The 57,671-nt window shown below is 58.4% G+C and carries 46 protein-coding genes (2 of these 46 only partly in view); 28 read left to right on the top strand and 18 right to left on the bottom strand.

The genetic code is table 11. The features are described from left to right. The 6 genes in view from GRF63_RS02410 to GRF63_RS02435 are tightly spaced (at most 49 nt apart) and all read left to right on the top strand, a layout consistent with a single transcriptional unit that may run on beyond the window. On the top strand, nucleotides 1-895 hold the 3' portion of the coding sequence (locus GRF63_RS02410) for a hypothetical protein (RefSeq protein ID WP_160484413.1). It extends 20 nt beyond the left edge of the window; the window shows 895 of its 915 coding nt (coding positions 21-915); its start codon lies beyond the left edge, outside the window; it ends in the stop codon at nucleotides 893-895. A 3-nt stretch (nucleotides 896-898) separates the two neighbouring features. Beyond that, nucleotides 899-4,060 (top strand): site-specific DNA-methyltransferase, encoded by a 3,162-nt coding sequence (locus tag GRF63_RS02415; RefSeq protein WP_160484414.1) that lies wholly within the window; start codon nucleotides 899-901, stop codon nucleotides 4,058-4,060. A 4-nt stretch (nucleotides 4,061-4,064) separates the two neighbouring features. Further along, on the top strand, nucleotides 4,065-4,460 hold the full coding sequence (locus GRF63_RS02420; RefSeq protein WP_160484415.1) for a hypothetical protein: 396 nt from the start codon (nucleotides 4,065-4,067) through the stop codon (nucleotides 4,458-4,460). Between the two features lie 6 nt (nucleotides 4,461-4,466). Beyond that, entirely contained in the window at nucleotides 4,467-5,129 is a 663-nt protein-coding gene (locus tag GRF63_RS02425) for a hypothetical protein (RefSeq protein WP_160484416.1), read from the top strand. Nucleotides 5,130-5,178: 49 nt separating this feature from the next. Then, on the top strand, nucleotides 5,179-6,396 hold the full coding sequence (locus GRF63_RS02430) for a DUF4062 domain-containing protein (protein WP_160484417.1): 1,218 nt from the start codon (nucleotides 5,179-5,181) through the stop codon (nucleotides 6,394-6,396). Further along, nucleotides 6,393-8,456, top strand: coding sequence for a UvrD-helicase domain-containing protein (locus GRF63_RS02435; protein WP_160484418.1), 2,064 nt, complete (start codon nucleotides 6,393-6,395; stop codon nucleotides 8,454-8,456). Before GRF63_RS02430 ends, GRF63_RS02435 begins: the two co-directional genes overlap by 4 nt. 57 nt (nucleotides 8,457-8,513) lie before the next feature. Here GRF63_RS02435 and GRF63_RS02440 read toward each other — a convergent pair whose 3' ends face one another. The 6 genes from GRF63_RS02440 to GRF63_RS02465 form a co-directional block, all read right to left on the bottom strand. Further along, nucleotides 8,514-9,389 (bottom strand): ArdC family protein, encoded by an 876-nt coding sequence (locus GRF63_RS02440; RefSeq protein ID WP_160484419.1) that lies wholly within the window; start codon nucleotides 9,387-9,389, stop codon nucleotides 8,514-8,516. A 223-nt stretch (nucleotides 9,390-9,612) separates the two neighbouring features. Beyond that, on the bottom strand, nucleotides 9,613-12,360 hold the full coding sequence (gene mobF, locus GRF63_RS02445) for a MobF family relaxase (RefSeq protein WP_160484420.1): 2,748 nt from the start codon (nucleotides 12,358-12,360) through the stop codon (nucleotides 9,613-9,615). Beyond that, the gene (locus tag GRF63_RS02450) at nucleotides 12,360-14,180 is read right to left on the bottom strand and encodes a type IV secretion system DNA-binding domain-containing protein (RefSeq protein WP_160484421.1); all 1,821 of its coding nucleotides are present in this window, start codon (nucleotides 14,178-14,180) and stop codon (nucleotides 12,360-12,362) included. Before GRF63_RS02450 ends, mobF (GRF63_RS02445) begins: the two co-directional genes overlap by 1 nt. Then, nucleotides 14,177-14,551, bottom strand: coding sequence for a hypothetical protein (locus tag GRF63_RS02455; RefSeq protein WP_066842357.1), 375 nt, complete (start codon nucleotides 14,549-14,551; stop codon nucleotides 14,177-14,179). Before GRF63_RS02455 ends, GRF63_RS02450 begins: the two co-directional genes overlap by 4 nt. Before the next feature lie 201 nt (nucleotides 14,552-14,752). Then, nucleotides 14,753-15,268: a hypothetical protein gene (locus tag GRF63_RS02460; protein ID WP_066842359.1), complete on the bottom strand. Its 516-nt coding sequence runs from the start codon at nucleotides 15,266-15,268 to the stop codon at nucleotides 14,753-14,755. 42 nt (nucleotides 15,269-15,310) lie between these two features. Further along, nucleotides 15,311-15,502 carry a helix-turn-helix transcriptional regulator gene (locus GRF63_RS02465; protein ID WP_087910441.1) on the bottom strand — a complete coding sequence of 64 codons (192 nt, stop codon included), beginning with the start codon at nucleotides 15,500-15,502 and terminating at the stop codon, nucleotides 15,311-15,313. A 347-nt stretch (nucleotides 15,503-15,849) separates the two neighbouring features. On the opposite strand from GRF63_RS02465, the gene GRF63_RS02470 reads away from it, so the two are divergent. Then, on the top strand, nucleotides 15,850-16,443 hold the full coding sequence (locus GRF63_RS02470; RefSeq protein WP_237392257.1) for a hypothetical protein: 594 nt from the start codon (nucleotides 15,850-15,852) through the stop codon (nucleotides 16,441-16,443). On the opposite strand, the gene GRF63_RS02475 is transcribed toward GRF63_RS02470, so the two are convergent. The 3 genes from GRF63_RS02475 to GRF63_RS02485 all read right to left on the bottom strand — a co-directional run bounded on the left by GRF63_RS02475 (nucleotide 16,440) and on the right by GRF63_RS02485 (nucleotide 18,324). Continuing rightward, nucleotides 16,440-17,072 (bottom strand): nucleotidyl transferase AbiEii/AbiGii toxin family protein, encoded by a 633-nt coding sequence (locus tag GRF63_RS02475; RefSeq protein ID WP_202131545.1) that lies wholly within the window; start codon nucleotides 17,070-17,072, stop codon nucleotides 16,440-16,442. The genes GRF63_RS02470 and GRF63_RS02475 overlap by 4 nt on opposite strands. A gap of 52 nt (nucleotides 17,073-17,124) precedes the next feature. Then, the gene (locus GRF63_RS02480; protein WP_066842364.1) at nucleotides 17,125-17,388 is read right to left on the bottom strand and encodes a hypothetical protein; all 264 of its coding nucleotides are present in this window, start codon (nucleotides 17,386-17,388) and stop codon (nucleotides 17,125-17,127) included. Nucleotides 17,389-17,589: 201 nt separating this feature from the next. After that, nucleotides 17,590-18,324: a topoisomerase DNA-binding C4 zinc finger domain-containing protein gene (locus GRF63_RS02485; protein WP_157668101.1), complete on the bottom strand. Its 735-nt coding sequence runs from the start codon at nucleotides 18,322-18,324 to the stop codon at nucleotides 17,590-17,592. Between the two features lie 492 nt (nucleotides 18,325-18,816). Between GRF63_RS02485 and GRF63_RS02490 the strand changes: the two genes are divergently transcribed. Further along, a complete protein-coding gene (locus GRF63_RS02490) occupies nucleotides 18,817-20,040 on the top strand; it encodes a tyrosine-type recombinase/integrase (protein WP_160484422.1) in 1,224 nt (407 codons plus the stop codon). 136 nt (nucleotides 20,041-20,176) lie between these two features. Here the strand turns inward: GRF63_RS02490 and GRF63_RS02495 are convergent, their stop codons facing one another. The 3 genes from GRF63_RS02495 to GRF63_RS02505 all read right to left on the bottom strand — a co-directional run bounded on the left by GRF63_RS02495 (nucleotide 20,177) and on the right by GRF63_RS02505 (nucleotide 21,562). After that, nucleotides 20,177-20,371, bottom strand: a complete 195-nt coding sequence (locus GRF63_RS02495; protein ID WP_061921215.1) for a DUF6961 family protein — start codon at nucleotides 20,369-20,371, stop codon at nucleotides 20,177-20,179. Continuing rightward, complete coding sequence (locus GRF63_RS16355; RefSeq protein WP_337189596.1) at nucleotides 20,362-20,913, bottom strand: thermonuclease family protein; 552 nt, start codon at nucleotides 20,911-20,913, stop codon at nucleotides 20,362-20,364. The genes GRF63_RS02495 and GRF63_RS16355 overlap by 10 nt, the downstream gene beginning before the upstream one ends. Before the next feature lie 64 nt (nucleotides 20,914-20,977). Further along, entirely contained in the window at nucleotides 20,978-21,562 is a 585-nt protein-coding gene (locus GRF63_RS02505; RefSeq protein WP_160484423.1) for a lytic transglycosylase domain-containing protein, read from the bottom strand. 138 nt (nucleotides 21,563-21,700) lie between these two features. Here GRF63_RS02505 and GRF63_RS02510 point away from each other — a divergent pair, with 138 nt between their 5' ends. From GRF63_RS02510 to GRF63_RS02520, 3 genes are all read left to right on the top strand, one after another. Continuing rightward, a complete protein-coding gene (locus GRF63_RS02510) occupies nucleotides 21,701-22,609 on the top strand; it encodes a DUF7146 domain-containing protein (RefSeq protein WP_202131546.1) in 909 nt (302 codons plus the stop codon). A 75-nt stretch (nucleotides 22,610-22,684) separates the two neighbouring features. Beyond that, entirely contained in the window at nucleotides 22,685-26,932 is a 4,248-nt protein-coding gene (locus GRF63_RS02515; RefSeq protein WP_160484424.1) for a strawberry notch family protein, read from the top strand. Between the two features lie 104 nt (nucleotides 26,933-27,036). Beyond that, nucleotides 27,037-29,010 (top strand): ParB/RepB/Spo0J family partition protein, encoded by a 1,974-nt coding sequence (locus tag GRF63_RS02520; protein WP_160484425.1) that lies wholly within the window; start codon nucleotides 27,037-27,039, stop codon nucleotides 29,008-29,010. Nucleotides 29,011-29,185: 175 nt separating this feature from the next. Here the strand turns inward: GRF63_RS02520 and GRF63_RS02525 are convergent, their stop codons facing one another. Genes GRF63_RS02525 through GRF63_RS02540 form a run of 4 tightly spaced genes read right to left on the bottom strand, consistent with a single transcriptional unit; the run spans nucleotide 29,186 to nucleotide 32,912 of the window. Then, nucleotides 29,186-29,809 carry a PIN domain-containing protein gene (locus GRF63_RS02525; protein WP_160484426.1) on the bottom strand — a complete coding sequence of 208 codons (624 nt, stop codon included), beginning with the start codon at nucleotides 29,807-29,809 and terminating at the stop codon, nucleotides 29,186-29,188. Beyond that, nucleotides 29,784-30,971, bottom strand: a complete 1,188-nt coding sequence (locus GRF63_RS02530) for a helix-turn-helix domain-containing protein (protein WP_160484427.1) — start codon at nucleotides 30,969-30,971, stop codon at nucleotides 29,784-29,786. The genes GRF63_RS02525 and GRF63_RS02530 overlap by 26 nt, the downstream gene beginning before the upstream one ends. Further along, nucleotides 30,964-32,337: a 7-cyano-7-deazaguanine synthase gene (locus GRF63_RS02535; RefSeq protein WP_160484428.1), complete on the bottom strand. Its 1,374-nt coding sequence runs from the start codon at nucleotides 32,335-32,337 to the stop codon at nucleotides 30,964-30,966. The genes GRF63_RS02530 and GRF63_RS02535 overlap by 8 nt, the downstream gene beginning before the upstream one ends. A 5-nt stretch (nucleotides 32,338-32,342) precedes the next feature. Next, complete coding sequence (locus GRF63_RS02540) at nucleotides 32,343-32,912, bottom strand: hypothetical protein (protein ID WP_160484429.1); 570 nt, start codon at nucleotides 32,910-32,912, stop codon at nucleotides 32,343-32,345. A gap of 295 nt (nucleotides 32,913-33,207) precedes the next feature. On the opposite strand from GRF63_RS02540, the gene GRF63_RS02545 reads away from it, so the two are divergent. The 5 genes from GRF63_RS02545 (at nucleotide 33,208) to GRF63_RS02565 (ending at nucleotide 36,751) form a co-directional block, all read left to right on the top strand. After that, the gene (locus tag GRF63_RS02545) at nucleotides 33,208-34,137 is read left to right on the top strand and encodes an ArdC family protein (protein WP_160484430.1); all 930 of its coding nucleotides are present in this window, start codon (nucleotides 33,208-33,210) and stop codon (nucleotides 34,135-34,137) included. Nucleotides 34,138-34,148: 11 nt separating this feature from the next. Then, nucleotides 34,149-34,589 carry a hypothetical protein gene (locus GRF63_RS02550; RefSeq protein WP_160484431.1) on the top strand — a complete coding sequence of 147 codons (441 nt, stop codon included), beginning with the start codon at nucleotides 34,149-34,151 and terminating at the stop codon, nucleotides 34,587-34,589. Nucleotides 34,590-34,808: 219 nt separating this feature from the next. Continuing rightward, nucleotides 34,809-35,744 carry a DUF2493 domain-containing protein gene (locus GRF63_RS02555; RefSeq protein ID WP_160484432.1) on the top strand — a complete coding sequence of 312 codons (936 nt, stop codon included), beginning with the start codon at nucleotides 34,809-34,811 and terminating at the stop codon, nucleotides 35,742-35,744. Between the two features lie 70 nt (nucleotides 35,745-35,814). Beyond that, the gene (locus tag GRF63_RS02560; protein ID WP_160484433.1) at nucleotides 35,815-36,084 is read left to right on the top strand and encodes a hypothetical protein; all 270 of its coding nucleotides are present in this window, start codon (nucleotides 35,815-35,817) and stop codon (nucleotides 36,082-36,084) included. A 268-nt stretch (nucleotides 36,085-36,352) separates the two neighbouring features. Then, the gene (locus GRF63_RS02565; protein ID WP_160484434.1) at nucleotides 36,353-36,751 is read left to right on the top strand and encodes a single-stranded DNA-binding protein; all 399 of its coding nucleotides are present in this window, start codon (nucleotides 36,353-36,355) and stop codon (nucleotides 36,749-36,751) included. A gap of 67 nt (nucleotides 36,752-36,818) precedes the next feature. Here GRF63_RS02565 and GRF63_RS02570 read toward each other — a convergent pair whose 3' ends face one another. Beyond that, nucleotides 36,819-37,085 (bottom strand): DUF6437 family protein, encoded by a 267-nt coding sequence (locus GRF63_RS02570; RefSeq protein ID WP_160484435.1) that lies wholly within the window; start codon nucleotides 37,083-37,085, stop codon nucleotides 36,819-36,821. Between the two features lie 346 nt (nucleotides 37,086-37,431). On the opposite strand from GRF63_RS02570, the gene GRF63_RS02575 reads away from it, so the two are divergent. The 5 genes from GRF63_RS02575 to GRF63_RS02595 all read left to right on the top strand — a co-directional run bounded on the left by GRF63_RS02575 (nucleotide 37,432) and on the right by GRF63_RS02595 (nucleotide 44,982). Continuing rightward, on the top strand, nucleotides 37,432-37,653 hold the full coding sequence (locus GRF63_RS02575) for a hypothetical protein (RefSeq protein ID WP_050599527.1): 222 nt from the start codon (nucleotides 37,432-37,434) through the stop codon (nucleotides 37,651-37,653). A 731-nt stretch (nucleotides 37,654-38,384) separates the two neighbouring features. Further along, complete coding sequence (locus GRF63_RS02580) at nucleotides 38,385-38,717, top strand: hypothetical protein (RefSeq protein WP_160484436.1); 333 nt, start codon at nucleotides 38,385-38,387, stop codon at nucleotides 38,715-38,717. Next, nucleotides 38,707-41,019 (top strand): type IV secretion system DNA-binding domain-containing protein, encoded by a 2,313-nt coding sequence (locus GRF63_RS02585; protein ID WP_160484437.1) that lies wholly within the window; start codon nucleotides 38,707-38,709, stop codon nucleotides 41,017-41,019. The genes GRF63_RS02580 and GRF63_RS02585 overlap by 11 nt, the downstream gene beginning before the upstream one ends. A gap of 59 nt (nucleotides 41,020-41,078) precedes the next feature. Continuing rightward, the gene (gene mobF / locus GRF63_RS02590) at nucleotides 41,079-44,003 is read left to right on the top strand and encodes a MobF family relaxase (protein WP_160484438.1); all 2,925 of its coding nucleotides are present in this window, start codon (nucleotides 41,079-41,081) and stop codon (nucleotides 44,001-44,003) included. Nucleotides 44,004-44,073: 70 nt separating this feature from the next. Further along, nucleotides 44,074-44,982 carry an HNH endonuclease gene (locus GRF63_RS02595; protein WP_160484439.1) on the top strand — a complete coding sequence of 303 codons (909 nt, stop codon included), beginning with the start codon at nucleotides 44,074-44,076 and terminating at the stop codon, nucleotides 44,980-44,982. Between the two features lie 10 nt (nucleotides 44,983-44,992). Here GRF63_RS02595 and GRF63_RS02600 read toward each other — a convergent pair whose 3' ends face one another. After that, nucleotides 44,993-45,628: a S24 family peptidase gene (locus GRF63_RS02600; RefSeq protein WP_160484440.1), complete on the bottom strand. Its 636-nt coding sequence runs from the start codon at nucleotides 45,626-45,628 to the stop codon at nucleotides 44,993-44,995. A 475-nt stretch (nucleotides 45,629-46,103) separates the two neighbouring features. Between GRF63_RS02600 and GRF63_RS02605 the strand changes: the two genes are divergently transcribed. The 7 genes in view from GRF63_RS02605 to pglZ are tightly spaced (at most 5 nt apart) and all read left to right on the top strand, a layout consistent with a single transcriptional unit that may run on beyond the window. Next, nucleotides 46,104-46,718 carry a DUF1819 family protein gene (locus GRF63_RS02605; RefSeq protein WP_160484441.1) on the top strand — a complete coding sequence of 205 codons (615 nt, stop codon included), beginning with the start codon at nucleotides 46,104-46,106 and terminating at the stop codon, nucleotides 46,716-46,718. 4 nt (nucleotides 46,719-46,722) lie between these two features. Then, nucleotides 46,723-47,322, top strand: coding sequence for a DUF1788 domain-containing protein (locus GRF63_RS02610; RefSeq protein ID WP_160484442.1), 600 nt, complete (start codon nucleotides 46,723-46,725; stop codon nucleotides 47,320-47,322). 5 nt (nucleotides 47,323-47,327) lie between these two features. After that, on the top strand, nucleotides 47,328-50,846 hold the full coding sequence (gene brxC / locus GRF63_RS02615; RefSeq protein WP_160484443.1) for a BREX system P-loop protein BrxC: 3,519 nt from the start codon (nucleotides 47,328-47,330) through the stop codon (nucleotides 50,844-50,846). Next, nucleotides 50,846-52,036 carry an AAA family ATPase gene (locus tag GRF63_RS02620; RefSeq protein ID WP_160484444.1) on the top strand — a complete coding sequence of 397 codons (1,191 nt, stop codon included), beginning with the start codon at nucleotides 50,846-50,848 and terminating at the stop codon, nucleotides 52,034-52,036. Before brxC ends, GRF63_RS02620 begins: the two co-directional genes overlap by 1 nt. Next, the gene (locus GRF63_RS02625; RefSeq protein ID WP_160484445.1) at nucleotides 52,033-52,584 is read left to right on the top strand and encodes a hypothetical protein; all 552 of its coding nucleotides are present in this window, start codon (nucleotides 52,033-52,035) and stop codon (nucleotides 52,582-52,584) included. Before GRF63_RS02620 ends, GRF63_RS02625 begins: the two co-directional genes overlap by 4 nt. Further along, nucleotides 52,584-56,570, top strand: a complete 3,987-nt coding sequence (gene pglX, locus GRF63_RS16490; protein ID WP_237392258.1) for a BREX-1 system adenine-specific DNA-methyltransferase PglX — start codon at nucleotides 52,584-52,586, stop codon at nucleotides 56,568-56,570. The genes GRF63_RS02625 and pglX overlap by 1 nt, the downstream gene beginning before the upstream one ends. Beyond that, nucleotides 56,570-57,671, top strand: partial view of a BREX-1 system phosphatase PglZ type A gene (gene pglZ, locus GRF63_RS02640; protein ID WP_160484446.1) — the 5' end (the start) only. 1,394 nt of this gene lie beyond the right edge of the window; the window shows 1,102 of its 2,496 coding nt (coding positions 1-1,102); it begins with the start codon at nucleotides 56,570-56,572; its stop codon lies beyond the right edge, outside the window. Before pglX ends, pglZ begins: the two co-directional genes overlap by 1 nt.

A 57,671-nucleotide genomic window follows, 5' to 3' on the forward strand; every position in this document is an offset into this window, starting at 1 on the left:
TTCTGCAACCGACGAAACCTTGTGGGAGCATGCGACCGCGCCACTCATGCGTATATTGATCGCTCGGATCGCGCACCGGTCTGATATCTCCTACGACGCTGCTAGGCAGTATGTGGAGAGCGAAGGGAGTATCTCACGCATCTTTACAACGCGCATGGGACACGTTGCTGGTTATCTGATCGAGCAGATTCATGAGGTCGAACCGGATGCCCCACTCATCAATACGCTGGTAGTTAGCCAGAAGGACCGAATGCCTAGCAAAGGTGCTGGCTCCTTCATGGCTAAGCGGTTTGGCAAACCGAAACTCGCGCAGGACAAAGCAAAGGAGCGATATCCGGACCTCTGGCGAAGCACCTATGAGAAGGCTGCGGCGGAGGTTTACGATTACGGCCTAGATCAATGGGTCAGCCTCTATCAAAAGGTCTTCGAGAAGAAGCTTTCGAAGCGAAAAATCGCCGAGATTAATCGTGGCCAAATCGATGGCACCGAGCGAGACGGTAGGCAATTCGGAGGGGGAGGCGAAGGCAAGCATCATAGAGCATTGCGGCTGTGGGTTTGTGCCAACCCAGGAAAAATTAGGGCTGCCTATCGAAACGCCCGAACCGATACCGAATGGCTTCTCGATTCCGCTGACAGAGTAGATGCAGTCTTCTTCAATGGCGATGAAACGGTAGTCCTCGAAGTAAAGTCTCGAATATCCAATCGAGACGATCTGTATCGAGGGGTATTTCAGTGCGTGAAATATCGGGCGGTCGCAGCTGCTATGGACCCTCGTGGGGAAGATGCGCCAATCACAGCGTATCTAGTCACGGAAGAGGCACCGACCGGGGAAATCAAAGACCTATTGCGTCTCCACAACATCAAACATTTTCAAGCACCGAAAGAGAGAAGCTAACCAATGGCCCGTAGTCCCAAAGGCCCCAAACAGGTTGGTGCGTTCAAGCATGATGAGGCTTCGCGGCGGAATATTCCGACCGCGGAGATGGAAAGCTTTTTCCGTCGCGAGGAAGATCGTGAGCAGCGTGAGCCCATCCACTATCCCCGCAGCCGTCCGCTTGCGGAAGGCGAGACGCGGGAGCGGGAGGAACATCGCGATCCGCAGTTGATCTGGAACGGCGCGCGTATTCGCATCACGCCGGAGCAGATGGAAAAGCTCGCACAAACTGGCGAGCTGGAGCTGGGTGATGCACAGCTGGTGTGGCGCGGAAAGGATACGCAGGACTGGTCCGACCTGATCGTCAACGTCCCGCCGCTCTATATTCAAGAGAAGATCCACCCCAAGGCGATCATCGATGATTTGAAGCGCCGCGCCGCGAAGAACGCCGAAGAGGAAACTGACGCACCAGACCTGTTCGGTGACCTGTTCCTCGACTTCAACGGGATCGATCCGGAGGCGAAGACCGAATTCTACCAGCACGACCAGCACTGGTCGAACCGAATGATCCTGGGCGATAGCCTGCAAGTGATGGCGAGCCTGGCCGAGCGCGAGGCGCTGCGTGGCAAGGTGCAATGCATCTATTTTGACCCGCCTTACGGCATCAAGTTCGGCTCGAATTGGCAGGTTTCGACCCAAAAAGCTAAAGTGCTAGATGGGAAGCAAGCCGACATCGCTCGCGAGCCCGAACAGGTGAAGGCTTTCCGGGATACCTGGAAGGACGGCATCCACTCTTATCTGACCTATCTTCGCGACCGATTGGTTGTGATGCGCGATTTGTTGGCGGATTCTGGCAGCATCTTCATCCAAATTTCCGACGAAAATGTCCATCGCGTTCGTGCAGTTTTGGATGAAGTGTTTGGTGAAGAGAACTTTGTCCGATTGATCACGTTCGTGAAAACGTCTGGTCAAACTGATCGCTTTCTAGCGTCCGTTTCGGATTACATTCTTTGGTACGCGCGTGATAAATCAAATGCGAAGTATCGGCAGGCATTCAAGATAAAATCGGCAGAGGGGGAGGGCGCATCTTCCTATACCAAGGTTCGGCTACCGGACGGGACGACATTCTCACTGTCGGAATTCGAGGCAACAAGCGAGCTGCCAGAAAGCAGCCAAATCTACACCACTGGCGACCTTACGAGTCAGAGTCCTGGCACTCGCTATCACGTTGGATATGAAGGCGCCGAATTCTTCCCCAAAGGTTACTGGAAGACCGAGCAAGCGTCTTTCCCAAGGTTGATTAAGGCGAACCGTATCGAAAAGGTCGGAAAAACGCTTCGATATGTGAGGACCTTGGACGACTATCCGGTATTTCCTATGGCTGACAATTGGACCGATACTGGAGGGGGAGCTGGCAGCGACAAAGTGTACGTAGTTCAGACTGGAGCCAAGGTGGTCGAACGATGCATCCAAATGGTAACCGACCCTGGCGATCTTGTGCTCGATCCCACTTGCGGAAGCGGAACCACAGCAACGGTTTGTGAACAGTGGGGAAGGCGCTGGATCACGATAGATACCAGCAGGGTTGCGTTGGCGCTGGCGAGAACTCGGCTGATGTCTTCTCGTTATCCATGGTATCTACTCGCAGATAGCGAAGAGGGGCGAGCGAAAGAGGCCGATCTAACCTTGCGTCCGCCATCCGACGCGCCGGTCCATAATGATGTTCGCCAAGGCTTCATCTATGAGCGCGTGCCGCACATCACACTGAAGAGCATTGCTAACAACGCTCGCATTGATGAGGTTTGGGAGCGCTGGCAGAGAGAATTGGAGCCATTGCGTGAAGCGCTCAACCATCGTCGCGAGCGGCTCTATGCCGACGAAAGCAAAGGCTACAATCGCGAAGAAGCGCAGATTGCTCCCGAGTCCGCCAATCCCGATCTGCCTCCGTTCGAAGAATGGACGATGCCGCGCGAGCCGGGCACGCCCTGGCCGGACGAAGCGCTGAAACCTTTTGCCGCGGCACAAAAGGACAGCACAAAGCGCGCAACGCGCGAAAAGCACTTGGCCAAGTTGAACGAGATATTGGGCCGGGCTTACACGCTCGAAACCTTGCCGGACGCTCCGGTCGATCCATGGGATGACGAGGAAGCCATCGCGCTCCACGCGCAATGGTGGGAAGCACGAATTGCCCGGCAGAAAGAAATAGACGAAGTCATCGCGAAGACCGCTGAGACGGAATATCTCTATGACAAGCCGTATGAAGACCCTGGCCGGGTTCGCGTAGCTGGTCCTTTCACAGTGGAGAGCCTTTCGCCCCATCGTGTTCTGCCAGCGAGCGAGGATGACAGCCTCGCCGAAGATCTCGATGCGGCTGAGGGCAAGCGCGTTCGCGAGGATGACGGCGTGAACAACGACTTTGCCGCCATCGTGATAGAATACCTTAAGAGCGAAGGGGTCAAGCAACAGGAAAAGGGTGACCGCATTCGCTTCGAAAGCGTGATCCCCTGGCCTGGCCAGTGGATTGGTGCCGAAGGTCGCTTCATGGAAGGCCCGGAAGGCAACCAGACCGAGCGCCGCGCCGCCATCTTCATCGGGCCGGAGTTCGGCACCACTGGGCGCAGCGATCTCGTCGCTGCCGCGCGTGAGGCGGTCGATAATCGCTTCGACCTAGTGATCGCCTGCGCCTTCAACTTCGATGCGCATTCATCGGAACTAGATGGGCTTGGCTCCCTCAAGATTCTCAAGGCGCGCATCAACCCGGACATGCACATGTCGGACGAGCTGAAGAACACTGGCAGCGGCAACATGTTCGTCGTCTTCGGCGAGCCCGATGTTGAAATCCTCGATGATGGCGGAGTGGAAATCCGCGTGAAGGTGAACGGCGTCGATGTGTTCGATCCCAACACGGGGGATATTCGCAGCAACGACACCAAAGGCATCGCCGCCTGGTTCATCGACACGGATTACAACGAAGAAAGCTTCTTCGTCCGCCACGCCTATTTCCTGGGCGCGAACGATCCTTATTCCTCGCTCAAGACCGCACTCAAGGCAGAGATCGACGAAGAGGCTTGGAGCACGCTGTACTCCGACACGTCACGGCCCTTCGAACGCCCAGACGGCGGGCGCATAGCGGTGAAGGTTATCAATCACTTCGGGGACGAGGTGATGAAGGTGTTTGGAGTCTGAGGCTATGAACCAGAGCGAAATGGCCGAGCTGGCGGACTACCTTGAGGCTCGCCTCCGCGAGATAGGCGCAACCGAGATCGCCGATCCGCGTCTGTACACATACGAATTGGAGGAGACTGGCGAACAGCACCTAGTCGACCCGAGAAAGCGGATCGTCCTGATGCTTGATGCGCTCGAACGCTCTGCCCTCCTGCTCGATAGGAGCACTTTCGATTCAGCTCGCGCGAGGTTGCAAGACAACGTCAAGGGGATGGAGGACGTTGATATTGTCGTCCGGCGAGTTGATCGTCCAGAACGAGAACGAGCTTCTTATCGGCTGGATGAGGAAAGACAGACAGAGCCCCTGTTCGCAGAACTGCGCCAGTTTCGTGCGCGGGTAATGGACGATCCAGGGGAATAGGTCGCTGTGGATTTTCCGTTCAAAGAGGCAAAAGACAAGGTAGACGAGCTGATTGCCGACTACCAAAGCGTGGTCGATCCAAGCGATGACTGCCCAGTCGAGACGGCAAAGGGGCGCATGTATGAGTTGGTAGTCCTAAGCTATCTCGTCGAGCACCTAACAACTCGAGGATTTCGGTTTCAGTTCCACGGAAAGGTTTTGGAGCTCAAGGAAAAGCCCGGTCTGATCAAGAATACTGATCCTTACTTTGAAGGCCAGCATCATCGAACTGGCGCAACCATACGCATCTACACTGATGTCCAAGTCCTAGGCCTCGGGTGTTTGATGGGCGGCGGTTCCGACTTCAGCAGTCATCATGAAGTTGATCTCGTAGTCGTTACGCCCGGGATCATTGGAAGGCCTAGCCCACATGATTTATTGCTGGGCGTCGAATGCAAGTCTGGGGCGTTTACAAAAGCGATCATCAAAGAGGTACTTGGCGTGAAGAGGGAGCTTTCGCTTCTTCAGCCTGAGACACGTTCCGACCTGTCGTGTTTGGCTGGCGATCATGTGCTCGTTCCAGCAGAGCCGGAAGTTGAATTTTGGCTCGCGTATTTCGATCCCAAGGGCGACAATTATAAGAGTGGCCCCGAGTTTTTTGGAATTCAGATGAAGCATATGACGCCATGAGGCCGGAGCGTTCCGACAAATCCACGAATCCGGGCCATGGCCAGGCTGGATGGACGCATTTGGCTTACATTGCCGAGAGGGGAAAAATTCGAACTTCGCGCGCGCGGGGCTGGCGAGCAATATGTGTGGACGGTGGGGTGGAATAGTGTCTCAGGCAAGACTCAAGATCATGCTTTCAAGTCGGGGAGACAACGCGTCGATCAAGGGCGTGGATGGCGACGAAGTTTCCCTTTCCCGAGTTCGCGGACAAATCAAGACTCGGCTGAAGGCTGAGAAGGTCGCGGGAAAGGCGATTTTCGATGTTTGGATAAATGAAGAGGAGGACGGCGATGGAGCTGAGAACTCCTGGGAGGAATGCATCAACCAAGCGGAAAAGTGCGATCTGTTCATAAGTCTCTACAACGGCCACGCCGGCTGGCAGAGAGACGGATCTGGAATCGGAATATGCCACGCTGAGTTCGACGCCGCCTCGGCTCAGGCGCCCGCGAAGGTGAAGGTTCTTCGGCTCGCCAAGCCGATTGTGAAATCAGACGCAGACAGGCGTTTCAGTAGTGCGATTGCCAAAGGGAATAGCTTCGATTCGTTTGTGTCAGAAGACGCCAAGGAATTGGAAGATCGAGTGGTCTCTATAGCCCGTGAACTTCTTCTCAAGGCGGCGCACGCGGGGTGTCGAGAATTTAAGCAGAGTGGCCCTAACATCGGTGAGGCACTCGAATGGTCTAGACTCAATTACGCTCAACGCGCTGAGCAAATTCAATTGAGCTTGACCACTAGTCTCCTCGAAAAACCCAAAGCGAAGGACGCGGGAAAGATTAAGGCTGGGGTTTTCGTTGCGCTCGAAAACACAAATGTCCTCTTCGTGTGCCACGCCGTCCCTGCTGCGTTTGGAATCTCTGCCGCGCGAGAGATGGTCGGTCAGCCATTTCTGAAAGACCACGAGTTCATTCGGGCGCTGGCGAAAACACAGGCGGCGGGTCCCATACATCTGATCGGTTGTTCGAAGACCGTCACCGAGAATCAAGCGATCAGCCTGCTTGGCTTCCCTGATGCAATCATCGTTCAGGGAACCTTCGGAATCTACGTTGCCGACAGGGTGCAAAAGATCCAGCTCTGTCTGATCCCCAATTGCCGTGATGCAAGCAGCACGCGGCATAATCTGCAGAGATTCTTCGAGTGGCTTGAGGGATCTGATGAGCTTCAAGACATGGTTGCTCGGGCAAAATCGCGGCGCTCCATAGTCGATGTGACGCTGGAGCACGTGGAATGAAATTCCACCTCGCCGAAACCTTCACAACAGCTTACGACAAGCTCACTGGGCAGGAACAAAAAGCGGTAAAGGCGACCGTTTTCGATCTGCAACTCGATCCTTCCGGGCGTGGTTTGCGGATGCACCGGATCGACAATTCAAATGATCCGAATTTCTGGTCGATGCGGGTCAATCGCGACGTTAGATTGATCATCCACAAGACTGGCGATAGCCTCTTAGTTGCCTATGTCGATCATCACGACAAGGCGTATGCCTGGGCAGAACGTCGCCGGATCGAGGCGCATCCCAAGACCGGCGCTATTCAGATTGTCGAAGTGCGAGAGCGGGTTGAGGAAATCGCCCCACCTGAGCAGTTCGACTTCGTATACCCTGCCGAGGATGTTGCTCCCGAAACACCAGCAAGCGCACCAAAGCACTTTGCTGCGCTAGCGGACGATGCTCTCCTTTCTGTCGGCGTTCCTTCAGATTGGCTCGCAGATATTCGCGCGGCGACGGAAGACGAATTTTTTGTCCTGGCCGAGCATCTTCCCAGCGAAGCTGCGGAAGCGCTTTTGGAATTTGCGGCAACTGGAAAGCTGCCTGCGTTTGCTATTGAGCCCACCTCTGACCCGTTCGAGCACCCGGATGCGCAGCGGCGCATCAGGCTCATTTCGGATAGCGAGGAGCTCGAGCAGGCGCTTGCTTTCCCATGGGAGAAGTGGGGTGTTTTTCTGCACCCGGCACAGCGCAAAATTGTCGATCAAGACTTCAACGGCCCAGCGCGGGTTGCTGGATCGGCAGGTACCGGGAAGACCGTGGTCGCAATTCATCGGGCGGTCCGACTTGCCCGTGAGAATCCGAATGCTCGCATTTTCCTGGGGAGTTTTTCCGACCCATTGGCACGATCGATGGAGCGCAAGATTGCGGTGCTAGCCCCGGAAACCAGCGAAGTTACTCGCCGGGTTACAACGGCATCATTCCAAGCGATTGCCGAGCAATTGTTCCAGCTCGAATTCGGGGCTCGACCGCGCATCGCATCCGAGAAAGTTATTCGCCAGACGGTCGAAGCCGCTGCGGCGGACCTTAATCTATCAGGATTCTCGAACCGCTTCTTCGTGTCAGAATGGACAAATGTTATTGATGCTTGGGGTGTTGGCTCCTCGGACGAGTACGCGAATATTGCTCGAATGGGCCGGAAAAGCCGACTTGGTCCGAAGCAACGAGAACTGCTTTGGCCTCTGTTTGAGAGTGTGCGCCAAAAACTGAAGGCGGCAGGTTACTTGACGTCGGCTGATGTTTTCACCGAGCTTGCAGATAGACTTACCGAAAAGAGCGCCAAACCTTTTGACCACATTATCCTAGATGAAGCGCAAGATCTCGGGCCAGCTGAACTTCGCTTCTTTGCCGCTATATCTTCGGACAGTGATAATGCCTTGTTTTTTGCGGGTGATCTTGGCCAGCGAATCTTCCAGCACCCGTACAGCTGGAAATCACTTGGAGTTGATGTTCGAGGTCGATCATCGACGCTGAAGGTCTGTTATCGGACTTCTAGGCAAATTCGGAGTGCGGCGGACAATCTCCTGCCCCTACATCTGCGTGACGTGGACGGAGTAGAAGAGGCGAGGTCCGGGACCGTATCCACCTTCGAAGGTCCATTCCCCATTGTCGAAATTTTCGCTTCTGAGGCGGAAGAAGCAACGAGGGTCGCTGCGTTTATCTCTAGTGCAATCACAGATGGTGTTGCTCCGAAGGAGATCGGCGTATTCGTTCGAACCCCATCGCTAACACCTCGTGCGAGGGACGCTATCAGCGGCATTGATGAGAGTGCCGAAATCACCATCGCGAATATGCACTTGGCAAAGGGACTGGAGTTTCGCGCAGTCGCGGTGATGGCATGCGATGAAGGTGTATTGCCACTGGATGATCGTGTTGCGGATGCAGCGGACGAGGCGGAATTGGACGATATCTACGAAACGGAACGTCGATTGCTATACGTCGCCTGCACGCGGGCACGAGATCGTTTACTAGTCACAGCTTCCGCTCCAGGTTCTGAATACCTGCATGATCTCAAATTGGATTGATTCCAGAAGGGTCAGGTCCCTGAACTTGCATATATGGCGATCAAACTGCAGCCGACCTCATTCGTGAAGATAATCAGCGGCTTTGGCCGCCGCGCTCGCGGCGGTGAAGATCGCCCGGTTGTCGGCCTTGAGTACCTTCAGCCAACTGGCGAGGTAGTTGGCGTGATCCGGACGCGGACTGGCGGAAAGACCAAGGTCACCGCAGAGGAATGCTGAAGCAAGCTCGGCCACCAGCTCTTCCATAGCGTAGGCATCGTCACCGAACCGCTTGCCGAATGTCCGTGCAAGCCTGTGGTCAGCGCCAGACCAGTGAACGAGCTCGTGCAACAAGGTGGCGTACCAGTTCTGCGACGCACTGCCGCTGGCCGTTGCCAAGAACCGCTCGCGGTCCGGCATGGTGATGGTGTCGGTCGCGGGAGTATAGTGGGCGCTGTCGCCGTTGATGCGTACGGCGGCACCCGTGGCAGAAACGAAAGCGTCCGCATGCGGGATTGGGTCGAAGTCTTCTCCGTCCGGCATTTCGGGCAGGGGGTAGCCTTCGACCTGGCTGGCGTTGAACACATGTGACGCCTGCGCAAAGATGCGGGCCGAACTGTCCGGTTCCTCGATGTGATCGTCATCGCGCTTGTCGAAGATCTTGTAAAAAACGATGGGCGAAGCCTTCTCGCCCTTGCGGACCTGAGCGCCAAGTGACTGCCACTGGCGATAAGTCGCCCAGAAGCCATGTCCGAAGTCCTGCGCTTCTGCGCTAGCCCAGAGGGCAAGCACGTTGACCCCGCGATAGGCTTTCCCAGTCGCCGCATTCATGGGGCGCGAAAGCGGCGCGGTGCTGCGATGCCAAGGGAGTGAGAACTTGTCGGTGCCTCGTTCAAGGGCGGCGACGATCTGGTTGGTGATCGTATCGTAGATGCTGGCAGATTTGGTGCTGGCCATGGTGAAAATCCTTCGTCCATTCGTTGGGAACGCGGATGAAGGGACGGGCCGGATTGGCCGGGCGGGTCAGCGGTTACGCGGAACTGGCAACACGGGAGGGCGTGAGCCCGAATGGAGCGGGCAGGCTGTTGATCCCGCACGGTTCGGCCTGTCGAAGAGGAGCAGTTCATTCCAACGCCAGGACGAAGGACGCTATGGCCTGCCACCGCCGAGGGCTATTCGATCAGCCTAGCCCTGCACCCATCGCCCTGGACTTGCTGGCCTCGGGTTCGGTCGCACTCATGGCCGTCTGCTTCTCGCCTGCGCGTTCGTAGATCGCGCGGACAAGCCGATCCTTGTCGTCGGTGACAACCACGGCCTCGGCTTTGGCGCGCGACAGCGCGACATAGAGCATCTTCTGGTCGACCAGATTGGTTGAACGGCTGTCGGCGTGGATCACGACGCGTTCGGCGGTCTGGCCTTGTGCAGCGTGGGCGGTCTGGACCCAGGCATGACGCAAATGGGCGTCGCGAGGATTGGACAGATCGAGCTTCTGCTCACGTCCGTTGGTGAGCTTCACGGTTGCCCGGCCCCGGTCAGGATCGATACGTGAAACCGTGCCTCCAAGGCCATTCACCCGTCCCGCTTCCCGGTCGTTGCGGGTGAACTGCACGCGGTCGCCAGCGCGCAGCTCCATCGGCTTTGGCTCGAACACCTCGGCTTTGCCAGCTCCCCACTGCCGGGGATGCCAGTCCAGCGACCGTCCATCGCGGCCTTCAAGGGCAATGCGCCCGCGCTCAGGATCGACGGCGGCTATCGCGTAGCTTTCGCCCCGGCGCACGCCCTTGGCGGCATAGTCACGACTAAAGCGGACGACATCGCCGATGGCATAGCTTGCTGCCTCGCGCGCTTCGGCACGGGTCAGTCCTTTCGCTTCAAGAGCGTGGAACCGCACGGCTTCCGCTGAAAGCTCGCCGCGCTCGGTCAGATTCGCGCGGATCATGCCGGTGAGCCTGTCCCGGCCCTCGCGCGATGGTTCGATCACCAGCGTTCGGGCGCGCTCTGTTGGTGACAAGGTCAGATAGTGCCTGGCCATCGCTCCAAGGCGCTCGTCCGGGGTTGTGCCTTCGATTACCTCGCCGCCGCCGCGTTCAAGCGCGGCCAGGGCCTTGCCTGCATGGCCCTCGATCGAAGCCATGACGGCTTCGCGGGTTTCGGCATTGGTCTGCCGAACTACCTCGGCAAGTTTCCCGGTCGCCATGCCTGCCTGCTGCAACTGGGCAAAGGCCGCCCCCGCGCCGACCGAACCCAGCTGCTTCACATCGCCCACGAGCACAAGGCGGGCTCTCGCCTTGTCGGCGCGGGTCATGAGCTTTGCCATGTCGTGGGCCGACAGCATCGAGGCTTCATCGACGATCCAGACCGCGTCCTTGCTAGCTGTCTTCGCCTCGGGCGCGAGCAAACGCCGCGCCACGGTATCGCCGCGCAGGCCAAGTGCTTCGCCAAGCACAGTCGCTGCCGAAGCGGTCGGCGCAAGCGCGGTCACAGCTAGACCGTGGCGCTTTGCTTCGCGCGCATAGGTCGCGAGCACCGTGGTGGTCTTCGCGGTCCCGGCATAACCCTGGACGGCGGCAACGCGGTCGCGCGAAGTGAGCAGGTCTGCGGTCGTGCGTCTCTGGCCCTCGGTCCAGGCGTAGCCGGATCGGGCCGATTGCCGTGCAGCGCGCTCGATGGTCCGTGCTGCCGCCACCGGAGTGGCGAGTGATCGCGCCATGCCGCGCCCGGCTTGCTCTAGCCGCAGCATCGTCTGCTCTGTCTCGATCGCCTGCGGCGTCGTGAACCCCGCAAACTCCGCGCCGCGCCGGTCAAGGAAAGTGCGCGGGACAAGCTCGCCGCGTTCTCCGGCCTCGGCAATAGCTGCGCTGATTGCACCGTGCCCGACCTTGCCAAAGGCAAAGTCCCCGGCCTCGCGCGCCAATGTGCTGACCGAAAATACGGCCTCGCGTTCGGACAGCTTGGAAGCGGCCCATGTCACCGCCTGCCGCGCCAGCAGTTCCGGGCTGGCGGTTGCTTCGCTGCTCTTGGCCCGCTCACTCGCTTCACTGATCAGCCTGTCTCGCGCTACCTTGTCGAACCCGTGGGCATCGGCAGTCGCCCGCCAGTCGGCGCGCAGCGTGCGATGATCCGTATTGGACTTCGCCTCGCGCGTATCAAGCGCGGCGATCTGCTTCTCGGCGGCACTGGCTTCCGCGCGGTTAGTGCCCCGCTCGGCAAGCCGGGCATCGATTGTTGCTGTGCGCTGGCTCAGCGCATCGATGGCCTTTTTCGGCACGCCCGCGATCTCGAACAGCGAGTCCTTGGCCGGCTCTATCCGGTAACCCAGCGCGGCAACGCCATGCGCCAGTTCCTGTCGGTAGATCGCGCCGATCTCCTTCTGGAGCTGATAGAAGGCGCGCGGCTCAAGGCTGCGCCAGTTGCCATCCTTGTCCTGCGTGGCGTTGAGGATAACGCCGTGGGTATGTAGCTGCGGGTCCTGCGCCCTGCTCGTGGCATGCCGGAAGGTGGCGATGGCGAGATTGCCGGTTGCTTCGCGTCGGACCTCGCCGCCCTGCCTGATCCGTGTTGCCGCCAAGTGCTTCTCGACATGGGCGAGTGCCACCTTCACTGCTGCGCCATGCGCCTTGATCAGCCGTTTGTCTCCGGCAACCTCGGCCATGATCGAGACCGACTTGGGTGCGGACAGGGTGATGTCCCAGCCTGGCCGGTGCTCGACGTTGCCATCGCGCGTAGCGCCCAGTTGCTGTCCGGCAATGCGGCCTTCGAGCAGTTCGGCAAACTTCTCGCGATCGACCTCGTCCGACAGGCCCAGCTTCTCCGCTGCCTCGCCAAACCATTCGGACGGTGCCATGCCGCCTTCGGCATAGTAATCGTCGGCTTCGTAGTAGCTCGCAGCCTGACCGGCACTCGACAGCGCCGAGACCGATGCGACCATTACACCGGTCCCGGTTTTGCGTCGGGCTCGGCACCTTTGGCGATCTCGCTGACCCGGCTCCACAGCGTGCCCGCCGGATCGCCAGGCACGTAGGCGGGCTGACGAGCTTCGCCACGCCAGGCTATGTGATCGGCGGTAAGGCCGATGCGCGCGACCGGCAGTCCATCGGGAAGCAGCAGATAGCCCTGATGCGGACTGAGCCTCAGTTCGCTTTCGAGCACAGCAGGGCGGAACTGGCGCTGGGTGGCGATGGTCGTGCGCGGCACCTCGCTGCCAATCGACAATGTGTCGGTGGCAACGCGCAATTCCACTTCGCACTGACCGATGGTCTCACTCGCCCATTTGCGGGTTTCCTGATCGACGGTTTGCAGAAACAGCTTGGTGTTGCAGCAGGCGAGCATGGCCTCGGCGATGTTCGCACCATAGCGATTGCGCATCTGGCCGAGCGCCTGAAAGGTGAGCACGATGGCCGCACCAAACTTGCGTCCTTCTGGCAGAAGACGCGCCAGGTTCTCGACGCGTGGCAGGTCGGCGAGTTCGTCGAGCACGAACCAGATGCGGCGGTCTGGCGATGGCGAAAGCCCCAGCACAGCACTTGCTGCACATTCGAGCCAGCACGCCATGAGCGGCTTCGATGCCTCGAAATAGTCTTCCTTGCGCGGGACAAAGATCCACGGCCTTGCACCCTCGCACTCGTCCAGTTTGGCGATGAAATCGCGGAAGGCGAAACGGTCCTCTCCCTCGTCTTCGACTTTCAGGAACTGGATCAGGTTTGCCGCCTTGGCGAGCATGAACAGTACACTGCCGGTGGCGCGGTCAGCGTCGTTGGCAAAGGTGCGGGCCGACGAAGTATGACCCAGCCAATCCTTCAATTGCTCCTTGTCCTTGACCTGCAAGGCTTCAAGCAAGGCTTCGAGGCTGCAGTTCTTTTCCGCCCAGAGCGAGCGGATCATATTGGCGACAAGAATGCGGCTAGTTTCCAGCCAGACATCATCATCCTGGCTGCTGGTTTCCGAGACCAACTGGCGAGCAATCCGGTCGGCATCGGCGGGGTGGGAAATCTCGTCGAAGGGCGTCCAGAATGCGCAGCGCGCATCGAAAGGATTGAGGATGATGTCGCCGCGCGCAGGGTTGTAGTAATGCGCAATGAACTCGCCCGAAGTGTCGTAGACCAGCGCCGCTTCGCCGCGCCTTTCGATGCCATCGAGCATTTGTCGCAAGGCAGTGGTCTTGCCGCTGCCGGTGGTGCCGAGAAAGGCGAAGTGGCGGGTCTCGATCCGGCGCGGAACAGGGACTGGCCCGATGCGCAGCGCGTCTCTGCCACAGAGCAATGTCGTCTGCGCCGCAACGTCTTCTTCATCCGCCACACGAGTGCCACCAATGACACGGTCGGCGAGCGTATCCTTGCCCTGTTCAGACATGACGCGCTGGAGCACCCAGACCGTGAAGAGGCCTATCACAAGGCCGGTGATTGCACCGCCAGCTATCACTTTGACGACTTGCCAGAAGGCATCGGTGAAGAGCGGCTCAGAGGCAAACCAAGCGGCGGAAACGGTCCAGCGTTGGCCTTCCATCGCAATGTTTATCTTTATGTCGCTGCCCCCTAAGGAACCGAGCAGGGTCAGCACGTTGGCCCACGCATACTGCACTGCTGTCGTTATCGCGGGGCCATGCAGTAAGAACTGTGGGGCGATGATCGCTCCGGTCGCTGCTGCACCAAGAGTGATCGTGGAAAAGAAGCGAAAACGCTGCTGCCAGTGCGCCATGCGCACCCGCCACAAGGCGTGCGCGCGGGTGACAAAATCGATGTTGGAATTCATGGCTCAATCTCCAAGGCGAGCGAGCGCTGGCGCTCGAATGCGGCGCGCGCTTCGGCTGCTATTGTCTCGTCGGATTTCTTCGTTCCCAGCGCCGCATGGCGCGCGTAAGCGTAGGCCGCACATGCAGTAAACAGGGCCCGGTCGAGCACCCTTTCGACCTCGGCGAGGCGCTCCGAGATCGATCCGATCTCGCTCGCCAGTTCGGCTAGATCGGTCTCCTTGTCGGTGCCGTGAAGGACCGAAAGGAAGCCCGCGTCGATCACCTTCAGGAGCATCGCATACTCCGACAATCCACGCCGGTCGGCGATGCCGGACAGCGACCGTGCCTGCGAAGGATTGAGGCGGATGGTGCGCTTTATGTGGCTCGCCATCACCACCTCCCGCGCGCGCTCGAAGCGCGCTCCAGAAATGGCAGAATTGCGAGGGTCTGAACGCTTCGTTTCAGGGAGCGCGCTATCCGCGCGCTCCAGAAACCGCAGAAATCCTTGATGCACACGTGCGTGGGGTGTGTATGAAAATTACGGGTCCGATACGCAGTATCGTGGCCCCTTCCATCTCCAGCTTTTCTCCGGTCAACTGGCATGGGCGTCTTGCTCCATGCTTGCCGTTGGAGGCGTCGCAGACAGGATCAGATTGCGGGCGATATCGTCGTCGAAATACCGTTCGCGGGACTGGCGGGAAGGCAACTGGCGCTCCGCCATATCAGGGCGTGTGAACCAGCGAAGCAGTGCGAGGTCGATCGCTGATCGAACGTCATCTGCGAGCAGGTTGGTCTCTTCTGGCGTGAGGTCAAGCCACCCGAATTCGGTGCGAAGCTGGCTGCCAAGCGGATACCCGGTCCCGTCTCGGCTCCTGTAAATCGGGCCCTCGACAGTGAGGCAACAGTCTTGCCCCTCAAACCGCTCGCGGACCGGGCGTTCGTACCAGAGCCAGGGATGCAATGTGTGGCGACGGGCGCGCCCATCGGCGTTGTCTTCAACGAGCAATTCGACGAGCTGGGCCGCGCGCTCTACGTCATCGCTCGGAAGGCGACCGATCAGCCAGCCATGCTTCTGCAGGGCCGCGTTGATAAGGGAAAGGATGGACATGGGGGAGATGCTTTCTGCGGGCCATTGCCCGCCCAGGAGGGGTCAATAGCTGCGCAGGGGGAGGGCCTCGATCCACTCCTCGATGTCGGTGGAACGCCAGCGGATACGCCCGCCGCCAATGTCGATGGGATGAGGAAAGGCACCTCGGCGGATGCGTCGCCAGATTGTTGTCCGGCTGCGAATGCCCGTGAGGCGCATGACCTCATGGCAGGTGAGTAATTCAGTATTCGGCACGACAGACTCCTTTGCTTCAAGGTTCTGTCACCGAAGCCGTGTTCCCCCACGACGATGGGTTGTCCTTCAAATTGCCGTTGCGGACCGTGCGATCAGATGTTCAACTCAGCGCCACCAAGCTTCGGTGACGCGACAAACGCTATGCGAATCGCAATGATGTAGGAAAGAACAAAAATAGAACAAATGCCGTTCCGCATTGGCGGGTGGACGATGTTGGATCGCTATGGACAATCCGGGACTGAAAGAATTTTTGCCGCTGGTGTCCGCTTTCGGCCAATGCAGGTCCGAATCGGCGGTTCTGGTGCAACGGGAGACCGGTTTTCGCGCGAATCGCAGCTTGAGCCGATATGACAAGCAAACGCGCTTTCGCTTTGCACGTTGATGCGGACATGCAAAGAAGGCGCGAAAATCTTTACACGTTAGCGGATTTGCGGATGCAGCAACTTCGGTCGGATAATGCCATCTGGGATGATGGCGAATGGATCAGCTGGGACGAAATCAACGAGCAAATCCAGTACAAGGAATGGCGGGCAAAATATCCCAATGCCGATCTGTCGCTGGTCTCGATATTCGAGAACCTGATCGGCACGGCTGAAGATTATCACCTTCACACAGGCAAGCACCTTCAGGTGTATGGCGATATCGGAGAGCTCTACGGGGCGATCACGCACGGCATAAAGCTGCACCGCAACTACGCTCAAGGATCGGACGGACGGCTCGGCAATGACCTGGTCGAGGTCAAGACAATCACACCATTCAAGAGCAATGACCGGGTCACGCTGAACCTCAGACGGAACTTCAGCATGGTCTTTCTGGTCAAGATCACCTCTGACTTCGAGGTTCGCGGGAAGCTCATTCCACGCAAGGCCTTGCCCCGTGTCAAGGGTGACAAGCTGGTTCTTGAGTGGGCGGATATTGGGGCTGAGCGAGGGGAGCCCTAGGCGCCTAGCGTTGCACGCAACAGCTGCACTGTAATCGCCTGCGCTTCGTCAACCAAGTGACCGTTATGATCGCGGTACATGAGTTGCTTGATGATTGAGCTAGCGAACTCAGGCTTCATATTTTCCGCAGCTCGAAGGGCATTCGTACATCGATCAACTCCACATTCCCGGAGGGCATTGATCACGTAGTCTTTGCCCAGCTTTTCGTTGGTAGCCGCGATATCGAACATATCGCGTGGCTGCATCGATGCACCGCGATAGTAGACCTTCTTAGCAACTATCTCTGCCGCAGTTTCCTGCCGGATTGTTCGCCCCCGTAGCTCACTGACCTGTGATGGCTCTGGCGTAATGTCGGCACAGCAAATGAAGTCGATTTCACCAATGTCCTCGAAGATCAGTTTGAGGGAACCTGCGCCGTCTGTTTTGTAGGTGTCTGGCATTCGATCGAGCTCAAACCCCTGCGTCTCGGGATTGAGGTAAGGGAGGAATTGGGGATCGGAAAGGAAGAGGTCGATGTCATGGCTCTCGCGATGATCGATCTGGAGCATCAATGCAGTCCCACCTCCGAACGACCAATCTGGCTCGCGGCCAACGGCTTCGGTGGTTCGCGCGATGATGTCGGATGCCAAATCAAATAGAAGCGGCCATTGGCTCGGCTGCTGTCGAGGCGAGATCACTTTCTCAGGCTGCTAGAGGCAGCGAGTACCCAGCCATCTTGGAAAACTGGCCAGCGACAGCTTTCGCCATATCCTCATTGACCTTCATTTCAGCCATGAAGGCTTTCTGGATCGCTGGTGCCACTTCCGAGAAGAAAGCGAAGACGCTGGCGTCACACGTTTCCACACTCGATGGGTCAGCGATGAGCGCAGCGAGTTGATGAGCGGAATGGTTCGCCCCATAGGGGGCGTTCACCGTTGCCAGAACCTGTGCAGTTAGGTTGCTCATCTTAAACCTGCGGAATCGATCTCAGGGTGAGAATATACGCTTCATGCGTTAGCAAAACAAGAATGTTCGAACATAGGAAGAACGCAGAGGGCCAATCCGCGATTTATCCCGCATTTTTCAAAAATCGCGTTTTGCGGGATAAAAGCCCCTCGATTGCAGACGCGCTCGGACATCGCTGCGATCCCTTAGAGCTCACTCCAGTCATCCATTCAAATTGCGTGAGTGACGGCACCTCGGAAAATTCGAGCATCCAAGGAAAGTCCCGAAACGTCCGCTCTTCTCAACCAACTGACCATCGCAGCCTTCCATCGGACACGAGATTGCTGCCTCAGGGGCGTCGAAGAGAGGCGTTTGGGGAGCAGGCTTCGGTTTCGCCCGACGAGTCCGGTAGCGCTGCTTTTTGAATTCCCACGGATGAACGTTGTCGTCATTTGCCCAGATGCCGCGTCGATTTCGCTGAGCATCGTCAAGCGCCTCGAAGTAGCTTTCATCGGGTCCATAGCGATCGAGTACCCATGCCCATCCATTGAGGATCATTTCCAATTCGATGTTGCGGTGAGATGGTGCAGTCAGTCCACGAATGAACTGTCCGAGCTGGGAAGCCGCACTGCTGGCACCATTGCTCTGATCCATCTGCAAGTAAGGCACGGCTACGATCCGCTTGTGGCGATCGACAATGCCGCCAGTGTCCATCTTTATCAGAATGGCCAGATCGACATGCCTTCCGCCAATGAGCGATTGAAGGAAATCACGCGCTTCGATGCCGCCAGGCTGCTCCATCTCCGGCGCGTCGATGAACCCCAGCCTGATGGTCACTTCAAGGCTTGCTCCCCGTCGTGGGTTGTCGATACGGGTCAGGAAGCCATCGCCGTCAAAGACCTTTAGGACAGGCACCCGAATGGTTTCGGAACCGGGATCTTCGGGTGCGATAAGCAAATGCCAATCCTCCTCAACGTCGCGAACAGCATTGTAGCGAAAATGTATATCGTTTCACTTAGCATCCGATTTTCGGAGCTGGTCGCCACCGCGTCAAATGCATCGCATTGGAGCTGGTCGGCCATGCAAATTTGCTGGAAATCAGACGCGTTTTGCGTTAATAGGCGCCTATTGAAATCATTGAGTTTTTCCGAGGGTGGGACCCAAATCCTCTGGTAAAAATACATTCTGGGGGCACCAACGGGGGCCTCACTTAAGTAACCAAGGTCAAGATTCTCGCAGTTTTGCGACATTCTGAGAGCGGTTCGAGTCCTCTTCTGGGCACCATTTGTTCTTCTCACGTTCTCCCAAATAATCTATAAAACCCGCAGAAATCCTAGGGATTTGGCCCTTGGATCGTTCCGGATCGTCCCGCCTGTTCTCGGGGGTTCCAGACACTTTTGTGGGCCTTTTGAGGCCGTTTCGCAAAGGCCCAGATGAAAAGGCCCCCACATGCCGCTGACAGATACTCGCCTCCGCGCACTCAAGCCCAAGGATAAGCCGTACAAGGTAACCGATGAGCGCGGCCTATATGTTGAGGTCACGCCGACCGGCGGCAAACTTTGGCGATTCCGATACCGGATCGGCGGCGCGCAAAAGAAGCTCTGCATCGGCAGCTATCCCGACATCAGCCTCAAGCAAGCGCGAGACGCGGCCTACGAGGCGCGTCGAGCTGTTGCTTCTGGGGGCGACCCGGCCTTTGAGAAGCGGAAGCGGAAAATCCGCGCAGAGTTTCTTTCTGCACAGACGTTCGAGGCAGTCGCACGTGAGTATATTGAACAGATGATGGTCCAGAATGGCCGCGCCGATGGCACGATCGTCAAGGCCAATTATTTCCTCGACAAGCTTGCGCCTGCCATCGGCAACCGACCCATCCACGAGATCGAGCCGTTCGAAGTCCTGGCTCCTCTGAAACGACTGGAAGCCACTGGTAAGCACGAGACTGCGAAGAAATGCCGCTCGTTCGCAGGCCGCGTGTTTCGCTACGGTGTCGCTACCACCCGCTGCAAATCCGATCCGACCAGTATGCTGAGGGGCGCTCTCGTAACGCCGAGAGCCACGCATTATGCAGCAATCCTCGAGCCCACCGAGCTAGGCGGGCTGCTGCGCGCAATCGACGACTTCACTGGCTACATGGTGACCAAGTTTGCTTTGCAGATCGCGCCGCATGTGTTCGTACGCCCCGGCGAACTCCGCCACGCCGAATGGCATGAGATCGACCTGGTCGATGGGGTCTGGAAGATCCCTGCCGGTAAAATGAAAGCGCGCCGAGCGCATGCCGTCCCGCTGTCCAAGCAAGTTAGAGGCTATCTCACAGACCTGGCCGAGATGCTCGGCCGCGAAGGATATGTCTTCCCGTCTGCGCGCAGCTCCAAGCGTCCCATGAGTGAAAACACGCTCAATGCCGCATTTCGTCGTATGGGATATTCGAAGGAAGAAGTCACCGCGCATGGACTCCGGGCGACAGCATCGACATTCCTGAACGAGTCGGGCCTTTGGAATCCCGATGCGATCGAGCGTGCCCTTGCACATGGCGACAGCAATGTTGTGCGTGGCATCTACCATCGCGGCAAACATTGGGAAGAGCGCGTGCGCATGGCTCAATGGTGGAGCGACTACCTCGATGAGCTCCGCACAGGAGGAAAGGTCATCATGGGAAAATTTGCGAAGGGTTGATCGGAAGAACGAATTTCTTCTCAGCCAGTGCAGGATTCAAGGCTCAGGACCAGCCCTATCAGGGACACTGACGCGAGCAAGGCGAACTCAATTCTGATGCCCCAGACCTTAAGCCACTTCCGCATCGTGCCGAGCCTCAGTTCGTAGAGCTTTGGCAGCTAAGCTGATCGAAGCGCTCAGCAACAGTCTTCCACGTTGCTATGCCTGCCTCGTCTCCTTCGTTGGATAGCCGCTGGATTTGCTGCGCGATATACGCGGTTCCCTCTTCGCCATGGTTCTTTTCGACCCAGAGCGCGACGGCCCACAATTCCTGATCGCGGTTCAGCACCATGTCTCACGTCTCCCGGTCCAGGTCCGCGCCAGCCCTTCGCTGACCAGCTGATCGCCAAGCGAGCGGCCGCCGCGCGTTACAACCCGCAATTTGCGACCGTACTGATCCTCATCTCTGCTCCCGATAGTCGTCAGTTCAAAGGGCCCGTCATTGAGCAATTCGACAAGGCGGTACGTCGCACGCATGCCGAGTTGGTACTCATAGTCGCAGCGAGGCTCGCTGATCTCGGGAGTGTCGATGTCGGCAATCCGGATCTTCACGCCATTAAGCCAGAAAGTATCTCCATCCACGACGCATATGCGCCGGATCGATCCGCAGACGTCGAATTGCGGGGAGCTCGCTTGCTGGAATAGAGTTTGAGGCTGCTGATCATCGTTAGCAAGGCTGGCATCATGGACTGGCCAGTTGAGTGCCAGCATCCCTCCAGCAAATACGATCGCGAATGCTCCCAAACCCAACGCGATCTCCTTTCTGAGCTTCCGGCGCTTCTGTACCTTCAACGCCTTGCGAAAGTCGAACGGCTCACCGGGGGTCTCACTCACTGGCGTTGTCCGTCTTCATTCCGGCACATGATTTCAGACAATAGCCGGAAATCAGGTAGTTTCGTCAATTGTACGTACCAATTGCTTGCCAACGTCCCAACACAGACCGGACATATTGCGGCGTTTCACCATTGTTGGGAATGCCGCGTGATCGGGAGACGGCACCCGGGCCAGCATTGTAAGCAGCCAAGGCCAGGTGGACTGCGTCGAACCGGTCTAACATATCGCGAAGGTACCTGGCGCCACCGTCGATCGATGCAAGAGGGTCATGACGGTTCCGGACGCCCAGTTCTCTCGCCGTGGCCGGCATAAGCTGAGCCAGCCCGGCAGCACCGGCTGGACTAACAGCCATCGGATTGAAGCGGGACTCAGCCCAGATAAGAGCACGAAGCAGGTTGGTCGGAAGCCCGTAACGGCGTTCAGCCTCGGCTATCGCCGCCATATACAGGCCCTCCCGGTAGGATACGATTGCTGGCCCGGCTTGGTAGATTGCAGGAAGATATTCCCTTGCCGGCTGCTGGTCCGTCTCCGGTGGAACGATCGCGTGCTCGAACAAGGTGAAATCCTGGGCGCGGACTTGCTGGGAGGAGGTCGCGATCATTCCCAAACAGGCGACCGCTATCGCGGTCCGACGATTGAGGCAGGTCATCTCGAGTGGTGCTCCATTGATTCGAATCCCGATAGAACATAAATAGAACACATGCCTGTAGGAAAGCAGCGAATGCCTTCCTTTGGGAGAGGAGAGGAACGCTGATGAGGGGGCCACTTTGCATGCTGAGGAGCTCGCATGTCCCTGTCTGTCCAAACTCATCCCAACCGGTCACTTGCCGAGACCGCTCGTCGTATTTGCGAATCGCGAGGGGGCAAATGGTCCGGCACAAAGGGCATTGCTTGTTGCCCCGCGCATGATGACCGCACGCCGTCCCTCGGTGTGACGCTCGGCCAAAAGGCCATTCTCTTCCACTGCTTCGCGGGATGCGATCAGCAGAGCGTGCTTGCTGCTCTGGCGAGTGAAGGCGTCGACGTAAGCTCGCTCTTTTCAGGTTCTGCGACTACCGACGGTCCCGAGCCGACCAGAACGCGCAAACCCTCGGCGGCAGCGCTGAGGATCTGGCGCGATGCACAGCCACTGCGTGCCAGTCCGGCAAAAGCATATCTTGAAAGCCGCGGCATTCTCGCCGCATCTCCTGCGCTCCGCTTCCATCCACGAACCCCGCTTGGTCCGAAGGGACGCACCCGCTTTTTGCGGGCCATGATTGCGGCAGTCAGCCTCGACGAGGGGCCGATCGCCGTCCATCGCACGTTCCTTTCGGGCAATGCCAAGGCCGACTTCGACAAACCGAAGCGCGCGCTCGGCGCGCTTGGTGAAGCTGCTGTCCGCCTCTTCGCTCCGGCATCCGGGAAGCTCGGCCTCGCCGAGGGTATCGAGAGCGCGATGTCGGCTTATGCCCTCACCGGCATCCCCGTCTGGGCGACCCTGGGTAATGAGCGCTTCGGTCTCGTCAGCGTGCCTGAGAGCGTGACCGAGCTTCACCTCTTCGTCGATCACGATGCTGGCGGCGAGCTGGCCGCCTCGCGTGGCCTGGCCGCTTATGCCCGCGATGGGCGGACGATCCACGTTCGCAAACCACACTCACGCGACACCGACTGGAACGATGAACTTACAGCATGGCTGCGCCGCAAAGCGGCGCGGTAGAGGAGAGAGAGCTTCTCGAATTCCTGATCCGGCAGAGGGCGTGTCCCGATGCCCTCATCAGGAGGACGAATTGCCATGTTTCAATCAGACCTGTTTCCCGCCGGCGAGCAACAGTCGTCAGTGCCATTAGCTTACACTGTTGGCGTCAGGGTTGCCGAACTTCTTGCCTCGGGGCGTCATCTTACCCGTGCCGACATTTCCGGGCTGTTCGCCGACGAGACCGGCGTCCTGGACTGGGGAAGCGCCTGGACCATCGATGACTATAACAACGCGGTCGAGATCGGCGCACTGCTCTGGCTTCGCGAGTCTTCTCGCATCGATCTGTCGACGAGCGTGCATGAAGCAGAAGCGCGTTTCGACTGGCTCGAAGCAGCCTTGCCGCCGCGGCACGTGCGCAGCGAAGGACAGGTCGAGCTCCAGCAGTTCTCGACCCCGCCAACGCTGGCCTGGATGATGGCAAAGGCGGCAGCGATCTCAGTCCAAGACACGCTCCTCGAACCTTCTGCCGGTAATGGTTCCCTTGCTCTTTGGGGGAGCGCCCAGAACGCCTCGTTGGTCCTCAACGAGATCGATCTGGCCAGACGAGACAGCCTGGGCCACATCTTCCCTTCGGCCACCATCACTGCGTATGACGGCGAACTGATTGCCGATCTGCATCGTGGCCCCGTTCCGTCGGTCGTGCTGGTAAACCCGCCGTTTGCCCGCAGCCAAGAACGCGGCAAGGACGGCGAGACCGCCCAGCGCCACCTGCGCAGTGCGATCCGGGCCGCCGCCAGTGGCGCAAGGCTTGTCGCCATCATGCCCGAAGGATTCGATGCTTCCACTTTCGCCGAGGCACAGGACGAAGCGTGGCTGCTCCTCGATGTTCGCTTGCAGCAGATGTTTCGCCGGACAGGGACGGGGATCGCCGTTCGCCTGGTTGTGTTCGACAAGAAGCCGACTGCGTCCTCGCCCACGATCACCGGAGATGTTGCCGACCTGATCGCGCTCCACGAGCTAGTCACCGCGCTTCCGCCACGTCTGCCAACATCCGCGAGCGTTTATCGCCTGCCTATCGGCAAGCCAGTGCGCCTTGCCGGCATGACTACGACCCAACGCACGCCGATCCGACCGGTAGCACCGTTCGCTGCGACAACAGGAGCCGCAGCAAATGCGGTCGACCTGGCCTATTCGGTTTTGGCCGACCTCGCGCCGGTGCCCGAACAGACCGGCATCTACCTGCCTTACCGCCCCAGCCGCATCGCCTTCGAAGATGCGCCGGTTCATCCCACCCCGCTCGTGGAATCGATCGCCATGGGCTCGGTCGCGGCGCCCCAGCCGGATGTTCGCCCACGCCTTCCCGCAGGTTGGCAGGCCGATGGCCTCCTGTCCGAAGCGCAGTGCGAGACACTGGTCTACGCTGCCCAGGCATTTGCACGCGATCTCCCCGGGCAGTTCAAGGTCAGCCAGGAAGGCACCTCGCTGGAACTGTCCGAGGATGGTCACGCATACCGACAGGGCTTCTTCCTTGGTGACGGGACCGGAGCGGGCAAGGGGCGGCAGATCGCGGCGGTCATCATGGACCGTTGGCTCGCAGGCGAGCGTCGCCAAATCTGGATCACGAAGAACGAGGCGCTGCTCGAAGACGCCCGCCGCGATTGGGAAGTGCTTGGCGGACTGCCGCTCGACATCCAGCCACTCTCCCGCTGGAAACTTGGGTCTCCTGTAACGATGTCCGAAGGCATTCTCTTCGTCACCTACCCGACGCTCCGCTCGGGGCGCGCCGAGGATACGCGGCTCGACCAGATCCTTGATTGGACGGGTGAGGATTATGATGGCGTGATCGCTTTCGACGAAGCCCACGCCATGGCCAATGCGCTCGGGGGCTCTTCAACCCGCGGCAAGGTCAAGGGCTCCGAACAGGGCATGGCGGGCCTCAGGCTGCAGAACCATCTCCCGCGCGCCCGCGTGCTCTATGCGTCTGCAACAGGTGCCTCGGATATCGCCAACCTCGGCTACACTTCCCGGCTAGGCCTTTGGGGACCCGAGACCGCATTCCCGACCCACGAAGCGTTCATGACCGAGATCCGCGCTGGCGGCGTCGCGGCGATGGAGCTCGTCGCCCGCGACCTGAAGGCGCAGGGCCTCTATCTCGCCCGCGCGCTGTCCTTCGCCGGGGTCGAGTACGAGATCCTCGAGCACAGCCTGACCGAAGCGCAGGTCAAAATCTATGACGCCTATGCTGATGCGTGGGCGATCATTCACCGCGACCTCGAAGCCGCGCTCGAAGCAACCCGCGTGGTCGACGAGGACAGCGGCGATACGCTCAATCGGAATGCCAAGGCGGCAGCGCTGTCGATCTTCGAAGGCACCAAGCAGCGCTTCTTTGCCCAGCTCCTGCTTTCGATGAAATTGCCGAGCCTAGTCCCGGCGATGGAAGCGGCGCTTGGCGAGAACCATTCGGCGGTCGTGCAGCTGGTCTCGACCGCCGAGGCCATGCTCGACCGGCGCCTTGCCGACCTCTCCGACGAGGAACGTGAGGTGCTCGATATCGATCTGTCACCGCGCGAATACGTCATCGACTACCTCGCCAAGAGCTTCCCTGTCCGCCTGATGCAGGTCTTCACCGACGAGGAGGGCAATCTTCGCTCCGAGGCGATGAGCGATGAGCTGGGCAATCCCGTACTCTGCCCGCGCGCCATGGCCGCGCGCGATGCGCTGATCGAGCAGCTCTGCGCGCTGCCGCCCATCGCTACCGCGCTCGACGCGATCATCGAACACTTCGGATCCGAGTCCGTGGCAGAGGTCACGGGCCGGACTCGCAGGCTGGTCCTGGGGCGCAACGATCAGCAGCGCCTCGAACGGCGAAGCCCCAGCGCCAATGTCGCTGAAGCGCAAAGCTTTATGGAAGGGACCAAGCGCATCCTGGTCTTCTCGGATGCGGGCGGCACGGGGCGGTCCTACCATGCCGATTTGGGCGCCAGGAACCAGCAGCGCCGGGTCCATTTCCTGCTCGAGCCGGGCTGGCGCGCCGACAACGCGATCCAGGGTCTCGGCCGTACGAACCGCACCAACCAGGCCTCGGCCCCGCTCTTCCGGCCGGTAACCACCGACGTGAAGGGCGAACGCCGGTTCATCTCGACCATTGCGCGTCGGCTCGACGCGTTGGGCGCGCTGACGCGCGGCCAGCGTCAGACCGGCGGACAGAACCTGTTCGATCCGGCAGACAATCTCGAAAGCGATTATGCGCGCGACGCGCTCAGTCGCTGGTTCCAACTGCTCTATGACGGCAAGCTCGAGGCCACGAGTTTCGGCAACTTCGTCGAGCGCACGGGTCTCCGGCTCGAAAACCCGGAGGGCGGATTGACCGATAATCTCCCCACGATCCAGCGTTGGCTCAATCGCATTCTCGCGCTGCCGATCGCGCTCCAGAACGCAATCTTCGACGAATATCTCGGCCTCGTCGAAGCGCGGATCGAAGCCGCGCGCGAGGCGGGAACGCTCGACCAGGGACTGGAAACCGTCAGGGTCGACCGTTTCACGGTCCTGGCAGATGAACTCTTGCGCACCGACCCCGTGACCGGAGCAGAAACCCGGCTCGTCTCGCTCGAAGTGACGAGGCACCTTCGGCCTCTGCGATTGCAGCGCCTGGTGCGAATGCACGAGATCGGCAGCCTGCACGCGATCCCGATGCGCAATACGCGTTCGGGCAAGGTCGCATTGTCGGTTCCAGCCCGGCGTCTCATTGCCGACGACGGAGCGGTAATCGAACGCCGACGCCTGCTGCGACCGCTCAAGTCCGCGAACTGGACGCTTGAGGCACTCGCTGAGAGCCACTGGGAGAAAATTGGCGTCACCGCTTTCACCAGCGCCTGGCGGGCCGAGGAAGAGGAGGCAGCCGCTTCGCCGGTGACCGAGCGCGTCCATCTCGCCACCGGGCTGTTGCTTCCGGTCTGGAAGCGCCTGCCTGGCGATCATGTCCGCGTCACCCGGCTCGTTGCCGAGGACGGCCAGTCGATCATCGGCCGCGAAGTGCTCGATATCGATCTCGCTGCGATCGCTGAGACCTTTGGCCTCTCCAAAGTTACCGGTCCGGCGCCGGACCAGATCGGTGAGCTCGTCATCGCCAGCGGCAAGCCGCTGGGCCTCGCAAGCCACGATGCCTTGACCGTCAAGCGATCGCTGGTCGGCGGCGAACAGCGCCTTGAACTGACCGGGTTCTCGCCCGATCGGCTCGACTGGTACAAGGGCAAAGGCTGCTTCACCGAGATCATCCGCTATCGCACGCGCCTGTTCGTCCCGGTGTCGAATGCCTCGTCGGTTCTCCCCGCGCTTGCCGCCTGATCCCTCGGGCAGACCCCAATCTCAGAATGAGAGTGGAGGGAGCCCTTTGGGCTTGTGGGCCTCGTGATCCTCACCTGAGCCTTCATTCCATCAGGAGAACACCCATGATCCAGTCGATTCCCTTGAAGAAGCTCGTCCCGAGCCCGCGTAACGTTCGCAAGTCGAACGACGTGCTGGCCGACCTCCAGCTGCGGGCAGACATCGCCGCGCGCGGCCTGCTGCAGAACCTTGTCGTGCGCAAAGGAAAGCGCGGCAAGTTCGAGGTGGAGGCCGGCGGTCGCCGTCTCGCCGCGCTGCAGGCGCTGGCAAATGAGGGCACGTTGCCCGAGAACCACGAAGTCACCTGCCTTGTCATCGAGGGCGAGGAAAGCGAAATGCGCGAAGCCAGTCTTGCCGAAAACTTCCAGCGCCTCGCGATGAACCCGGCCGACGAAGCGCAGGCCTTCGCGGCGATCATCGAGGCAGGCGCTACCACCGAAGACGTGGCGCGCCGCTTCGGCCTCACCGTCCGTTTCGTCGAAGGGCGCCTGCGTTTGGCCTCTCTCGCGCCTTGCGTCTTCGAAGCGCTCGCCGAAGGCACGATCACGCTCGACATGGCCAAGGCCTATGGCGCGATCTCCGACGTCGAGCGCCAGGCGCATGTCTATGCCGAGCTGCAGGACGCCTGGTATCAGATCACGCCCGACACGATCCGCCGCATGGTGCTCGATGCCACGGTGCGTGGTTCCGATCCGCGAGCTGTGCTCGTCGGACGCGATGCCTACCTCGCCGCAGGCGGCCGGATCGAGCGAGAACTGTTCGACGATGATGCCAGCGAGAGCTGGATCGATGTCGCGCTTCTCGAGGACCTCGCGCACAAGGCCATGGAAGAGGCCGCAGCAAGGACCGCGCTTGAATATGGCCTTGCCTGGGTTCGGCCGACCCTTGGCAACTACGTCAGCCACGACCTTGTTGAAGGTCTCGGTCGCTTGCCCTGCGAGCCTGCGCCGATGACCGAGCAGGAAGCGCGGGAGCTCGGCCAACTCGAGGCCGACTATGACCGCGTCGCCGGCGTACTCGAAAACGAGGACAGCGACGAGGACGAGGTCGCCAAGGCTGAACAGGAACTCGTTGTCATCGACCGCGCCATGCGCGCGCTCAACGACCGGCCGCCGGTACTCCCTGAGGATCTGAAGGCCGAAGCTGGCGCCTTCCTCGTCCTTTCGCGTAATGGCGAGCCGACCTTGGTCCCGCAGTTCTATACCGAGACCGAATTCATCGCTGACGAAGGTGTGGTCGAAGCAGTCGAGGAGACTGGAACGGCGAAAGCCAAAGGGAGCTCGCTCTCACAGCGCCTGCTCGATGAACTGGCCATGCAGCGCCGCGACATCCTGGCGATACATCTCGCCAACGATCCGGCACTGGCGCTCGACTTCATGGTCTTCACGCTCGCCGATGCCGATGGGCATGACTGGCGCGCCAAAAAAGCGTCGATGCTTGTCGGCTCGGTCGCGTGTGGCCCGGTTGCCGGGTTCGAGGCCAAGGATGCACCGGCAAGCGCTGCTCTGGCCGAGTTTGCCGGGTCCCTCGATGAAAGCTGGCGTTCTGGCGAAACCGACGTTGAACGGTTTGCCAGGTTCCGGGCGCTTTCCGACGAGGCGCGCTCGGCCTGGCTTGGTCATGTCGTCTCGCGGACGCTTGTTGCCAGCCTTGCCTGCGAAGGCGAGCGCTCGGTGCCGATGCATGAGGCGTTGGGCTCACTCCTCGACATCGAGACCGCGCATTGGTGGCGTCCCACGGCGGCGAACTACTTCGACCGGGTGGCCAAGGCTCGCACGCTCGAAGCGCTCGATGCCGCCGGCGGTCCCGAACTGGTCAGTCGCTATGCTGCCTCGAAGAAGGCCGAACTGGCGAGCGCTGCCGAACGCATCTTCTCGGGCAACTTTATCGGCGAGCCCGAGGTCAAAGAACGGGCGCAGGCTTGGGTTCCGCCGATCATGCGTTTCGCCGGTTCCGAAGAAGGCGAATTGTCCGACCACGAAGAAGACGAAGCGGTCAACGCAGTAGAAACTGACGAGATTGCCGAGCAGGCTGCCTGACCCCTCCTGACAGGTCCAGGTCACTCGGCGGGCGGTCCGTCCCTTCCGGGACGGGCCGCCTTTTCAATGTGAGATTTTGGGCCACTTGCTGACCGTCTCGTTTGGGAAAGAACGAGTAGCAAAGCTGCCCTTTCGTCCATATCATCGATTGGGGAAGAGCACGCAAGAATGCTGGTCATTTGGCTTCCCAAGAACCCTTCCGACTCTTGAACCCCGGAAGGCTATTGCACGCGACGGCGCGTTCAAATCCGATCAACCTTGCAACCGCCTCACAGCGCTCATCATCAATCCTCATTCGACCTTCTCGAAGGGCGAGATAGACGGCCTCGATATACCCGTCACCGACGAGCTCAATCTGCACCGCTGGATGCACCAAAAGGTCCAACGACCAAGCGGGGGCTTGGCCGTTCATCAGGTCTTGGGCTCGTGCCCGACCCTTTCGCTCATCGACAACGGGCAGAAAACCCTGTGACACCGCCACTGCAATCGTAGCTGCTTCGCCGTCATCTAGCGAACCGGGAGAACAGATCATCGTCTCGAAAAGACGAGCCGCTGCATCATCCATCTGGACGACCTTGACGACGTTCTCCGATATCAGGCGTTGGATGAACCCGTTCTCGCCATTGGCGTGACTAGTTTCATGGTTGAGTTCCGTAACCACCGTTTCAGTCAGAACAATGTCGTTTGGAATGGCCCGAAGCACCTGTTCGCCAAACGTACAAGCGTGCAGATTGATCAGCACGCTCGTATCGGGGACTAATGGGATCAGCGTATCAGAGAGGGAGCTTAAACAGGTCATCCGTTTCGCTCTCCTCAAGTTCCATTTGATCGAGCAGAGCGCGCAGCTCTAGCCGCTTGATTTTAAGAAGCTCGGCCAGTTGTCCTTCCGACATCAGATCGCGTTTCCAGGCGGTGTAGGCCATGAAGCTCATGCGATGGGACACCGGCCGGTTTGCATCATCTTTTGCTGGGTCGGGCTTACTTGAAGCATCGCCCAGCACTTCACGCACCTGTGCGGCAGTAATGCCACCATGGGCTTTCAGCTTGTCCCATGCTCCCCGCTTAACAAGTCCGAGCTCTTCCAGCCTCCTCACACAAGCTTCGCGTGAAATGCGGAAATGGTGCGCCTGTACGATGATTGGCCTGCGGGTAATCTCAGAGCCAGCGGTGAGCTGACGCCACGCCGCTTCAAAGCTCTTGCGCGGTGAGAGAAAGGCGCGCCCAAACGCATGAGCATATCGCTCTTCGCGTGACTGAAACTTCTCATTTTCTTCCAGAACTTCTGGCGCCTGACGAGTGCCAACGAAATGCCCCAGCTCGTGAGCTGCGGATTGAATACGCCGCTCCAATGGGAAGTTCGCATTCAAGAGAATGCAAGCTCCCAAAGTTTGGTCGTAGGTGAAGAGCGCATCCACCTTCGAACCCTTCGACAGGCGTCGCTGGTAGAGTCGGATGCCGAGATCCAACTCCATCAAGCTGAAGATATCGGCGATTGGGCCAGAGCCCAATCCGAGCCAGTCGCGCAGCTCTTGCGCGTGCTGTTCTGCCAATTCGACGACATCGCCAGTGTTGATGCCCCTTTCGGGCGGGTAATTCTTAGGCCGCTCAATGCCGAGAATGTTCTCCAACTCAACCTCAGCTCGAACGAGATCATTCAGCAGTTGCACTGCCTCGCCGGTATGCTCATCCTCGGTTTCCCGCAGTCGGCGGAAGCGTGGCACAAGGTCAGTATGGACTGCCTCGCGGCGCAGCAGGGCATTCACCGATACCCCGTAATGGTTCGCAAGCGCCTGAAGCTCCTGAATGCGAACCCGCCTATCCCCCTTTTCAATCGAAACGAGGGTGGGGCGAGACATGCCAATTACCTTGGCTGCTTCGTCCTGACGGATTTTTGCGCTTTCGCGGGCAAGGCGAAGGCGGCGACCGATCTCCTGTGCGGTCAGCTCGTTTAGATCAGTCATGGCGACCTCCCTTCGTCCATAGTTGCAGAAAACTCTCTTCGCCCTGGTCCTGCTCGAATGCTGCCCATTCTTTCGAATGTTGCACGAGCATGTCCCTAAGCTGGCCGGTCACGGCATCTACTGACGATCCAACGGCTTCAGCGATTGGGAATGCGTGAGGCTTCAGGGCGATATCTGGCACACTGGCCAAATCGGCCAGTTGTTGCAGGTGCCGCGCGCCCATATAGCCGTAATCGTAAAGGGAGTTGGTGGCCCTGAAGCTGTTTTGCTTCGGCAGGGCATCACTAAATCGCGCGGCCCGCAAATTGGCAATGGCATAATTCTCGGGTGGCTCGACAACGCCGGCGGCGTGCAAGCTCATCCGGCGCAATAGGCACGCCGCACAAATGCCGCATTGGCGTACTTTCCCTCCCACGCGCACGTTTGCCCGCTGCTGCCAGCACGAGCGGGTATCAATCACGTGCTGGGGCTTTACGCCTGGCCTTTGCAAAAACGCCGCGATGGTCTGGCCTTTGGTATGCCAGAGGCGCGGTTGCTCATAGGTGAGATCGATACCAAGCAACGCCTTTATGAAGCGCTCCATCTTTCTGAAGAAAGTCGGGTGGTTCCGGTAGTCTGGATAGATGTTGAGCAGGGGGAGCAACACAGGCCCCAGAGCGCCCTGTCCACTTTCAGGCACAATGATCCGGCTGACATCTGACAGCTGAGAGGCGATTGCAATCACCGCCGCAAATTTGAAACCACGCGAACGGGCGCTGTTCTCGGGATTCGGCTTCACCTTCACATCAAAGGGCAGGCGGTCGAACGGCCGCTCATCTTTGCGCAGGCGTTGCTTGAATTTCGACACACGCACGCTCACGGCAGTGTCATTCTCGTTGTAGAGGCCCGAAACACTTAGCGAGTCCAAGCCTTCGCTGTATGCAATGGCGAACGCCTTTTGCTGGTTCGGGAATAGCGGGCCTTGTCGCGGCTTGCTTGTTGCTGCGCCCTCATGGCGGACGAAGCTAAAACGCCACTCGTCACCAGTCAGATGGCGCAGGGTATCGCAAAGGCCTTGTTGAACAGTCGCATCCTGCCAGGTCGCAAGCTCAATCACGGGCACAGTCACATGAAAGTGCCGTGCCCAATGTGCACTGCCGCGTCCCCAGCGGCGATCTGCAAATTCGACGGCCGCGCAGACAATCAACAGGTCGTGATGAATGTTGCTCCAGCCTTCATGGCGGTAGCTGTCAAAGATGTCCTTATCGCACTTAATCTCTGAGCCGATGGTCGCATAAACGCGCCCCTTCGCGCCTCGACGCGGAACCGCTTGCCCCGCCTCAAGTATGGTTAGGTCACGTTCAGAAAACTTAGAAAATTCACTCATTACAATCACAGAATTGGGTCATCGAGACCGGTTCTTTTTTTGAGGTCCAGCTTGAACGCGTTCTTATCGCAGCTCTTCACGGCCTCCTGAATGCGCGCACGGTCAAGGCTCTTCGAGACTTCGCCCAATCCTTCATTGAGACGGTCGAGCTGGTTTCTGTGCATCGGGCCTTCCCGGTGCGCCTCTAGCCCAGCTTCCTGAATACGGGTGAGCGTCTTGCCGATATTGGTTTCGACACATGCGTTCAAAGCCTTGTCGATTGCATCGCGAGAGCTCTCACCATCGTGCAGCCTCATGGCGACTTCACGTTGGAGGTCATCCGAAAATTCCGACTTATCGTGTTTTTCGAAGATACCCTTGATTGATCCCTTTGGATCGAGATCAAGCTGCCCATCCGCACCATAACTCTGCAGGTCGCGGATCAGTCCGTCGTTTCCTGACAAGATACCATTCACGATGGCATCGCTGCCCAGTGCACACCGAGTGTCATGATCTTCAGCCTCATTCTGTACAGCTTCCGCAAACCGCCTTGAGCGACTGTCGAGCTTCAAATTCTTGAATGGGCCGTCGGTCATCCCGTCCTCCTGCGACGGATCATTACGTGTATATTCTGACAATGTCAATATATTAACATAATATCCTGACATTAGATACGACATCCGCGATGGACGTGAAAGCTCAAGTTGCTGAAAGGTACTGAAAGCTGAAGGAAATCGCTTGTGCCAGTGTGGCGGAACGTCGGGCTTAGGGAGGCTCGCGTGTGCCCCCCAGATCTGAATGGAGAGAGTATAACCGTCGCCCCTTAGAGGGGAGGGAGCTTTGCTCTTCCTGAGCCGGGGCATGTCCGTCCCGGCGATCAGGAGAACTCCCATGACCAATTCCCGCCGCACTGCTTCGACATCGCCCGCTCAGCGCATCACTGCCGCAATCATCGAGAAGCTAGAGCAAGGCACAAAGCCCTGGATCAAGCCGTGGCGCGGTGTGCCGGTTTCGCGACCCTTGCGGAGCTGTGGGACACCCTACCGCGGCATGAACACTTTCTGGTTGTGGATGGTGGCCGATGGCTGTGGCTACGCCTCGCCCTACTGGATGACGTACCGCCAGTGTCAGCAGCTCGGCGGACAGGTCCGCAAGGGTGAGAAATCGACCATCGCGATTTTCTACAAGAGCTACACCAAGGAGGTCGAGAACGCCGAAGGCGAAGCTGACACCGAGAACCGGCGCGTGCTCAAGGCTTATGCCGTGTTCAATGCCGACCAGTGCGACGGCCTCCCCGAGTTCTACCATCCCAAGCCACTCATTGCCGCGCTGGAGCCCGAAGGACGCGAAGAGCGGCTTGATACCTTTTTTGCCGAGATCGGCGCTGACCTGCGGCATCATGGAGCCCAGGCCTATTACGAGCCGCAGCGTGACCGGGTCACCATGCCGCCAGCCGAACTCTTCGAAGCCTATGACCACTACTACGCAACACTCGCCCACGAGCTGTCGCACTGGACGGGGCATTCTTCGCGGCTCGATCGCGATCTTAAGAACCGCTTCGGCAGCGAAGCCTATGCTGCTGAGGAACTGATCGCTGAACTGTCCTCAGCAATTCTTGGGGCCGAACTGGGGCTTCCAGTCACCCACCTCGACCATCACGCCAGCTACATCGCGTCCTGGCTCCAGATCCTCAAATCGGACGAGCGCGCGATCCTCACCGCCGCGGCCAAGGCCGAGGAAGCCGCCAGCCTGTTGCTTGACCTTGGGGGTCACCACACCTGCGAAAGCGATCCCGACATTGATCTCGCTGATGCAGCCTGAGGAGCAGTGAGATGGGACGTTCCGTCAGCTATCCTACCGGCTCCGTGGTGGCCTTTCGCCTGCTCGATGACGGCGAAGACGAAGATATCGACTGGGTCTACGAGTGCCTCGTCGACGAGGTCATCGATGCCGCGAAAGCGGCCTTTCCTTCGTTCGAGCGCTTCGATGGATGGCGCGGCCGCGAAGATCGCATCCTCCTGCGCAATGCCTTCGCTGATTGCGGCATATCGACCTATTGTGGACTCGCCGCGATCTGGCTCGCCGAACGCGACGATGCCCGATACTGGGAGGCGGACTTCTACGTCCCACGAACTGCAAGGGCACGGCATTGGCTTGGCCAGGTGTCGGGAAGGTTCATCGACCTGTTCGGTGAGTTGCGCCTGGTCGGGCGGTTCTCGAATGGCGAAGCGATCTTCGAGCGCTCCCGATCCAACTGCGACACCGACTGCTGATCCTGCCTCGTCCCTGACCGCCGGGAGAGGCCCTTGGGCCGGTCGTGGCGCGCCGCAACCTGCGGCCCGTCGGCCCGTGTTACCCGCGCCAGCCTAGGGCCGCAGGTTTCCCGCTACGCGGTGCGTCTCGCCCCTTGTCCCGGCCCTGATCGGGCTCCGGCGGACAGGGTCGAGGCAATGGTGCCTCATCTCCTTGTCCCCGCGATCAGGAGACACCCCATGTACGACAGCTTCATCAACCAGTTGAGCGGCTTCGACCTTTCAGGCCTCAGCATCAGGCCGGCCCCCTTCAACGCGACCGACTTTCCCTGCGAGGACGCGATCGACCAGACGCTTGGCGCAGTCTGGTCCGACCTCTTCGCGATGTTTTCCGACACGGCCCTCGAGGCCGATGCCGAGGACATTGCCTGGGGCGTGGTCAACCTCTTCCACCGTGCCGCCAGCCGGAAGTCCGCTCAGCTTGACCGGGCCAGCGACGAAATCCGGGTCCTCCTCGCATCAGCCGATGGCTCCGAAGTGCATTCGAGCAACCTTGAAGAGCAGGTCGAGCGCGCGCAGGCTGCCGAAGCCAGCATGCTGGCCTTCGAGCAGATGCGCGAGACAGCGGCAGCACTTTACCGCGACGAGACCGGTTCCTCGTGGAAGCCCGTTTCCGGGTCGCGCGCGAGCCATTCGCGCAATCTCACTTCGGCCGTAATCGATGCCCGCGATTTCCTCCGCGCACGTGCTGAGAACCGGCGTCACGCTCTGATTCCGGAAGGAACTCCGGTCGTTTTCGCCGGTGGTCGCCAGAGCTTCGAGAGCGCCGAGGATGCGCGTGTCTACGCCGACAATATCTGGGCGACGCTCGACAAGGTTCGCGATGTGGTTCCCGATCTCTTTCTGGTCCATGGCGGCGACGGCAAGGGAGCCGATCGCCTGGCCGCGAGTTGGGCTGAACGCCGCGAAGTGCAGCAACTGACCTATGCGCTCGATCGTCGGCTTGGTGCCCGCGCCGGGTTCAAGCGCAACGAGCAAATGCTTTCGCTCAATCCGCGTTATGTCGTCGCCTTTCCGGGCAATGGCGTCACCGAACGACTGGTGATCGATGCTAAGACGCGCCGGATCACCGTGGTCGATCGTCGCGGCCTCTTGGGCACTTCTCCTGGGTCCTGAGGGGCCCTTCATCATCTTCATCTGAATTGCCTGGATGTGCATTCGGCGCCGACCCGGCTATGAACCGGTCATGCAACTTGACGATCTGCTGCAGCGCTACTTTGCCACCACCGACCTCTCCGGGGTTGCCCCCGACACGTGGTCAGCCGGCATCGAGCATTGCCGGGTCGATCTCGGCCTTGAGGAGGACCGGGGCAAGCGCTTTGCGCTGTGGTCATTCCTGCACATGTTCGGGTCCGCCCCCGATCTCGATGTGGCGTTCGAGAACGAGGAAGATCGGGAAGCAGCCCGCAACTTCATAGATCTCCTGGTGGCATCGGAGGGCGAGGGCGAAGCCTGATTGCAAGTGCTGGTCACGGCACCTTCAGACCCGCACCCGGTACCCATCCGGCTTTCTTCGCGAACAGTCCTGAATCAGGGCAGCTGAGGACGACAACCCGTTCCTTTCCGGCCGTGTTGGCAGCTGCGCTGCCTGCCCGCACCACCCGTTATGAACAGGTTTCCCTTGAAGCTTCGCTCCTGCGGTGCAGTCCTCCCATGCCCTGCTTCTTTCAGATGTTCGCAAGCCGGAGATGGTCTCCGGTTTGAGAAACTGAAGGACTATCATCATGACCAATATCGCAATCCTCACTGGCCGCATCGCCCGCGATCCGGAAACCCGCGAGACCAAGGGCGGCACCAACGTCACCGGGATCACCGTCGTCACCGATCGCCCCGCACGCGACAAGGATGGCAAGACCTACAAGGACGAGAACGGCTACACCGCCAAGGAAAGCGAGTTCCACCGGGTGACCTGCTTCAACGGCCTCGCCAAGACCGTCGGGCAGTACTGCTCCAAGGGCCAGCTGGTATCGGTCCAGGGCCGCATCCACTACACCCAGTGGGAGGACAAGGACGGGGTCACGCGCTATGGCACCGAAATCCTCGCCGACAAGGTCGACTTCCTCTCCCGCGGTAGTGGTTCGAGCGACGACAACGACAACACCGAGGCTCCCGAGATCGACTGACATCGATGCCGGTCGTCCCCCTTACGAAGAGGCTCTGCCGCAAGCGGCAGGGCCTCTTCTTCGGTGGTTACTGGGTTCCCGGCGCTGCATGCGAAGCACGGGTTGCACCACGCCCCGTCAGTTTCTCGATCGCGGCGTCCTCGCCGAGTTTCCCGAGTTCTTCGGCAACCTTCCTCAGGCCCTTTTTCGAGAAGCTTTCGAGGCCGCTTCCCAAGATGATTTCGCCGAGTTCTTTTGCCGCTTGCACTTCAAGTTCGCGCTGTTTGGCGTCGAGCGCCTCGCGGTCTGCTTCGAGCTTTTGCAGGGCTGCAATCGCGCTCCTGTTTCGGGGCATGTTACTTGTCCTTCTATCCCCCTCGGATCTGCTCCCCGGTTCATTCCATGTGCGCATCATCAGGGTGTAGGAAAGGCAATTCGCACCCAGCAGGCGTTCGATATTGGGGCGGAGGTGGTGGGTCCTGGCTCACGGTTCTCCCAGCATGATGGCCTTGCGCCTCCCGCCTCAAGGACGGCGGGGCCCCACCATTTTGCCCGCCACCGGTTTGCATCCGGCAGCGAACAAAATCGTTACCCCCACCGCCGCTATCGCGGTCGCCCATTCGGGCGATCCCTGACCCGGGATGCACAAGACCATCGCGCGCACCTCCTGTCGTCTCACGACAGAAATCAGGAGGATTATCATGGCTTATTCAATGCATTGTGCCCTTCCGTCACGGAGCTATTTCGAGGCTCTGGAAACAGCCGAGAAGAGAGCGTTGCACAGCTTCTTCGATCAGCACGTTATCGAGGATGACGAGCTCGGGTACTTTGCCCTCGACGAGGGTGACTACAACATCTTGCCAGCACATCTCGCAGCGCGGGTGGTCCACACGGTCCACGGCGGCATGCTCGACGAGTTCTGAGACTACCGACAGGGCGGGAGCCGGGAACGGTTCCTGCCCTTTTTTCTTGTTCGCCGAATAGTCCAATCAAGCACAAAAACCCGGTTCGGTCGGTTGCTCTGACGGCCGCCCACCGCAATGCGGCGGCGCCCGATAAATGGAGCGGGGCTGTGGACGCACTCTGTCCCGCGCATCTAAAGATGCGCTCCTGAGGGCGCGGCGAAATTTGTTCTTGGGCCCCGCGCGCACTTGCGAACCGGCAACGGGTCGGGCGGCGGGAAGCTAGGGCACGCGACATGCCCCGCTTGCCTTGCTTCCCACGCACCCTTGGCCGCTGCCTTTTTCGCAGGTGCTGTCTTTGCCTGGAGGCGTTGAAATGCTCTCGATCTGCATGCGGTGAGCTGCGAGCCCCGGTTGCTCGCGCTCCAACGTGGAGATCGGGAAAGGTCGTCCTTGATCAATCCCCCTCATTGCCTGGACCACCTCGCGCACTTGGGAACAAAGGAGCACACCCTACCCCGCGATTTCGGGATTTATCTCTCTGTTATTGCTAAAAAATGTGGTTTTGGGCGAAATCAACCCGTCTGCGAGTAGAGCGGCTTTGCGCTGATCCGCAGACAACTCACATCCATCTATCACTCTGAAATATTGTCTGAATCTTTCGATTGACTGCGAGTTGTTCACGATTTATTCTCATCAGCACCTTCCGCAAGGTGAGCCAGGTTCCGTCGGCCCGACAAGGAACCTGTTTCATGACCCGACAAGATCGGCTTCAGACATTCGTATCTCTCTCCGTAGGTAACTGGGTTCGCCAGTGTGCCGCGGACCATGGCGTCAGTGTCAGCGTCTTTATCCGTGACCTCATCGTCGCAGCGTGGCAGCGCGATAACGAGGCGAAGGAACGCCCCGCAGGGCTCGATCCCGCGCGCCAGGCAATCTTCATTTCGGTGGCGCTCGATGCGCTACTGGCCAGCCATTCGGACGCGAGTTTGCGCGACCGTACTCACGAGGCGTACCGGCGACGCCTCGAGCGTCTTGGCCTCCCCGTCAACGCGAACATGGGAGGCCATTCCCATGAAGCATAATCTCCTGAACTTCACCCGCGGGAGCCAACTGCTCGGCCACTTCGGTTTCATGTTTGCAGCGGGGCTGAAGGGTCCTCTGATTGTTACCGGCCTGGTTGCGGTCGGCACCTGCTATTGGGAAGTGCGGTCGGCTCTGAGCGATCACCAGATCTACCTGGTCTGGATGCACATCTACGCCAGTCTCTATGCCTTCATGGAGTTTGATCCGGCCAAACTGGTCAACCTTGAATTGCTTGACGGCGAAAGGGTCGGTCTCCCGTTTGGCATCGTTCGCGAGTTCCCGCCAATGCGCGAGGCGGTCGAGGCGTTTCGTTCGGCAGTGAAGCAGGGATTACTGATCTCGGCGGTACTGCTGATCCCGGCCTTCGTATTCTTCTGGTGGTTCGCCGAGCGCTTTGGCGGGCGGTCGAAGGAGCGCAAGCACGAGCGCGGCGCAATGCTTGTTTCGCTCGACGAACTCGAAGAAGAAATCGAGCGTCACAACAAAGCATTCCGGGCCGAGGAACTGGGACGCAAGTTCGGCTGGAAGTGGCGGCTAGCGAGCTCGTCGGCGCTCGCCGAAGCGGGCCACTACCAACCCGCACATCTTGCCGGTGTAAGCTGGCCGTGGCGGCTCGAGCAGAGCCACGCCATGCTTATTGGCACAACCGGAACCGGCAAGACCGTGGCGCTCACCGAACTTGTTGCCGAAGCACGTGAACGCGGCCAGCGCGCGGTCATTTTCGACCTCACAGGGGCTTTCATTGAGGCCTTCTACGATCCCGCGCGCGACATCATTCTCAATCCTGTCGACGTGCGGTGCCCGCTGTGGAGCGTGTTCAACGACTGTACGACGGAAGCCGAGTTTCACGCCGCTGCCGAAGCGCTCGTGCCCCATGACGGCGGTGGTTCAGAACAATTCTGGGTGCTCGCGGCGCGCATGCTGTTCGTCGAGATGTGTCTCCATCTTGCCCGCACCGGCACAGCGACCAACGAGGCCTTGGCACGGCGTCTGATGACCGCTGACCTGTCCGAAGTGCATAAGCTGATGCGAGGAACCATGGCCGACCCGCTGACCGCTCCGGAGGCGGCCCGCATGGCGGAATCGATCCGCGCGGTGTTCAATGCGAACGCGAAAGTGCTCAGGCTCTTGCCCTCATCCGGACCGCGCTTTTCGGTCCGCGACTGGGTCAAAGGCGACTGCCAGGCAGGCTCGATCCTGTTCCTCTCTGCTCGCTATGTCGACATGAGCATCTCCTCGCAATTGCTGACGCTATGGCTCGACACGGCGATGAATACGCTCATGACGCTCGAGCGCACGCAGGACCTGCGGATGTGGTTCCTGATCGACGAGCTCGGTGCCCTTCACCGACTACCGGCGCTTGAAAAGGGGCTGCAAACGGCGCGTAACTTCGGCGGAGCGATCGTCACCGGGGTGCATGCGTTTGCCAAGCTCAAGGAAGTCTATGGCGAGAACATGGCCATGACGTTGTCCTCGCTTGCGCGCACCAAGCTTATTCTGGCGACGGCCGATCGCGAGACAGCGATCTGGTGCTCCGATTTCATCGGCCACCGGCAGGTGCGCGACATGGAAGAAGGCTACAGCTACGGGTACAACAATGCGCGCGATGCAGTCAGCCTGACGCCCAGGCGGCAGATCGAGCCGTTGCTCCTGCCCGACCAGTTCATGAACCTTCCGCGACTGTCGGCCTACATCAAGTTTCCTGACGGATTCCCCGCTGCGCCGGTTTCGCTCATTCCGCGTACGCGTGGCCGTATCGCCGAGGGTTTCATCGCCCGCGAGAAACCGCTCACAAAGCCTGGCCAAGGTCCTGCGGCAGCGACGCTCCAAGCAAAACCGGGTTCGAAACCGAGTGATGGGCATCCTGCGTCGAACGACGACGGTGCCGGTAAGCCTGTCGATTCAAAGCAGCTCAAACTCGACCTGGAGGGACAGCGCCGTATCGCCGGTGAACCGCAGGATCGGCAGGAGCCTGTGCCGCTTGAAAAGCTGGACCCAGGGCGCGCTGCTGGTGATCTCGGTGCCGAGACCCGTTCCAATACTCATCTGGATGCGGGTCCAACGCTACCTCTCGCCGCCGTGCGAACCGGTGAGGATGCACCACCAATGGGCGCGGAACAGCTTCCGTCCGAACCAGGAACCGCCGGCGATGAGGCAGGTGGAAAGGGCGGTTCGACTCCACGAGGCCGTGCGGCGGATAACGGTCGCCAGCCTCTCACACCGGTCGAAAAAGACCTGCGTGAAGGTGCGGTCGCAGATCCTCCGGAGAAGGATTTCGGCGAGTTCGAGCCCGACATGTGAAAGGCAAATGGGGAGGGATTTCCTGGCCGCGAGGGGAGCCGTGACGAGGACCAGACAGAATGCTTTCCGTCGCCAATGTGCGCTCGCCTTCGGCTGCCGCGAGCTATTTCGCGGCAGACAATTACTACACCGGCGCCGATGCCGATCGTTCCGGAACCTGGGTCGGGAAGGGAGCGGAACGACTTGGCCTTGAGGGGCGGGTCAGCGCTGAGCAGTTCGATGCCTTGCTGCGGGGAGAACTTCCCGGTGGTATCCAGGTCGGCAACGCGGGCCAGGCCCACAGGCCGGGAACAGACCTCACGTTCTCGCTCCCGAAAAGCTGGTCGCTGCTCGCGCTGGTGGGTGGCGACCAGCGGATTATCGATGCTTACCGCGAGGCCGTCATCGAGACCTTGCGCTGGGCAGAAAAGAACGCGGCACAGACCCGGATGGGCAGTCAGGCTGGTTACGGGAAGGTCGCGACAGATAACCTGACGATTGGTCTTTTCCAGCACGACACCAACCGCAACCAGGAGCCAAACCTGCATTTTCATGCGGTCGTGGCGAATGTCACGCAAGGCAGCGACGGAAAGTGGCGCGCGCTTCGCAACGACAAACTTTGGTCGTTCAACACCCTGCTCAACTCGATGACGATGGCGCGCTTTCGTCTGGCAGTCGAGAAGATGGGCTACGAGGCTGGGCCGGTTGGGAAGCATGGCAACTTCGAAGCAGCGGGCATTGCCCGCCAGCAGGTCATGGCCTTTTCGACGCGGCGCGAAGAAGTCCTCGACGCGGTACGCCAGCTGGGTGAGAACACTCCGAAAACCCGCGACATTGCTGTGCTCGATACAAGGAAGAGCAAGGCGCCCGTCAGGGACCGAGATGGCCTTCTCGATGGGTGGCGGCAGAAAGCCCGGGAAGTCGGAATTGACCTTGCCGGTCTGATCGATGCGTCGCAGATGCGCGCTGCAACGAAGGACATTCCCAGCTCGAAAGAAGGGAGCCTTCTTCAGCGCGGGATTGCGAAGCTGAGAGAGTTCGCGCAGCGGATCAAGGGTGATCCGGCTGATCCACTAATCCCTGCCCATGTCCTCAAGCAGGATGCGCCGACCATTGCGGCTGCACAGGCCGTGGCCTCTGCGGTGCGTCATCTCTCGCAGCGCGAGGCAGCCTTTCCCCGTAAGGGATTGCTGAAGGCGGCGCTCGATTTTGGGCTACCGACGACGGTGGGCCACGTCGAAACCCGTGTGAACGCACTCGTCAGAAGCGGTGCTCTCGAGCCCGGCAAAGGCGACCATAAGGGCTGGCTGGCGAGCCGGGAGGCGCTGGACCTTGAGAGTACCATTCTCGCGAATGTCGACCAGGGACGAGGTGCGGTGTCGCCCATCCTGGATCGATCGGACGCCGCAGAACGGGTTCAGGCTGTGGCCGCACTCAACCACGGAATTTCGCTCAACGAAGGGCAGGAGGATGCGGCGGGCCTTGTGCTCTCATCGCGTGACCGGATCGTAGCGATCCAGGGCATTGCCGGGGCGGGCAAAAGCAGCGTGATGAAGCCGGTTGCCCAGCTGCTCCGCGAGGAAGGCAAGCAGGTTCTGGGGCTCGCGGTGCAGAACACGCTTGTCCAGATGCTCGAGCGCGACACTGGCATCCGTTCGATGACCATCGCCCGCTTTCTCGCCCAATGGGGCAGGCTTCTGCACGAGCCGGGAAATGCCACGTTGCTTAGTGAGGCTCGGAGCGCGCTCGGAGACCATGTCCTGGTGCTCGACGAGGCATCGATGGTGTCGAACGAGGACAAGTCCAAGCTGGTACGGCTGGCGAACCTTGCCGAAGTCCAGCGCCTGGTTCTCGTCGGCGACAAGCGACAGCTGGGCGCCGTCGATGCCGGTAAGCCTTTCGACCTCGTCCAACAGGCCGGGATCGAGCGCGCCAACATGGATGTGAATTTGCGCGGCCGCGATCCCGTCCTGCGGCGAGCCCAGGCCGCCGCGCAGGAGGGACGCATCGACGATGCGCTCCAGGCTCTTGCTCCCTCAACCATCGAGGCTCGCGGGGACAGTGCGATTGTTGCTGCCGAAAAGTGGCTTTCGCTCAGCCTAGCGGATCGGGATCGGACGTCGATCTACGCGTCGAGTCGAGCCTTACGGTCTGCGGTCAACGAGGCTGTCCAGCGCGGACTCAAGGCAAATGGCGAGCTCGGCCCACGATCGGGCCGGCTGACCGTTCATTCGCGAGTGAATGTGACACACGAGGAGCTGCGCTATCTTCGCACATATCAGCCGGGCATGGTCCTCAACTTTCGCTCGCGCGACAGCACGCAGAAGCTCTCCAAGGGCGACTACACCGTCAAGACCATCGACCATGCGCGCAAGCAGCTCGTGCTTGAGGACAGGAAGGGGCGGGTTCGCAAGTTCAATCCCGCGCGTCTACGACCAGGCGCAGACGATAGCCGGCTGTCGCTCTTCGAACGCAAATCGCTGTCCATCATTGAGGGTGACAAGATTCGTTGGACCGACAATGACCACAAGCGCGGGCTGTTCAACGCCGACCAGGCGAGGATCTTGGTCATCGACACAAAGGGCGTCTTGGTGGAGACATCAGCGGGCAAGGAGCTCCGCCTGAGCCGCGGCGACCCGATGCTCAAACGCATGGACCTCGCCTATGCCCTCAATGCGCATATGGCGCAGGGACTGACCTCTGATCGCGGGATCGCGGTCATGGACAGCCGCGAGCGCAATCTCGCCAATCGGCAGACCTTCCTGGTCACGATCACGCGGCTTCGCGACGGCCTTACGCTGATTGCAGATAATGCCGAGAAACTCGGCCGGGCCATCAAGTCCAACAGCGGCGAGAAAGCATCGGCCCTCGTAATAACGCAAAGGCTCAAGGCGGCAGCTGCCAAGGGCCTATCGCAAGACAAGGATGTTGGCAGCGCATCGCCTGCAAGTGACAAGCCCGAACTCACCAAGGAAAGGGTAAAGCCTTTCGAAATCGGTATTTGATCACCGACAGCCTGGACGATTTCCGCGTTACCAGGCACGATGCCTGTTCGAGAGGTGCGGAGCGTTGCCGGTGAAGGGTGTTTTCGAGATTAGCGGCAATTCGCGCTACGACGACCTCATTACCGAGCGGTATCATTTTCCCTCGCAATATCTTCCTCAAGCCCGCCAGCTTGAAAACGACTGGATCCTTTACCGCGAAACCCGCGTGTCGGGCGGTCGGATGGCCTACATCGCGACTGCATTCGTTGAGCGGATCGATCCCGATGAGGCTGATCCAACCCATTACTACGCGCGCGTCAGGGACTATCTACCCTTCGATGATGTGGTCTCCTACCGCGATAAGGACGGACGCTTTGCCGAACGCTTCCTTCGCGAGATGGCCCGTCCTGGCGATGCCGGACGGACGCTGCGCGGCAAATCGGTGCGCACGCTCGATGGCGATGATTTCGTCGCCATCGTCAATCAGGGGCTGAGCGAGACGCTCGACCCGGACAACCGGATCAGGCTCGAGCTCGACGAGCGGTATATCGACGACGCAACCGCCGCGCTGCTGGCCGATGAATTTGGCGAACGCCGGATCGAGCAGATCCTGGTGAACAAGAAGATCCGGGCGGCCAGTTTCCGCAATCAGGTTCTCGACGCTTATGACAGCACCTGCGCCGTCACGGGATTGCGGATCATCAATGGTGGCGGGAAAGCTGAGGCACAGGCGGCACATATCTGGTCCGTCGCCGATGGCGGACCCGACGTGGTACCCAACGGCGTGGCACTCTCGGCTACGGCCCATTGGCTGTTCGACCGACATCTCATCACATTCGACGATAACCTTTGCCTGCTCGTATCGCACAACAAGGTGCCGTCCGACCTGTTGAAGCTCTTCCCGCCTTCAGGACAGAAGATCAGGCTTCCGGTCGATCCCAGGGATCACCCCCGTCCGGACTTCGTTGCCAAGCATCGCGCGCGTTTTGCGGGGTTCTGATCCGGTAGGATCAGACAGCGCGTCCGAACCAGATGACACGGCCGACCACCTGAATCTCGGACCGGTCGACATCATCCCAGCTGGGATAGGCCGAATTATCGCTGCTAATCGTGATCTTGCGGCCACCTGGCTTGAGCGTCACGCGCTTTACCACCAGCGCATCGTCGGCGCGCAGGACGTAGATGCCGTCACGTAGCCGCGAACCCTGGTCCGACGCATCGACCAGCACCTCGTCGCCATCGCTGAGTGTCGGCTCCATGGAATCGCCCAGGACGTGGATGATCGAGAGACTGGCGCTCTTTGCCCGGGTCAGCCGGGCAAGCCAGCGCTCGTCGAAACCGAAGCGGGTATGGGCGGTCTCGCTTTCGGCAATCGCTCCAAAGCCCGCCGACGCATCGACATTGAGCACGGGTATTTCGATCAACCCGTCACGCATGGGTACGGGCGGTCCGCCCAACACTTGCTCATCGACCCCGAAGAAGCTGGCAAGCGTGCGCCGGTCATCGTCATCCAGCTTTCGCGGCGAGCCGCGCTTGATGAACTGCTGAATGTAGGACGAGTTTCGTCCGATCATCCGCGAGATCGAGGAATATCCGAGCCGTCGCTGCTGGATCAGGCGATCGAGCTCCTCTCTGACATGTTCCATCGTGTCGTTCCTTCTGACGGTCTCAGGAGAGAAGGAAATCTCCTAGACTCGATGGAACCTTCCTACTAAGAACAAAACAGGAACACAAGCGTTGAGTGAGTCGAGGAAGGCCATGAAATTGCTGGATCGCATCGAGAGGCATCTGAAGGATTCGCACATGTCGGCGACGCGGTTCGGTCGGCGTGCCGTGGGCGACCCTCGGTTCGTTCTTGATCTAAGAGCTGGCCGCAGGCCGCGCAGAAGGACTATCGAGAAGGTGGAGGATTACCTCAACGCAGATAAATGATTGTAAAATGACTACTGCGGTTCTGAATTTCTCTTGAGATTGCTGAAACATATCTTGGCGCGATGCTCTCACATCTCTAGATCAATTTGTGAAAGCTTCTCCTCCGTGGACTCGCCGCGATCAGGCTAGTTCTGCCGCTGGAGAAGGGCTACGTGAGCTCGTCAGCAAGACGAGCTTCAAGGGGATGGGATGAGTGCTTCGGCCAAACAAGATTACAAAATGTCATTCAGCACCGGGGGTCTCTTCCATAACGAAAGCTTGGAAGTCGCGCGCCTGCATGTCGATGGAGAGTCTTGGGAGGACACGATTCTCAGGGCCATGGAGGAAGGCGCAACGAGCCTGCCAAAGTCAGCATCGAATCGCCGATCTTTGCGTGAAATCTCGAATCGCCTGCTTACTCTAACAACCGACGAGCGCGCTTACCTTTTGGATGAGGCTGACCGCTCTGAACAACAAGCGCTTCTCTGGGTCGCCACTTGCCGAGCCTACCGTTTCATACGTGAATTTGCCGTCGAAGTGGTGCGGGATCGATACCTTGCTTACCAACTCGAACTGCCCCTCGAAAGCTTTGACATTCTTCTTGAGGCAAAAGCGGAATGGGATGATGACTTGGCCAGTCTGAGCCAATCAACCCGCCTCAAGCTTCGTCAGATCATGTTCCGAATAATGCGTGAGGCCGGAATAATCTCAGAAGATCATCGCATTCAGACGGCTGTCATTTCAACCCGCGTGCGGCACATGATTGAAGCCACCAACCCCAGCGAACTGACCATATTCCCCAGTGTTCCGGTCGAGGGAGCCTGATTTGATGCGTGAACTAAACCGGAAAGAGCGCGCCGAGCATCTCTATCGCGTAATCAGAAGTGAGCGCTTCCTCACTAAGCAAGGCCTCGGAAACGAAGTCCCATTCTTCATCTATCCCTTTCCCGCAGAGGAAGGGCTCACAATGGTCGAAGATCGCGAGGATCTCGTCACTCGCCTTCAACATTCCGGTACCCGGGTGTTGGATTTGAACCTCTTTGATATTGCACTCGATATCCTTTCAGAACGCGGGATCCTTGAAGAGGTGCTCGAGATTGAGGCCGACACCAGCAAGGGTGAGATCAAGGAACTTCTGCAGGGGGTCTTAGACCCAAAGGCTCACCTCGTCCCGCATATCGGAAAGGCAATCGAAGCCACACCGCACGACGTCATCTTCTTGTCCGGCGTTGGTGAAGTGTACCCCTACATCCGCTCACACAACGTTTTGAACAATCTACAGAGCACCGCGAAAGAAGCGCCCACCGTTCTCTTTTTCCCGGGAAGCTACACCCATGCATTGGCAACTGGCGCGTCGCTAGAGCTCTTCGGTCAGCTCCATGACGACAAGTACTACCGCGCCTTCAACATACTGAATTACGAGGTCTAAGCCCTATGGCTCAGCTGCTAAAAGACATTTTTGAAAAGCCCGTCGATCGCGCGATTGATGGGGTTATCAAGGCTGATGATGAGGCCAGCCTTCGCGTCGAGCTCGACGAGTACGTCATTACGGGTGAAATTGGCCAAAGGCTCGAGCAATTCCTCGAAGCTTACAACAATTATGACACCTCAAACGGCGTCTGGATCTCTGGCTTCTTTGGCTCTGGTAAGTCTCACTTGCTAAAAATGTTGGCCTTGCTGCTCGAAAACCGTGAGGTCGACGGAAAAACTGCTCACGAGATCTTTGCTGCAAAACTCAAAGACGAGCCGATGCTCGCCGGCGCCCTCAACAAGGCCGTTTCTATCCCGTCGAAATCAATTCTGTTCAACATCGACCAGAAGGCCGATGTCATCTCGAAGACGGATGTCGATGCGCTTCTATCTGTGTTCCAGAAAGTCTTCGACGAAGCTTGCGGGTTCTATGGAAAACAACCTCACATCGCGCAATTCGAACGCGATCTGCAAAGCCGCGGGCAATTTGAGGCTTTCAAGGAAGCCTTCCGAAGCGCTGCTGGAAAGGACTGGGAGCACGGAAGAGAACAGGCGCTGCTCGAAGCCAAAAATATCGCGACCGCGTTTGCCGCGGCAACTGGTGGCGAACCATCGGATGCGAAAGACATTTTGAGCCAATACCGAAAGGACACGCGTGTCTCGATTGAGGACTTCGCAGACACTGTGAAAGCTTGGATTGATGATCAACCCAAAGGTTTTCGACTGAACTTCTTCGTTGACGAAGTCGGCCAATATATTGCCGACAACGTAAAACTGATGACCAATCTGCAGACCATCGCAGAAAGCCTCAACACCAAGTGCAAGGGCCAGGCATGGATCATCGTAACGGCGCAGCAGGACATGGCGTCCGTGATCGGCGATATGACCCAGCGGCAGGAGAATGACTTCTCCAAAATTCAAGCTCGCTTCGGCAACCGCATGCCGCTGAATTCGGCCGATGTCGCCGAAGTCATCCAGCGTCGCCTACTCGCCAAGACTTCTGAAGGCCAAGTGACGCTCGGCAATTTGCATGATCGCGAAGAAAACAACCTCAAGACACTTTTCGATTTTGCGGACGGGTCGCAGAAGCTCAAGAACTATCGCGATCGCGACCACTTCATATCGAGCTATCCATTCCCTCCTTATCAATACGATCTCTTTCAAATGGCGATCACGTCTTTGTCGGAGCACAACGCATTTGAAGGCAAGCACAGCTCTGTTGGCGAGCGGTCGATGCTGGGCGTCTTCCAAGAGGTTGCCAAGAAGCTGAAGGACCAGGAGGTTGGTGGCTTGGCCACCTTTGACCTCATGTTTGAAGGGATACGCACCGCGCTGAAGTCTTCGGTGCAACAGAGCATTCAGATCGCCGAAAAGAATCTGGACGATCCCTTTGCCGTTCGAGTCCTAAAGTCCTTGTTCCTCGTCAAATATGTCAAGGGCTTCAAACCGTCGGTTCGCAACATCGCAATTCTGCTTTTGTCGGAATTTGAGGCGGACCAGACGTTAATGCGCCGCAAGATTGAGGAAGCGCTAAGCCGTTTGGAGAGAGAAACCTATATCCAGCGCAACGGCGAGGTCTACGAGTTCCTGACCAATGAAGAGAAGGATGTCGAAGCCGAAATCAAGGCTCTCGACATCGATCCGTCCGAGCTCTCGAAAGAACTCGAAACCCTCGCATTCGATACCATTTTACGTCACCGTAAAATCAAACATCTCGCGACGACTAGCGAATACCCTTTCACCCGAAAGCTGGATGATCACGCTGTAGGACGCGAATACGAGTTGGCCATCAATCTGGTTTCACCCTTGAGCGATGAAGTCGAAAGCCCTGATGGCATTCGAATGAAGACTATGTCTCGCGAAGAGCTTGCGGTTGCTATGAACCCCGATGCGACCTTCGTTCGCGACCTGATCCTTTTCAAGCAAACTGACAAGTTCATCCGCCAGTCACGCAGCGGCTCACCGCAGCCAGGACGTGATCGCATTGTCGCGGAAAAAGGGGAGCAAAATAGTCGCCGCTTAAAAGACCTCGAAATGCGGCTCCGCAAATTGATGGGAAGCGCTCGCCTGTTCGTTAGAGGTGACGAACTCGAGATCGGCGGTGAAGATGCTCAAGAGCGCATCGCCAAGGCGTTCCAATCGCTGGTCGATAAGGTTTACACCAATCTCCCGATGCTGCGCGGTGTTAGCTATACCGAGGCCGATATCAACAAAGCGGTGCAAGCTGAAAGTGGGCTCTTTGGATCTGACGACACAGGGATCAATGAGGCCGAGCAAGACGTCCTCAGCTTCATCAATGCGCAGGCACGCAACGGTGTAAAAGTCTCCGTCAAATATCTGGCTGATCGGTTCACGTCCAAACCCTACGGCTGGCCAATAACCGCAGTCCTTTGCCTTGCAGGTAGCCTGGTCGCGAGGGGCAAGATCGAAGCGCGACTGGACAGCGCTGTGAAGGAGGGACTGGATCTCGCCAAGGCGTTGAACAACAGCCACGCGCTTCCGAACATTTTGCTCACCCCACAAACGGAATTCACTGCCGCCGAAATTCGGCGAGCTAAGGAGCTCTATCAGGAACTCTTTGCTCACCCCTCCTCGGGAACCGACGCGCGCAGTTTGGGTGCAGAATGGACTGCAAGCATTGATGTGCTTGAAGCCGAGGTGGACGAACTTGTTCGCCAATCGCACCGCTACCCGTTCCTGACTTCGCTCGAGCCACTCAATGAGCTGCTGCGGAGCATGAAAGGCAAACCGGCGAACTGGTATATTTCAGAGGCGCCTAAGCGCGAGGATGACCTTCTGAACGCGAAGGAGGATATCCTCGACAAGGTGAAGTCCTTCATGGGCGGCGCACAAAAGGACATCTACGACGACGCCCGCGATATGCTCGCCGGCCAATCTGCCAACATCGACTATGTCGATCCTGATGCTGGTGCAAAGCTGAGTGCCGCATTGGAGGATCCGAACTGTTTCAAAGGATCGACGATCCAGAACATCAAGTCCGATCTTTTTGATCTGAAAAACAAGGTCGAACTCAAGGTGCTTGAGGAGCGCAAAGCTGTCATCGCAGAAGTCGAAGACGTTTCAGCGAAGATCGCTCAAATGCCGGACTTCCAGGCGCTCGATACTGACCAACAGGCGCGCATCACCGCGCGCATTGATAGCCACAAAGAAGGCCTCGATACGGTCACTTTGATTCCCGTACTGCGCGATCGCGCCAATGGTGCACGCACCAACCTGCTATCAGATGTTGTCACTGAATTAGATCGTCTCGCGCGCCCAGCACCGGCGACTCAGCCGCAGCCAGGCCAATCCGACGGGCCAGCGCCCGCACCGCAGGCTCCCACAACGATCCTTGCCTCGCAGTTGAAGGTCGCAGCCCCGAAAACGCTGTTGACCGATGAGACCGACGTTGATGAGTACCTTGATGCGATGAAAAGTGCCCTGCTGAACGAAATCCGAGCAGGCAAAAAGGTGATCGTCTAGTGATAGCCAATCTTGAATTCGAGAACTTTGCCGTATTCGAACACCTGGACCTTTCTCTTTCCCCTCGGGTCAATGTTGTCATTGGATCAAACGGGACTGGGAAAACACTTCTATTGAAGGCTATCTATGGCTTGGGCCTTATGGCCGACGGTCAGTATCCTGATCGCTCCGACGACGGATTTGTGGCATCTGCATCGGGCAAATTTCTGCGCATATTTTCAACTGAGGAAGATAGAGTTGGGACCCTTTCATCCAAAGGGATACAATCGCAGACTCGGCTGCGACTGGTGAGCGCTGATGGATCCGCCACGGAAGTGACTTTCGGCGCGAGGTCTCAGTATATGAATTTTTCCGCCGACACTGTGACACCGAAGTCTGCAAACACGCCGGTCTACATTCCGACGAAAGAAGTGCTTTCCTTAGTTCGTGGCATTCGCCACCCGAAACATGATCGCGCCACTGTCGAGATGATATTCGATGATGGCTATCTGAACCTTGCAGAACTTCTCGTGAAGCCCGGCTTCGACGAGAAGACATCTGATCTCCTCGAAGATCCAAGACTCTCTAATGTGATCCGCGATCTGGTTGCTCTTGTAGGAGGGCGATATCGCGAAAACAATGACGGTGGGTTCGGGTTTCAGCCCGGACAATATGAAGAACGGGCCCAGGCTACTACGGACGGCGGTGAGGCGAAATCTAGAGCTCAAATCGCAAAGGCATATCAAGACTCGACCGAGACCAGATTTGTCTCAACCGACGTCGAGGGATTTCCCACTGGAATGACCGCTGAAGGATATCGAAAAATCGGTGTTCTTCATCGCTTGCTGTGCAACGGATCTATTAACCCAGGCAACACAGGGACCCTTCTTTGGGATGAGCCCGAGTCGAACCTGAATCCAAAACTGATGAAAAAGTTGGTTCAGGTGCTATTGGAACTCTCCCGAAACGGGCAGCAAATCATTCTCGCTACCCACGACTATGTCCTGTTGAAGTGGCTAGACCTTCTTATGGACGAAGGGAAAGAAGACCATATCCGTTTTCACGCTATTTATCAGGACCCTGACACACAGAAAATGAGCGTCGAAAGCGCGGATAGCTATGCGCTCATTTCCAAGACGGCCATATCGGACACCTTCGCGGAGCTATTTGATGAGGACATGGCTCGCGCGCTCGAGGTTACGAACACATGAAGCTGTATAAAGCCGAGGAAAATGCTGATCTCGAATTTTCTTTTCCAGATGAAGCGAAATGGGATGAACTTGACAAGCAGGGGGTGAAGCTCCCGGTTCAAATGAAATTTGTCGATCTCGTTATCGAACGAGAGAACGACATTTTGCTTGTTGAAATCAAGGATCCTTCGAACAAGAGAACCCCAGCGGATGAGCGCGCAAGATATTTCAAGAGGCTCTCGGACAATTCAATCTTAACTCAGGAATTAACGCCGAAAGCACGCAGTTCATACACGTTTTTGCACTTGATGGAGCGCGACACGAAACCGTTCAAATATGTCGTGCTCATCGGTCTAGATGCGTACGATCCGTCTCAGCAGAAGGCCTTGCTTACAGGATTCAAAGATCGCCTTCTGGCAGACATTCGCTGTGAAACAGACACTCCCTGGCGGCGGCAACACATAGCTGACTGCGTTGTGATGTCCGTCGATGTTTGGAACAAAACATTCGTCGATTGGCCTGTAGCCCGAGTTGCCGAAGTGGCTCCTATTGCGGAGGTCGGAGCCTGATGGATACCACAAAGCTCAGGAAATTTGCTCAATTTGCGCGGAGTACCTTGATTGATCAAGTTGCCGCAAGGCTGGAATCCGTCTTGAGCGACGGCTCGTCGGCTCGGCGTGAATACCCAAAAGCCTTCAAGAAGCTTGAGGCACTAGTTGGCAAACTCGGACGAGAGCAAGTTGTCGAAAAGGTCGCCTACACCTGGTTCAACCGCTTCACTGCTTTGCGGTACATGGATGTAAACGGTCTCTCCCCGGTTCGCGTTGTGTCTCCGTCCGTTGGTCAATTTCAACCGGAAATACTCTCGGATGCGAAGTCGGGGAGTATCAACGAGCAAATCGTCCCCGAAATCACTAGAGAAAAGGTCCTTAGCCTATTGGATGGTCGCGCCTCTAGCCCTGACCCGCAGGGAGAGGCTTTCCGACTGCTTGTCGTTGCTGCATGCAACTATTGGCACGACGCTATGCCATTTATGTTCGAACGCATCGACGATTACGCCGAGCTTTTAATGCCTTCGGACCTGCAGTCCAACGCTTCGATCCTTGCATACCTTCGTGAGGCAATGACACCTGACGTTTGTGAAGACGTCGAGATCATTGGCTGGCTCTACCAGTTCTATATTTCAGAGAAGAAGGATCAGGTTTTTGCGGGCCTTAAGAAGAACCAGAAGATCACGGCCGAGAATATCCCTGCCGCAACACAGCTGTTCACGCCGCATTGGATTGTCCGCTACCTGGTGGAGAACTCGCTGGGACGGCTCTGGCTACTGAACAATCCGCAAAGCGGGCTGGCGGCCAAGATGGACTACTACATCGCGCCAGAAGAGCCCGAGACGGATTTCCTGCGTATCACCAAGCCCGAAGAGATCCGCATCTGCGATCCGGCGGTGGGCTCGGGGCACATGCTGACCTATGCCTTTGACCTGCTCTACGCCATCTACGAGGAAGAAGGATACGATCCGACCGAGATCCCCGAACTAATTCTCAAGCATAATCTGACCGGGGTTGAGATTGACGACCGCGCAGGCGCGCTGGCGGCCTTTGCGCTGGCGATGAAGGCCGCGGGCAAGCTAGGTCGGCGGCGGTTCCTGCGGATGGAGCCGACGCCCAACATCTGCGTATTGCAAGAAAGTCGTTTCCAAATCAGCGAGTTCAACGACTTCCTTGCTGAACTAGGGTATGATCTCAACGTTGACCGAGTGGCTTATGGACTGTCGAATACTCCTCTGATCCTCGATGAATTGTGGCGCAGCGTCAGCCGCTATCTGAAGCATGCTGAGACGAAAGTGTTTGAGGATACCTTTGAAAACGCGGTTGATGAGTTCGATGACTCGATCGTTTGCGAGATCGGAATGTTTCAAGAGGCATCGCAAAACCCATTCTTGGCGGCACAGATCAAAGACACCCGCGCACAGCTTTTGTCCATTGCCGCATCCGATAGAAACGTCCGGGATCGAAAGAAGCTGGAGGCCGAGTTCGGGAAACGCGCGAAGTCATCCAACATCGCTGGGCGGCTGGCAAAGATTGGAAACTCATATGCCAAGCATAGGTCTGATGCGACTTATCGAATGGAGCTTGAGGCGCTGGTGGAGCGCGTTGAAGAGGCGAGCGGCGCACCCGAGGCTTACGCCCAACTGGAGCAGGTAGGCCAAAGCCTATCAAAAGCCATCGCTTTCCATAGTGCGCTTTGGGCGACGGTCCTGCAGTTCGCACAGGCCAAGAACTTCGGATCTCTGATTGTGCCGAAACTACGCGATCCGGCCAAGACGCTGCGGATTATAGAAGCACGGGATTTCGGCGGCGACTTGCTGCTGAAAGAAGTGCAGGAGCGCTTAATCTCAGTGCTGCGAATGGCAGAGGCGCTGTCGTCTAAGTATCACGTGGTGGTGACCAACCCGCCTTATGCGAGCGCGACGGGACTAAACTCAAAGCTTTCCGCATTCGTGAAAGGCGAGTATCCAGATAGCAAAGCGGATCTCATGACATGTTTCATGGAACGCGCAGGTATCCTTACAGTGCCTTTGGGCTACTGGGGGATGATTAATTTGCCATCATGGATGTTCATCTCGTCGTTCGAGAAGTTACGTATCAAACTATTGGAGAATTCGTCCATTAGTTCGCTCGTTCATTTGGGGCGGGGAATATTCGGCTCAGACTTCGGCACCGTCGCTTTTGTTGTGCGCGACGTGAAGCCCAATGGGCGCACGATCGGAGCCTTTCGCCGTCTTTTTGAACGCCATGTGCATGTTCGCACGCCAGAGCAAATTCGAAATCTTTTCTTGGAAAAGGATTTTGGCAAATTTTCGCGCCTGCAATCCCAACTTCAAAGAATTCCCGGAAATCCGATTGCCTACTGGGCAAGCGACAAGATAGTTGCCCTCTTTGACGACCCCGAGACTTATTTGAGTAGAAGCTTAAACCTCAGAGAAGGCATCAATACAGGAGACAATGAGAGGTTCTTGAGGGTTTGGCACGAAGTGTCGGACTTATCATTCGACAGAAATATTTCAGATAATCCCATCGAAACGAAGTGGAAACGTCACCGTAAGGGAGGCCCGTTTCGAAAATGGTACGGGAACGGTGAGTTTGCGCTCAATTGGGGGAAGACTGGACAAGAAATCCATGCCTTTCACGATCTGCCGCTCGACTACCGGGGCGCTCCGATGCGAGGGAAACAGTTCTTTCTGAAGGAGGCAGCATCTTGGACTCGCGTAAGTTCTGGAGACTTCGCAATCCGACACTCTTACCCTGGAGAGACTTTCGATTCCACTGCCCCCTCAATATTCGGTGATCATCAAGATCTTTTGGTCGCAGAAGCGTTCCTGAATGGCCCAATCTCGCGTTTTCTCTTGGGTATCCTTAGCCAAACGATTGACTTCAGACTGACTGGACTGGGTCGACTTCCATTGAAGCTGCCGACGGCATCGCGCCATGCAATTGCTTCGGCTACGGGAAAAATCATTGACCTCGCCCGCGTCGATTGGGACGCCTACGAAACCTCCTGGGATTTCACCGCGCTCCCACTTCTCTCGCCCGATCATCGTGACGAGACGCTGGAGGACAGCTACACCACCCTCCGCGCCCATTGGCAGTCCATGACGGACGAGATGCAGGCCCTTGAGGAAGAGAACAACCGCATCTTCATCGACGCCTATGGTCTGCAAGACGAGTTGACCCCCGAGGTGCCGATCGAGGAGATCACCCTCACCTGCAACCCTGCCTATCGCTATGGCGTGAAGATCTCCGAGGACGACCGCGAGGTCCGCCTGCGCGCCGACACGATGGCCGAGTTCCTTAGCTACGCCGTGGGCTGCATGTTCGGACGCTACAGCCTCGACGCGCCGGGCCTGATCCTCGCCAATCAAGGCGAGACACTGGCCGGCTACCTCGACCGCGTGCCTGAACCGAGTTTCATGCCGGACGAAGACAACGTCATCCCTGTGCTGGACGAAAACTGGTTTCCCGATGACATCACCGAACGCTTCCGCCAGTTTCTGCGCTTGACCTTCGGCGAGGACCATTTCCGCGAGAACCTGAAGTTCATCGAGGACAGCCTGGGCAAGGACATCCGCAAATACTTCACCAAGGATTTCTATTCCGACCACGTAAAGCGCTACAAGAAGCGCCCGATCTACTGGATGGTCGCCTCTCCCAAAGGCACCTTCAACGCGCTAATTTACATGCACCGCTATCGGGGCGATACGGTGTCAGTCATCCTCAACGATTACCTGCGCGAGTTTATCACGAAGCTTGAGGGGGAGCGTACACGGTTAGAGAAGCTCTCCGACGATCCTGCCGCTAGCCAAGGTCAGAAGACCAAAGCACTGAAGGATGCTGCCAAAGTCGCCAAGCAGATCGATGAGCTGAACGAATGGGAACGCGACGTGATCTTCCCACTTGCGCAGCGCAAGATCGAGATCGATCTCGATGACGGGGTTAAAGCGAACTATCCGAAGTTCGGTTCTGCCCTGAAGAAGATCGCTGGGTTGAGCTGATGTCAGACCGTATCGAAACGGGCCTTAAGCTGCTCTTCGACGAGCACCGGATAGTGTTCTGGTACGATGCAGCGCGCGACATGCGGGGTGAATTTGACGCTGTTGATCTGCCAGACGTGCAGAAGGTCGAAATCACGAACAACGAATTCGGTCTGAAATACCGGATGCTGCGGCAAGAGCCTCGCCAGAAGTTTCTGGTGTTTCACGATGGGCCCGCGCCTGAAATGGCCGACAATTGGCTGCTGGATCTGTATTTCGCCGGTGGTGTGTTCAAAGCCGATCAGGCGGCAATCTGGCTTGCGGAACTGGGCCTGCCGCTGCAGTTTGAAGACGTGGTGCGCGACCATATGGAGTTTTACCGCTCCAAAGTTCGCATCGAAGCGCTGAAGCAGTCGGTCACTCCTTCAGACACAAAGAGCGAAGTGTTACGCCGTATGCTCGCCGTATGCGCAGGTGCTCAGGGTGCCTTGGATACGGTCATCGAGGAGCTGCTGGCAGAGCTCGCAGACGATCGTCACGACGCTATGCGCCTGATTGAACGCTCCGGCCTGACAGAGTTCTTCTGGAAGCAGGTTGAGAATGCCTACGGTTATCTAAGCGAAGAGCCCGATTTCGAAGACTTCGCGATAACACTGTTCCAGTCCTGTTATGCCCGCGCTCTAGGTGACGATGGCAAGCTGAATGGCGAGGCCCTGCTTGTTTTCCGCCGCTGGAAGAACAATCGCCTATGGTCAACCGCATTTGAAACGCTGAGCGGTAAGTATCAGGACCTCCTGAAAATCCCTGAGGATGTCCAAAACCGCGACATCAAGATTTTAGGTGCGATTGATCACTTCGAGGAAATAGATCGCCATATCATCCGCTCTCTCGTTCGTGAGATGGCAAGTCAGACGGTGTCATCAGCTGAGGTATTGAAAGCTGTTCGGGAGCGGAGACAAAGCCATTGGTATCCGACCTACGAGGATATCTACCAGGCCATCGGCTATGCCACGGAATTCCAGCAGGCCTTTGCTGAGGCAAACTTGACAATGACCTCCCCCGCTGAGGGTGTGAAGCGCTATGTTTCCCACTGGTTCAAGATCGACCAACTCTACCGCAAAT

Source organism: Aurantiacibacter rhizosphaerae, from assembly GCF_009807005.1.
GTDB classification, from domain to species: domain Bacteria; phylum Pseudomonadota; class Alphaproteobacteria; order Sphingomonadales; family Sphingomonadaceae; genus Alteraurantiacibacter; species Alteraurantiacibacter rhizosphaerae.

Excerpts from the sequence above, each read along its gene's own strand:
- GRF63_RS02605 (WP_160484441.1), top strand. The coding sequence starts at position 46,104 with ATGAGTGCTTCGGCCAAACAAGATTACAAAATGTCATTCAGCACCGGG.
- GRF63_RS02460 (WP_066842359.1), bottom strand. The coding sequence starts at position 15,268 with ATGTCCATCCTTTCCCTTATCAACGCGGCCCTGCAGAAGCATGGCTGG.
- GRF63_RS02430 (WP_160484417.1), top strand. The coding sequence starts at position 5,179 with ATGGACGCATTTGGCTTACATTGCCGAGAGGGGAAAAATTCGAACTTC.
- GRF63_RS02455 (WP_066842357.1), bottom strand. The coding sequence starts at position 14,551 with ATGGCGAGCCACATAAAGCGCACCATCCGCCTCAATCCTTCGCAGGCA.
- pglX (WP_237392258.1), top strand. The coding sequence starts at position 52,584 with ATGGATACCACAAAGCTCAGGAAATTTGCTCAATTTGCGCGGAGTACC.
- GRF63_RS02600 (WP_160484440.1), bottom strand. The coding sequence starts at position 45,628 with ATGGAACATGTCAGAGAGGAGCTCGATCGCCTGATCCAGCAGCGACGG.
- GRF63_RS02625 (WP_160484445.1), top strand. The coding sequence starts at position 52,033 with ATGAAGCTGTATAAAGCCGAGGAAAATGCTGATCTCGAATTTTCTTTT.
- mobF (WP_160484438.1), top strand. The coding sequence starts at position 41,079 with ATGCTTTCCGTCGCCAATGTGCGCTCGCCTTCGGCTGCCGCGAGCTAT.
- GRF63_RS02570 (WP_160484435.1), bottom strand. The coding sequence starts at position 37,085 with ATGCCCCGAAACAGGAGCGCGATTGCAGCCCTGCAAAAGCTCGAAGCA.
- GRF63_RS02550 (WP_160484431.1), top strand. The coding sequence starts at position 34,149 with ATGGGACGTTCCGTCAGCTATCCTACCGGCTCCGTGGTGGCCTTTCGC.
- GRF63_RS02545 (WP_160484430.1), top strand. The coding sequence starts at position 33,208 with ATGACCAATTCCCGCCGCACTGCTTCGACATCGCCCGCTCAGCGCATC.
- GRF63_RS02575 (WP_050599527.1), top strand. The coding sequence starts at position 37,432 with ATGGCTTATTCAATGCATTGTGCCCTTCCGTCACGGAGCTATTTCGAG.
- GRF63_RS02560 (WP_160484433.1), top strand. The coding sequence starts at position 35,815 with ATGCAACTTGACGATCTGCTGCAGCGCTACTTTGCCACCACCGACCTC.
- GRF63_RS02420 (WP_160484415.1), top strand. The coding sequence starts at position 4,065 with ATGAACCAGAGCGAAATGGCCGAGCTGGCGGACTACCTTGAGGCTCGC.
- GRF63_RS02535 (WP_160484428.1), bottom strand. The coding sequence starts at position 32,337 with ATGAGTGAATTTTCTAAGTTTTCTGAACGTGACCTAACCATACTTGAG.
- GRF63_RS02585 (WP_160484437.1), top strand. The coding sequence starts at position 38,707 with ATGAAGCATAATCTCCTGAACTTCACCCGCGGGAGCCAACTGCTCGGC.
- GRF63_RS02505 (WP_160484423.1), bottom strand. The coding sequence starts at position 21,562 with ATGACCTGCCTCAATCGTCGGACCGCGATAGCGGTCGCCTGTTTGGGA.
- GRF63_RS02495 (WP_061921215.1), bottom strand. The coding sequence starts at position 20,371 with ATGGTGCTGAACCGCGATCAGGAATTGTGGGCCGTCGCGCTCTGGGTC.
- GRF63_RS02530 (WP_160484427.1), bottom strand. The coding sequence starts at position 30,971 with ATGACTGATCTAAACGAGCTGACCGCACAGGAGATCGGTCGCCGCCTT.
- GRF63_RS02540 (WP_160484429.1), bottom strand. The coding sequence starts at position 32,912 with ATGACCGACGGCCCATTCAAGAATTTGAAGCTCGACAGTCGCTCAAGG.
- GRF63_RS02435 (WP_160484418.1), top strand. The coding sequence starts at position 6,393 with ATGAAATTCCACCTCGCCGAAACCTTCACAACAGCTTACGACAAGCTC.
- GRF63_RS02610 (WP_160484442.1), top strand. The coding sequence starts at position 46,723 with ATGCGTGAACTAAACCGGAAAGAGCGCGCCGAGCATCTCTATCGCGTA.
- mobF (WP_160484420.1), bottom strand. The coding sequence starts at position 12,360 with ATGGTCGCATCGGTCTCGGCGCTGTCGAGTGCCGGTCAGGCTGCGAGC.
- GRF63_RS02450 (WP_160484421.1), bottom strand. The coding sequence starts at position 14,180 with ATGAATTCCAACATCGATTTTGTCACCCGCGCGCACGCCTTGTGGCGG.
- GRF63_RS02510 (WP_202131546.1), top strand. The coding sequence starts at position 21,701 with ATGTCCCTGTCTGTCCAAACTCATCCCAACCGGTCACTTGCCGAGACC.
- GRF63_RS02440 (WP_160484419.1), bottom strand. The coding sequence starts at position 9,389 with ATGGCCAGCACCAAATCTGCCAGCATCTACGATACGATCACCAACCAG.
- GRF63_RS02525 (WP_160484426.1), bottom strand. The coding sequence starts at position 29,809 with ATGACCTGTTTAAGCTCCCTCTCTGATACGCTGATCCCATTAGTCCCC.
- GRF63_RS02555 (WP_160484432.1), top strand. The coding sequence starts at position 34,809 with ATGTACGACAGCTTCATCAACCAGTTGAGCGGCTTCGACCTTTCAGGC.
- brxC (WP_160484443.1), top strand. The coding sequence starts at position 47,328 with ATGGCTCAGCTGCTAAAAGACATTTTTGAAAAGCCCGTCGATCGCGCG.
- GRF63_RS02415 (WP_160484414.1), top strand. The coding sequence starts at position 899 with ATGGCCCGTAGTCCCAAAGGCCCCAAACAGGTTGGTGCGTTCAAGCAT.
- GRF63_RS02470 (WP_237392257.1), top strand. The coding sequence starts at position 15,850 with ATGACAAGCAAACGCGCTTTCGCTTTGCACGTTGATGCGGACATGCAA.
- GRF63_RS02515 (WP_160484424.1), top strand. The coding sequence starts at position 22,685 with ATGTTTCAATCAGACCTGTTTCCCGCCGGCGAGCAACAGTCGTCAGTG.
- GRF63_RS02565 (WP_160484434.1), top strand. The coding sequence starts at position 36,353 with ATGACCAATATCGCAATCCTCACTGGCCGCATCGCCCGCGATCCGGAA.
- GRF63_RS02490 (WP_160484422.1), top strand. The coding sequence starts at position 18,817 with ATGCCGCTGACAGATACTCGCCTCCGCGCACTCAAGCCCAAGGATAAG.
- GRF63_RS02520 (WP_160484425.1), top strand. The coding sequence starts at position 27,037 with ATGATCCAGTCGATTCCCTTGAAGAAGCTCGTCCCGAGCCCGCGTAAC.
- GRF63_RS02480 (WP_066842364.1), bottom strand. The coding sequence starts at position 17,388 with ATGAGCAACCTAACTGCACAGGTTCTGGCAACGGTGAACGCCCCCTAT.
- GRF63_RS02580 (WP_160484436.1), top strand. The coding sequence starts at position 38,385 with ATGACCCGACAAGATCGGCTTCAGACATTCGTATCTCTCTCCGTAGGT.